Origin of the sequence: Rhizobium sp. RAF56 (assembly GCF_052113965.1) — a bacterium.
Lineage (GTDB): Bacteria > Pseudomonadota > Alphaproteobacteria > Rhizobiales > Rhizobiaceae > Rhizobium.
On sequence record NZ_JBFRDU010000006.1, the window covers coordinates 55,114 to 111,503 of the forward strand.

Genomic DNA, 56,390 nt, shown 5'->3' on the forward strand with positions numbered 1-56,390 from the left:
GGCAGATCGACCTCCACCTTGTGGACGGCGCCGATACGGGGCGGGATGATCAAGCCAAGCCGTTTCGCCATGGGCTTGATCGTCCAGCCCTGCACCAGAAGCGAGACCAGAACGACGATGAAGGCGACGTTGAAATAGGTCTGCCCGGCTTCGAGATTGCCGAGGATCGGCATGATCGCCAAAAGGATGGAGACGGCACCGCGCAGCCCCACCCAGGCGACGAACCCGGTCTCGCGCTGCGTGTAGTCGAAGGGCAGCAGGCAGAGCCAGATGGCGGCGGGCCGGGCAACGAAGATGAGAAAGAGCGCCAGCAGCACGGCGGGAATAGCGATCGCCGGAAATTGGGATGGCGTCGCAAGCAGACCGAGCACGAGGAACATGATGATCTGGGCAAGCCAGGTCATGCCGTCCTGAAAGCGCTTGATACTGGCGGATGCATGCATCTTGCCGTTGCCGGCATAGATGCCCGCCACATAGACGGCCAGAAAGCCGCTGCCGCCGACCGTACCGGTGAAGGAGAAAACGAGGAGCGCCAGCGCCAGCACGAAGATCGGCGTCAGGCCGCGATCGGTTTCCAGCCGGCCGACGACCAGCACGATCATCATGCCGCCGAGAAGCCCGAGGATCAGGCCGAGGCCCATCTGCTGCACGAACATGGCGAGCATGGCGAGATTGATGCCGTGGTAGCCCTCGCCGCTGCCGATCGCCTCGACGAGCGCGATGGTGAGAAAGATCGCCATCGGATCGTTGGTTCCCGACTCGACCTCCAGCGTCGAGCGCACCTTGTCGCGGATATTGATGCCGCCGATGCGCAGCAGGAAGAACACGGCCGCCGCATCGGTCGATGCGACGATCGAACCGAGCAACAGGCCCTCGAGCCAGGAAAACCCCAGGAGCAGCGAAGCGGCGACCGCAAACAGCGCCGCGGTGAAGACCACGCCCACGGAGGCAAGGGCCAGCGCCGGGGCCGCGGCGAGGCGGAAGGACTGGATCGACGTCCCGTAGCCGGAATCAAAAAGAATGACGGCCAACGCCAGCGAGCCAATGACATAGGCGAGGTAGTTGTTGCTGAACTGGATGCCGAGACCGTCCGTACCGGCGATGAGGCCGATTACCAGGAACAGCAATAGCAAGGGTGCACCGAAGCGGAAGGCGAGCAGGCTCGAAAAGGCGGCAGCAAGGATCAGGACCGTGCAAACCAGTATCACAATATAAAATGCTTCCACCGACCCATTCCCCCTTTCCCCTACGACACGACCGTACGCCGCCCCAGCCTCCTCCCGCTTGTCGCAACCGCCCGCTTCGCTCTGAAAGTCTGGATTTCAAGAGCAGGCGAGCATCGACACGCCTAACCCTGCCACGGTCCGTGGGGTAAGCATATCGAAATGTCCCTATGGCGATGTCGCGACGCTGAAACCACCTCGTCAGGACGATGAGGCAGATCGGAATACCCTGGGAGGATACCTGTATCTGCGACTATCGCCCAATCTGGACGATTGCGGGGCAGAGTTCTGAAAAATTCAAGGAGTTCAGCGAAATAGGGGTGGCGATGTGGTCTGGCAGCAAGCGAAAAAATATCATTGAATACATATTGATGGGTGTTGCAATCGACTCCATACAATCAACCACAGTTTGAATTAATAGCGGATTAAAGCTCGTTTGATCCTTACAAACAAAAACGGCCCGGTTGCCCGAGCCGTTTCCAAGTCTTGCAAACAGGCGTCAGATCAGCTTGGCGAAGGCGACGGCCGTGTCGGCCATGCGGTTCGAGAAGCCCCACTCGTTGTCGTACCAGGTGAGGATGCGCACGAACTTGCCTTCGAGGACCTTCGTCTGGTCGATGGCGAAGATCGAGGAGTGGCTGTCGTGATTGAAGTCGCGAGAGACCAGCGGTTCCTCGGTGTAGCCGAGAATGCCCTTCAGCGCGCCGTTGGAGGCAGCCTTGATGGCCTCGTTGACTTCCTGAACGCTCGTGTCGCGCTTGGCGACGAACTTGAGGTCGACGACCGAGACGTTCGGGGTCGGCACGCGGATCGAGGTGCCGTCGAGTTTGCCCTTCAGTTCGGGCAGCACGAGGCCGACGGCCTTGGCGGCGCCGGTGGAGGTCGGGATCATCGACAGCGCCGCGGCGCGGGCGCGGTAGAGATCCTTATGCATGGTGTCGAGCGTCGGCTGGTCGCCCGTGTAGGAATGGATGGTCGTCATGAAGCCATGATCGATGCCGATCGCATCGTGGAGAACCTTGACGACCGGAACGAGGCAGTTGGTCGTGCACGAGGCGTTGGAGATGACGAGATGTTCCTTCGTCAGCTTGTCGTGGTTGACGCCGAAGACGACGGTGAGATCGGCGCCGTCGGCAGGTGCGGAGACGATGACGCGCTTGGCGCCGGCTGTCAGGTGGGCTGCCGCCTTGTCGCGGGCGGTGAAGATGCCGGTGCATTCCATGGCGATGTCGATGCCGAGATCGCGGTGTGGCAGGGTGGCCGGATCCTTGATCGCGGTTACCTTGATCGGCTTGCCGTTGCCGACGATGATCGAGTCTCCGTCGACCTTCACCTCGGCCGGGAAGCGGCCGTGGATGGAATCGTAACGCAGCAGGTGGGCGTTGGTCTCGACCGGGCCGAGGTCGTTGATGGCGACGACCTCGATGTCGGTGCGGCCGGATTCCACGATGGCGCGCAGAACGTTACGGCCGATGCGGCCGAAGCCGTTGATGGCAACTTTTACAGTCATTTGCATTCACTCCCTAGAGATGGGGCTTGCGGATGGAATTTGGAGCGCGCCGAAGCGCGCTCGTCAAAGCTTTGCTTCTGCGGCGGCAACGACAGCGTCGGCGGTGATGCCGAAATGCTTGAAGACATCCTTGGCCGGGCCGGAGGCGCCGAAGCTCTTCATGCCGACGAAAGCGCCTTCAGGACCGATGAAGGCATCCCAGCCCTCGCGGACGGCGGCTTCGACGGCGATCTTGACCGGCGAGTTGCCGATGACGTCCTTGCGGTAGGCATCCGGCTGGTCGAAGAAGAGTTCCGTGCAGGGCACCGAGACGACGCGGGTGCTGACGCCCTTGCCTTCGAGCGTCGCGCGGGCGGCCACGGCCAGCTCGACTTCGGAGCCCGAAGCGAAGATCGTCACCTTGGCGTCAGCCTCGCCGGCCAGCGTATAGGCGCCGAGCGTGCAAAGGTTCTTTTCGCTGTATTCGGTGCGGACCGGCGTCAGGTTCTGGCGGGTCAGCGCCAGCGCGGAGGGATGGTTCTTGGTCGTCGCCGCGATCTGCCAGCATTCCGCCGTCTCGGTCGGATCGGCCGGGCGGAAGACGCGAAGGTTCGGTACGGCGCGCAGGCCGGCGATCTGTTCGACCGGCTGGTGGGTCGGACCGTCTTCGCCGACGCCGATCGAATCATGCGTGAGCACGTGGATAACGCGAATGCCCATGATCGACGCAAGCCGGATCGGAGGACGGCAGTAGTCGGAGAAGATCATGAACCCGCCGCCGTACGGAATAAGACCGCCGTGCAGCGCAATACCGTTCATGGCCGAGGCCATGCCGTGCTCGCGGATGCCCCAGTGCATGTACCGGCCGGAGAAATCGGTCGGCGTGATCGACTTCATCTGGCTGGTCTTGGTGTTGTTCGACGGCGTCAGGTCGGCGGAGCCGCCGATCATTTCCGGCACCAGGCCGTTGATGATTTCGAGGGCGTCTTCCGATGCCTTTCGGGTGGCGATCGTCGGATTGGCTTCGATCAGTTTCTTCTTGTAGGCGGTGATCGCCGCGTCGAAACCTTCCGGCAGTTCGCCGGCGAAGCGACGGCTGAATTCGGCCTTGGCCGGAGACTTGGCAAGGCCCTCTTCCCAGGCCTTGATCAGATCCAGCGAGCGGGTGCCGGCGGCGCGCCATGTGTCGAGCACGTCGGCGGGGACGACGAAGGGTTCGTATTCCCAGCCCAGGGCCTTGCGCGTGGCGGCGATTTCCTCGGCGCCGAGCGGGTTGCCGTGCACCTTGTGGGTACCTTGCTTGTTCGGGGCACCGAAACCGATGATCGTCTTACAGGCGATGAAGGTCGGGCGATCGGACTTGTGGGCAGCTTCGATCGCCTCTGCGATGGCGGCCTGGTCGTGACCGTCGATCTCGATCGTGTTCCAGTGGACCGCCTTGAAGCGGGCGACCTGGTCGGTCGAGTCCGAGAGCGAGACAGCGCCGTCGATCGTGATCGAGTTGTTGTCCCAGAAGAGCACGAGCTTGTTCAGCTTGAGGTGGCCGGCAAGCGCGATCGCCTCATGGCTGATGCCTTCCATCAGGCAGCCGTCGCCGCAGATGGCGTAGGTGTAGTGATCCTGCAGGTCGGCGCCGAACTCCTCGCGCAGTTTGCGCTCGGCGATCGCCATGCCGACGGAGTTGGCGATGCCCTGGCCGAGCGGACCGGTGGTCGTCTCGATACCGGTCGCATGGCCGTATTCGGGATGGCCGGCGGTCTTGGAGCCGAGCTGGCGGAACTGCTTAAGATCCTCGACCGTCATGTCCGGGTAGCCGGTGAGGTAGAGCACCGAATAGAGAAGCATCGAGCCGTGGCCGGCCGAAAGGACGAAGCGGTCGCGGTTGGGCCAGTGCGGCTTCTTCGGATCGAACCTGAGATACTTGGTGAAGAGAACCGTTGCGACGTCCGCCATGCCCATCGGCATGCCGGGGTGACCGGAATTGGCCTTCTCGACGGCATCCATGGCAAGGAATCGGATCGCGTTGGCCATCCGGTCGTGTTGTTCGCGAGAGATCATGGGTCTATCCGCAGCTCTGAGTTCGGGTGGGCGATCACAACCGCGGCAGGGCGGACCACCGGTGAAAGGCTGCCGGATCGAAGACGTCGCTCCTCTCCAATCCCGGGCGGCCTCAGGCGGCTGACACATAGCAGTTGCGGCGCGCAAGTCAATAAATGCAGGGCCGTTCTCAAGGTCACAAGCGCGTTTCTGTGGCACAGTGCGGCGCGCCGAAATCGCATCGCACGAGCGCTTGCCAAATCGCGGCCGCTACCTTCATCCACAGTTTAGGTCGGGGGGTGCGGGGTACGGTTGATTGACGCGCGGTTGTCGAGGTGAATACTGTTGCAAATCAGATCGGTGGCCGGATGCGACGATTCGGGGCGCCTGGACTGGGAACCGGAAGAGATGACGCCTACAGGCAAAACCGTGGATGCGGCCCTCAACGATCTACGCAAGGCGATCGATACGCTGGACAATGCCATCGATGTTCGCTTCGAGCGCGAGCGCGAACGCAGCGAAGTCGACGGGGAGGTGCGGCGTGTCCACGCCGATCGTTCTCGGCTGGCCCAGGAGCTGGATCAGGCCGAGTTTCGCGCCAACCGTCTGGAAGAAGTCAATCGAGAAGTTTCGCGCCGTCTGGTCACGGCAATGGAAACCATAAGGGCCGTGCTCGACCGCTGAGATCCGCGACGGATCGGGGTGAGCGACGGCAATATGATCGGAAATCTATGGCACAGGTCACGGTAACCATCGACGGCAAGGCCTATCGCATGGCCTGCGAGGAGGGGCAGGAGGATCACCTGACGGACCTCGCCACGCGGTTCGATCGCTATGTCAACCATCTTAAGGAGCAATTCGGAGAGATCGGGGATCTGCGCGTGACGGTCATGGCCGGCATCATGGTGATGGACGAAATCGCCGAACTCACGCGTCGTGTGGCCAGCTTGGAGGCCGAGCTGGAATCGCTTCAGAACAACCGCGACACCGTGCTTGCCGCCACGGCGCGCACCGAAGAGACGCTCGCAACCGCTCTGGACGAAGTGACGACGAGCATCCGCGGGATCACCGAAAAGCTCATCGCCAAGCCCGCGCCAAACACCCACTGACTGCTGCCACCGCTATTTTTTTGCGGCGGCCCGCCGGCCTCTGGCGCGCCGATGAAATTAGCCCTATATATCAAATGCGTTCTGCGCTTCCCGACAGGAACCACAATCCCTGGGGCCATACTCGATCCAAAGGGAGCTGTCCCTGACCAGGCTCGTGGGCCTGGACACACGGTGCCCACCTACGTTTGTAGGCACCCAGGATCGTAAATCTCCATCGGTCGCCGCGGATCGCACTTTCCAGATATATTCCCCCTCATTCTGGAGGGGGGCAGGGCCAACCGGCGGGCGTTTTCAGCCCCGCCGGAAGCTTTGTCTTGGCGTCGCCGCAGGCAAGGTCGATCTGAGACTGCTCAAGGCCCGTGGCGGCCGACAGATCCAGCCCCTCGATCCTCGTCAGGAACATGAAGGCATGCTCGAAAGCCAGGGGCCCTTCGAACACGGCGCTGCTGAAGTCGGCGCGCGACAGGTTCGCCAGCGAAAACCGTGCGCCTGTCAGCGTCGCATTGTCGAAATTGGCGCGGCCAAGTTCGGCCTTTTCGAAGCTCGCGCCGGTCAGCCGCGCGCCGCTGAAATCGGCGCGTTGCAACTCCGCGCTCAAGAAAGTCGCTCCGTTGGCCACCGCGTTCGCGAAGCTGCTGCGATAGGCTTCGACGTGGTCGAAATTAGACTTCTCGGCGCTGGCACCGTTGAACCAGGTGCGCATCAGATTGGCCTTCTCGAAATTCGCGCGTGCCAGATTGGAATCGCTGAGGTTCGTCATCGAGAAGTCCGCGCCGCCGAGATCGGCGCCGGAAAGGTTGCTGCCCTGGAGAACGAGGCTCTTCTTGCTGCATTCACGCCAGTCGAGACCTGGCGCGGGCGAACCGCCACAATCCGCCGCCTGCGTCGCGGCGGCTGCCGTCAGTGAAAGAATGAGCGTCGTGGCAAATGCCATGAAGGAAAGGGCCGCCGGCAGGATCTGGCGGCGCGCCCGCGCCGGCCCAAGTCCTGACAAGCCCGACATCTCTCCGTGAAACTTAGCCATCCCGGTGGCTCCCTCTGCCTGGTAGATGACCCTCTTCAGATAGGGTCGATTTGGAAGCAATATATGGAAGTTCAAAGCGTTACCGCATCTTAAGATGGTACTCGGCGCTGAAAATGCAAACCCCGCTTGGAAACGGGGCCCGCTCTTGCCGCGAATCCTGATGCGTGATTAGGTCCCATGCCGTTCCATCGCTTGAGGGCACATCCAATGACTTTAGCCGCAGATATTCTCATCCTCAATGCGCGTGTTTTGACGCTTGATCCCGACAAGCCCCACGCCGCCGAGATCGCTCTCCGCGATGGAAAGATCGCCGCTGTTGGTGCTGAGGGCGAGCTTTCCGGACTTCGCGGACCGGAGACGAAGGTCATCGACGCCGGCGGCGGTTCGGTGGTTCCGGGCTTCTCCGAAAACCATATGCATCTGTTTTCCGGCTCGGCGGAGCTCGTTCATCTCCAGCTTTCGGGCGTGCATGGTCTGGGGGCTCTGACCGACGCCGTCCGCAGCTACGCAACGGGCCGCGAGGCGCAGAAGATACTGTTCGCGCAGGGCGCCGACTATGAGATCCTCGGTAGCGACGAGCGGCTGACCCGGCAGCAGCTGGATCGCATCCTGCCCCAACAGGGGCTCATCCTCTTTGCGCCCGATCATCATACCGCCTGGGCAAATACACGGGCGCTCGAACTTGCGGGCCTGCTCCACGGGGCTGAACTTGGCCCCGGCAACGAGATCGTCATGGGGAGCGACGGGCTTGCCTCCGGCGAATTGCGCGAGATGGAAGCGTTCAGCCCCGTTCAGGCGGTCGGGGGCTTCGAGCGCTATCGCCTCGGCCTTGCGACCGGCGGCGAACCCGATCCGCGGCCGACCGAAGACGAGTGGCGTATCGACATGGAGGTGATGCGCAGGGGGCTCGATTACTGCGCCCGCCATGGCATTACCACGATCCAGAACATGGACGGCAATCTCTACCAGCTGGAACTGCTGTCTGCGATCGAGAAGGAAGATGGCGGCCTGCCGTGCCGCGTGAACATTCCCTTCCATTTCAAGAATTTCATGGATCTCGACATGCTGGAGAAAGCCTCTGTCATGGCCGAGCGCTATAGCAGCGACTTCCTGCGTTCAGGCGTCGTCAAGGTCTTCTACGACGGCGTGCTCGAAAGCTGGACGGCTGTCATGGTCGAATCCTATGCCGATCGGCCCGACTATCGCGGCGAGGGGCTTTTCACGCCCGAGCGCTTCCGCGAGGTGGCGGTCGAGGCGGACCGGCGCGGACTGCAGATCGCCGTGCATGCGATCGGCGACGGGGCCGTCAAGGCGGTGCTCGACGGCTACCAGGCGGCACGCGAGGCAAACGGCAAGCGCGACAGCCGCCACCGCGTCGAACATATCGAAGTCGTGCATGCAAGCGACGTTTCCCGATTTGCCGAACTCGGCGTCATCGCATCGATGCAGCCGCCGCATCCGCCGGGCTCGATGGGTCTGCCGCTGGAACCGACCGTCTCGCGCATCGGTCGGATGCGCTGGCCGCTCAGCTACGCCTGGCGGACGCTGAAGGATGCCGGCGCGCGGATCTGCTTCGCCTCGGACTGGCCGGTGTCGCCGATCGACCCGATCCGCGGCATGCAGGCCGCGGTCATCCGCACGCGTTGGCAGGAGAGCGACCCGGATCAAAGCTTTTCGCTGACCGAGGCACTTTCGGCCTATACGGTCGAGGGCGCCTATGCCGAGTTTCGCGAGGACCGCAAGGGCCGCATCAAGGCGGGATACCTTGCCGACATCACCGTGCTTAGCGCCGACATCGAAGCCGTTTCGCCGGAAGCGCTGCACGAAGTGCGCCCAGTTCACACAATCTGTGGTGGGCGCGTGACCTATTCCGCAAGCGAGTTAGCCAAATAGAGTGAGCAGATGGCGCAAATGCGGCTTGTCAATCGGTTTGCGCTATGCTCACCTAGGCGCCGGGAACAGCTGACGCATGACGCTTGGAGCAAAACAGGCCCAAGAGAGATCATGCGCAAAATCAAAAGATTACCGTTTGCATTGCGGCTTCGGTCATAGGTGCGGCACGGTCGAAACGTGGGAAAAGTGACCGTTGCATGGCGGAACTGAATGCGGTCGAAATCAGGGGCGTATCCAAACTATTCGGCTTTGGCGAGTATGCCGTCGCGGCGGTCAACGAGACCTCGCTCTCCATCAGGCACAATGAGTTCTTCACCCTGCTCGGGCCGTCCGGCTGCGGCAAGACCACGCTCCTGCGCCTGATCGCCGGTTTCGAGTTTCCGACGCGCGGCGAGATTCTTCTGAACGGCGAAAACATCGCCGCGATGCCGCCCTTCAAGCGGCCGATCAATACGGTTTTCCAGAACTACGCGCTCTTTCCGCATATGACGGTGGCTGAAAACGTCGGCTTCGGCCTGCAGATGCTCGGCCGTTCCAAGGCGGAGGTATCTCAGCGGGTGTCCGCAATGCTGAAGCTGGTGCGCATGGAAGCGCTCGCGGGCCGCAAGACCAGCCAGATTTCCGGCGGGCAGCAGCAGCGCGTGGCGCTGGCGCGCGCGCTTGCCCCGCAGCCAAAAGTCCTTCTCCTCGACGAGCCGCTGTCGGCGCTGGACTACAAGCTGCGCAAGGAGATGCAGATCGAGCTGAAACGCCTGCAGGCGGAAACCGGCATTACCTTCATCTTCGTCACCCACGACCAGGAAGAGGCGCTGACCATGTCGGACCGCGTCGCGGTCATGTCGGCGGGCAAGGTGCTGCAGATCGGCAATCCGCGCGAGATCTACGACGATCCGACCGACCGATTTGTCGCGGATTTTATCGGCGAGACGAATTTTCTGCAGGGCCGGATCACGGCCCTTGAAGGGGGAAAGGCGGAAGTCGATCTTCACGCCGTCGGCCGCATCTCCGCGAGCGTTCCCGAAGGTTTCGTGCCGGACGGCGACGTGACGGTCGTATTGAGGCCCGAGCATGCCTCGCTCGGCAAGCCCGGAGAGGCAAACGGCATGCGTGGGACGCTGACCAATATCGTCTATAGCGGCACCGACACGCACTACCACGTCCGGCTGTCGGACGGCGCCACGCGGTTCACGGTGCGCCAGCAGAACAAGCCGCACCAGGCGGTGCCTTTCGATCTCGGCGACGAGGTCGGGATCACGCTGGAAGCCAACGCCGCCCGCGTGTTGAGGAACTGACATGGACGACGGCGCGGCGGTTCTCGAGGCGGAAAGAAAACGGGATGTCCGAAACCGCTGGCTGCTTTCGCTTCCGGCTCTCCTCATCATTCTTGCCGCGGCCTGTGGCCCGCTTCTCATCGTCCTTGTCTATTCCTTCCTGACGCCTGGTCCTTACGGCGACGTCCGGTGGCTGTTTTCCACCGACGGCTGGGTCAGTGTCTTCCTCGAACGGGACATCTTCGACGATACGATTTCTCTTGCGGATGCGCATGTCTCGATACTCTTGCGCTCGGTCACGCTTTCGCTGGCAACGACCGTATTGTCGCTGCTGGTCGGGTTTCCGACCGCCTACTTCATCGCAACTCGGCCGGAGCGCACGCGGGAACTCTGGTTGTTCCTGATCACCATTCCATTCTGGACCAACCTCCTGATCCGAACCTTCGCCATCCTCCAGATCATCCGCAACGAGGGGCTGATCAATATCTTGCTGATGCGTTTCGGCTTCATAGAGCGTCCGTTGCAGATGCTCTTTACGGACGGAGCGATCATGGTGGGGATGGTCTATGTCTATTTGCCGCTGATGGTCCTGCCGATCTATGCGAGCCTGGAGAAGCTCGATTTTCGCCTTCTGGAGGCGGCATACGATCTTTACGCGACGCCGTTGAAGGTGCTGCGTCGGATCATCATCCCGCTTTCGAAACCCGGCATCATCGCCGGTTCGATCCTCGTCTTCATTCCTTCGCTCGGTGCCTATGTCACCCCGACCATTCTTGGCGGCGGCAAGAACATGATGCTCGGTAACCTGATCGAGCTGCAGTTCGGCCAGGGACGCAACTGGCCGCTCGGCTCGGCGCTCTCGATCACGCTGATGATCATCGTCATGGCCGCGCTTCTGGTCTACGTCCGCAACGCCGGCGGTTCGCGGGGCGCGCAGCATGGCTAGACGATTTTCGGTCAAGCACCAGACGGGCTTTACCACCATTGCGATGGTCTGTTTCTTTCTGCTTTACCTGCCGATCGCCGTGCTGGTCGTCTTTGCCTTCAATGCCGGCGAAACGCTGGCGGCGTGGCGGGGGCTGTCGCTGCGCTGGTTCTGGCAGGCCTTCCAGAACACACAGGTCATCGACGCCTCGATCGTATCGCTGCAGATCGCAACGGTCGCGGCCGTGATCGCGACCGTTGCGGCCACGATGGCGGCGCTGGCGACGACGCGCACGGAGGCCTATCGCGGCCTGACTTTCAAATACGCCTTCATCAATACGCCGCTGATGGTGCCGGAGATCGTCACCGCCGTGGCGCTCCTGATCCTCTTCTCCCGCCTCAAGATCTGGACCGGCTATACGGGCCTCGGCTACCTGATCGCCGCGCACACGGCATTCTGCTTGCCTTTCGCCTATCTGCCTATCCGGGCGCGGCTCGAAAACATGGACCTCACGCTCGAGCGGGCGGCGGCCGATCTCTATGCCACGCCGTTCAAGACCTTCCGATACGTGACCTTCCCGCTGCTGTGGCCGGGGATCCTCGCCGGCTGGATGCTTGCCTTCGTGACCTCGCTCGACGACGTGGTGATCACCGAATTCGTCAAGTCGGCTGGTCAGGACACGCTTCCCACCTACATGCTCGGTCAGATCCGCCGCGTCATAACGCCGGAAATGAATGCGATATCGACGGTGTTCCTGCTGCTGTCGATCGCGGCGGTCACCGTCTTCTTCTTCGTCAGTAAGAAACGTGGATAAGAGAAAGAAAGAAAGGGAACAGCATGAAACGCCTAATGTCGACCGTGGCCGTCCTGGCCACGCTGCTTGCGACGGTCTCCGTCGCTCACGCGGAAGGATCGCTCAACATCTACAACTGGGGTAACTACACCAACCCCGAGTTGATCAAGAAGTTTGAAGACAAGTACAAGGTCAAGGTAACCGTTACCGACTACGACTCCAACGACACGGCACTCGCAAAAGCCCGTCAGGGCGGCACCGGCTTCGACATCGCCGTTCCGTCGCAGAGCTATCTGCCGATCTGGATATCCGAGGGCCTTCTGCTCGAAACCGATCCCGGCAAGATGGAGAACGCCAAGAACCTCTCGAAAGAATGGGCCGATCCGGACTTCGACAAGGGCCGCAAATATTCCGTTCCGTGGCAGTGGGGAACGATCGGCATTGCCGTGAATACCGATGTCTACAAGGGCGACATCAACAGCTGGTCGCTTGTATTCGACACGCCGGATGAGCTGAAGGGCAAGATCAACGTCGTTCCCGAAATGAGCGACATCATCTATGCCGCTATCCGCTACAACGGCGGTGAATGGTGCACGACCGACAAGGCGGTGCTCAAGAAGGCGCGCGATACCCTCGTCAACGCCAAGAAGAACTGGATCTCGATGGAATACGCGACCGTCGAGAAGATGCTGGCTGGCGACTTCGCCGCCACCGTCGACTGGAACGGCTCGGCGCTGCGCCAGCGGCTGCAGAAGCCGAGCATCCACTACGGCTATCCGAAGGAAGGCTTCACCTACTGGTCCGACAACGTCGTTGTCCTGAAGGAAGCCAAGAACGTCGAAAACGCCAAGCTCTTCCAGAACTTCATCATGGAGCCCGAGAACGCGGCGCTGATCTCAGCCTTCGCCCGCTATTCGAACGGCGTTGCCGGCTCGGACCAGTTCATGCCCGCGGAAATGAAGGGCGCGCCGGAGCTCAACGTTCCAGAGGATCTGAAGAAGCACACCGAATTCATGCGGCTTTGCGAGCCCGCGGTTCAGGAGCTTTACACCAAGATCTGGACCGAGCTTCAGAAGTAACGTCACAGATGCGCCGCGCTTGTCCGAGCGCGGCGCAATCATTTTGTTTCAATGCCGGAAGTCTGCCATGAAGACCGTCTTTTCGCCGCGCCACCTCGGCCATTCCAATCAGCTCGAGCTCACGGCCGGGGCGATCGTGCCCGGCTTCGAATTGCCGCTGCGGCCGAAGTTCGTGGTCGAGCGCATCCAGGCGGTCGGGCTTGGCCCAATACTGCCGCCGGACGAACACGACCTTTCGACCGCCGCCAAAGTGCACCGCAAGGACTATCTGGATTTCCTGCCGACCGTCTGGGACCGCTGGACGGCCGCCGGGCGCAGCGGCACCGCTCTGCCCTTCACCTGGCCCACGCGCGGGCTGCGCGGCGACGTGCCGCCCGATTTCATCGACGGCTTGCTCGGCTACTATTCCTTCGATGCCGGTGCCGGCTTCGTCGAGGGGACCTGGGATGCGATCAAGTCGTCGCATGACGTGGCGCTTACGGCCGCAGGCCTCGTCAAGGGCGGCGAACGCGCAGCCTTTGCGCTCTGCCGCCCGCCGGGCCACCATGCGGGCAGCGGCTTTGCCGGCGGCTATTGCTACATCAACAATGCGGCCGTGGCCGCACAGTGGTTCCGCGACAAAGGTGCTGCCAAGGTATCCATTCTCGATGTCGACTATCACCACGGTAACGGCACACAGGAGATCTTCTACTCCCGTGCCGACGTGCAGGTGATCAACCTCCATGCCGATCCGATGCAGGAATATCCCTATTACCTGGGTCATGCCGATGAGCGGGGCAGCGGTGCCGGCGAGGGCTTTAATCTCAACTATCCGATGCCCTTCGGCACGACCTGGGAGCGCTGGAACGCCTCCCTTGAGGACGCCTGCGGCAAGGTTGCGGCCTATGCGCCTGATGTGGTCGTGGTGTCGCTCGGCGTCGACACCTTCGAAAAGGATCCGATCAGCAAGTTCAAGCTGAAGACGGAGGACTTCCCGAAAATCGGCAAGCGGATCGCAGCACTCGGCCTGCCGACGCTCTTCGTCATGGAGGGCGGCTATGCGGTCGAAGAGATCGGCGTCAACGCCGTCGGCGTGCTGACCGGCTTCGAGGGCGCCTGAGATGCCGGCGGGCAGGATGACGCTCGGCGTCGTGCAGTTCGCCTGCAGCGACGATATCAGGGAAAACATCGACACCGCCTCGCGGCTGGTGCGCGATGCCGCCGGGCAGGGCGCCAACGTCGTCCTGGTGCAGGAACTCTTCGAGGGGTTCTATTTCTGCCAGGAGCAGAACCCCCAGCATTTCTCGCGAGCGCATCCGCTTGACGAACACCCGGCCGTTGCCGCCATGCGCGACCTTGCCGCCGAGCTTGGAGTGGCAATCCCGGTTTCCTTTTTCGAGCGGCACAACCAGGCCTTCTACAACAGTCTTGCGATGGTGGATGCCGACGGCGCTGTCCTCGGCGTCTACCGCAAGTCGCGCATTCCTGATGGTCCCGGCTACAGCGAGAAATTCTATTTCCGCCCGGGCGATACCGGCTTCAAGGTCTGGAAGACCCGCTTCGGTGCGATCGGCGTCGGCGTCTGCTGGGACCAGTGGTTTCCGGAAGCAGCGCGCGCCATGGCGCTGCAAGGTGCGGAGCTTCTGCTCTATCCGACGGCGATCGGCTCTGAGCCCGGTCGGCCCGATCTCGACACTATGGAGCATTGGCGCATGGTGATGCGCGGCCATGCCGCCGCCAATATGATGCCGGTCGCCGCCGCCAACCGCATCGGCTCCGAGACGGTCGGCGGCCATGAGCAGAGCTATTATGGCTCGTCCTTCATTTCCGGCCCTGACGGCCAGCTGCTTGCCTCGGCGGGCCGCACTGGCGAAGATGTGCTGATCGCCAGCTTCGAAAGGCAGGCGCTCGCCGACAACCGCGCCGCCTGGGGTCTGTTCCGTGATCGCCGCCCCGAGCTTTACGGTGCGTTGGCGACCGCTGACGGAGAGAACGCGCTATGACACATCCTTTCCATCGCAGCGACGTGACGCTTGCCAATTGGATGACTGCTCCCTATTCACGCTGGTCTTTTCAGAACGTCAGCGAATTCGTGCCCTCGGCGACCGTGCGCGGCAACCGTCTGGCTGAGGACACCCCGGCCGATCTCGGCTCCCTTTCGACGCTTTCGGTGGTAGGTGTCGAGGGCGCCGAAATGCCGCTTTCGGACTTTCTGGTGGCAAGCGATACCGACGCGCTCGTCGTCATGCGAAAGGGCAGGCTTGCGGCGGAATGGTGTGCCGAGCACTGCGATCGGGACAAACCGCACCTCATCTTTTCGGTCACGAAGTCTTTGACCGGATTGCTGGCCGGCATTCTATGCGATCAGGGATTTCTCCTGCCGTCCGATCAGATCGTGCGATATGTGCCGGAAGCGGCAGGCTCGGCCTATGGCGATGCGACCGTTCAGCAGCTGCTCGACATGGAGATCAGTCTCAAGTTCGATGAGAACTATCTGGACAAAACCGGTCTCTTCAACCGCTACCGCCGCTCGACATGCTGGGCACCGGACACTGCCGACGATCCGGCCCCCGATCTCAAGTCGCTTCTCTGCGCTATCCCCAAGGGCGCGGGCGACCATGGCCAGCTGCATGCTTACCGGTCGCCGGACGCAGACATGGCAGGCATCGTGCTCGAACGGGCCGTAGGACGACGTTTTCCCTCGCTCCTGCGGGACTTGCTGTGGCTGCCGCTGGGTGCTCGCTCGGACGGCATGATCACCGTCGATCGCCTTGGCACGGTCCGCGCCGCCGGTGGCTTCAGCGTGACGGCGCGTGATCTCGCCCGCGTCGGCGAACTCGTCCGCACCGGTGGCGGCGGTGTTGTCCCGCAAGGCTTGATTGATGATCTCCGGACCGGCGGCAATCGAGAGGCCTGGGCCAACGGCGATCAGGCACATCTATTCCCCGGCGGCAGCTACCGAAACTACTGGTACGAGACCGGCAAGGGGGAGCTTGCGGCGATCGGCATCCACGGCCAGTGGATCTGGATCAGCCCGGAAACGGAGACCGTGATCGTCAAGCAGTCCTGCCAGCCTCTGCCTGCCGATCCCGTGCTCGACCAGGCTTTGATTGCCATGTTCCGCCGTATCGCGGTGGCGTGACGGATTGAAAGGCCCCCTCTGCGAGCGACGCCGATCGGTCAGGTGACGGGGTAGGGGCCTTCCTCGAAGGTCTGATCGTGATAGCCCTTGCTTCCCACTTCGATGGCGAGCGGACTGCGGAAATCGTCGTTCCGGCGCAGGCATTCGAGCACGTGGCTGAAATCGTAGCGTGGTCTCCACCCAAGCTCGGTCATGGCCAGGCGGTTGACGTAGACGCGGTCGATCGAGGGAAAGAACTGCCATCCGCGTGCGGCATAAAGCGGCGCGCAGTCGGGAAAAAGCTGGCGGATCATGGACGGCGCGTCGTCGCGTAGAGCCTGCAGCTGATCCTGGCTGAAGGGCGTCGTTGCGGAAATGATGTAGCGGCCAAAACCGATCACCTGCGCCCGCTCGGCAGCCAGCAGATGGGCATCGACCACATCGGCGATATCGACGCGGCGGCAGAGCAGTTCGTTCGCCTGGGCGTTGTCCGACGAAAAGCGGCTGCGCATCGCCTCGTCGTCGTCCGCTTCCGAGAAGAAGCGCGAAGTTCTGAGCACTACGGTCGGGAGCCGGTTGCGGCGGGCAAAGAGTTCGCAAAGGCCTTCCGCGGAGACCTTGGTGACCCCGTAGATGTTTCTCGGGATAGGCGCCACGTCCTCGGTAAGCCAGGCGGCCGGTTCGCCCTGCGCGGGCGTCAGCGCCGCTCCGAAGGCACTGGTGGTACTGGTGAAAATGAAGCGCTCGACCCCTTGCGAGGCCGCTTCCTCGAGCAGGTTGAGGGTGCCGCTGACGTTGACGTCGACGAAATCCTGTTTGCTGTGCGTGGCCACATGCGGCTTGTGGAGCGTCGCGCTGTGGATGACGGTGCGAACGCCAGCCATCGCCCGACGAACAAAGGCGCGGTCGGTGATGGAGCCGACCTCGGTGGTGAATGGGGAAGGCTTGATGTCGATGCCGCATGCGGCCCGCCCACTCGCTTGCAGGGTCCGCATTAGCGCTTCGCCGAGATGTCCGGCGCTGCCGGTCACGAGAATGGTCATGCCGTCTCTCCGCTGTCTCCTCGGTTGGTCATGGCTGATCTAGCAGGCCAAAAAGGCAGGCGGCAACGAGGAACCCTCGCTTCAGCCCCTATCTTGTCCGTCGCCCGATCGAGCCTGCGCCAAAATTGCCTGAATTCAGTTGGATGAGCGCTCTGGCAAGAGTCTCTTAAGAAAACTGCGCGGTGGAAGCGAATTGAAATATTCGTGCTGCCGCACATCTGCTATGCGCGTCCTCAGAAGCGGTTTCAATACAGGTATATCATGTCGGCTCCGATCGATTTGGAACAATCCAGCGAGGATGAGGAGGCGCGCGGCTGGCTGAGCGGGCTCCTGCGGCGCTACAGGACGCAACTCCTGGCCGTCGCGAGCATCGCCGTGTTTGCGCTCGTCGCCTTTGCGATTTTTCACCTCACGACCGAAGTGCGCTACGATGACGTCGTGCAGGCGCTGCGCGAGACGCGGTACTCCTCGATCCTGCTTGCCTTGTTCTTCACCGGGCTTAGCTTCCTGGCGCTCGTCTTCTACGACGTCAACGCGCTGGAATACATCGGCAAGAAGCTGCCGTTCCCGCATGTGGCGCTAACCTCGTTCAGCGCCTATGCCGTCGGCAACACCGCCGGCTTCGGCGCGCTCAGCGCCGGTGCGATCCGCTATCGCGCCTATACCCGGCTTGGCCTGACGCCCGAAGAAATCACCCGCGTCATCGCCTTCGTCACGCTTTCCTTCGGCCTCGGGCTTGCGGCCGTCGGCGCGATCGCGCTTCTGGTCATGGCCGACGAGATCGGGCCGCTGATTTCCGTTGGCGGCATATGGCTGCGGTTGCTTGCCGGCGTCATCATCGCTCTGCTCGCGCTGCTTTTGGTCGTCGGGCGCGGCGGCAGGGTGCTGACGATTGGTCAATTCGACGTGCGCCTGCCCGACTCGCTTACCTGGTCGCGGCAGTTCCTGGTCACCGTTCTCGATATCGCCGCTTCCGCTACCGTGCTTTACGTGCTGTTGCCGGACTCCTCGATCGGCTGGCCGGCCTTTCTGGCCGTCTACGCGATCGCCGTCGGGCTCGGCGTGCTGAGCCACGTGCCGGCGGGCCTCGGTGTCTTCGAGACGGTCATCATCGCATGGCTCGGCAACGCCGTGAACGTCGATGCGGTGCTCGGCTCGCTCGTGCTTTATCGCCTCATCTATCACGTCATCCCGCTGTTGATCGCCATTCTCGCGGTGGTGGCGACGGAGCTCAGGCGTTTCGTCGATCATCCGGCCGCATCGAGCATCCGGCGGATCGGCGGCCGGTTGATGCCGCAGCTCCTGTCCGCATTCGGCCTCCTTCTCGGCGTGATGCTGGTGTTTTCGAGCGTCACGCCGACGCCGGACCAGAATCTGGAATTCCTGTCCGGTTTCCTGCCGTTGCCGATCGTCGAAAGCGCGCATTTTCTATCAAGCCTTCTCGGCCTTGCCCTGGTGGTCGCCGCGCGCGGCCTCGGCCAGCGCCTCGACGGGGCGTGGTGGGTGTCGACGGTAAGCGCGGTTGCGGCGCTGATGCTGTCGCTGCTGAAGGCGATCGCGGTGGTCGAGGCGGCGTTTCTGGCATTCTTCATCATCGGCCTCGTTGCCAACCGGCGACGGTTCCGGCGGCCCGCGTCGCTCCTCAATCAGGCGCTCACGGCGGGCTGGCTGACGGCGATCGCAGTGATCTGCATCGGCGCCGTCGTGATCCTTTTCTTCGTCTATCGCGACGTCGAATACAGCAACGAGCTCTGGTGGCAGTTCGAGTTCGCCGGTGAGGCGCCTCGCAGCCTTCGCGCAGTGCTCGGCATCACCATCGTCTCGTCGGCGATCGCCGCCTTCAGCCTGCTGCGCCCCGCCGCGGAACGGCTGGAGCCGGTATCGGAGGACGCGGTCGATCGCGCTGTCGCGATTGCCGTCAAGAGCGGCCTCGCCGACGCCAATCTCGTGCGCATGCGCGACAAGAGCATCATGTTCTCGGAAAAAGGCGATGCCTTCGTGATGTACGGAAAGCAGGGCCGTTCGTGGATCGCGCTCTTCGATCCGGTGGGCGCGCGGCATTCCGCGTCCGAACTCGTCTGGCGCTTCGTCGAGGCTGCCCGCGCCGCCGGCTGTCGCGCCGTCTTCTACCAGATTTCGCCGGCGCTGCTCGCATCCTGCGCCGATGCCGGTCTTCGCGCTTTCAAGCTCGGAGAGCTTGCGGTGGTGCATCTGCAAGGCTTCGAACTCAAGGGCGGCAAATGGGCGAACCTGCGTCAGACCGCCAGCCGGGCCGTGCGCGACGGGCTGGAATTTGCCGTCATCGAGCCGGAAGGAATTCCCGCCGTCATGGACGAGTTGGCGGACGTCTCCGACAGCTGGCTGGCGGACCACAATGCCAAGGAGAAGGGCTTTTCGCTTGGCGCCTTCGATCCCGACTACGTGGCCGCCCAACCCGTCTGTGTTTTGAAGAAGGACGGGAGGATCGTCGCTTTCGCGAACCTTCTTCTCACCCAGTCAAAGGAGGAGGGGTCGATCGATCTCATGCGCTTCTCGCCGGACGCGCCGAAAGGCTCGATGGACTTTCTGTTCGTGCAGATTCTGGAATACCTCAGGAATGCCGGATTTCAGCGCTTCAACCTTGGTATGGCGCCGCTGTCGGGCATGTCGAAGCGGGACGCCGCTCCGGTTTGGGACAGGGTCGGCGGCACTGTTTTTGACCACGGCGAACGGTTTTACAACTTCAAGGGACTGAGAGCGTTCAAATCAAAATTTCACCCCGAGTGGCAGCCGCGCTATCTTGCCGTGTCCGGCGGGGTCAGCCCGATGATTGCACTGATGGACGCGACGTTTCTCATCGGTGGCGGGCTTAGAGGAGTCGTACGGAAATGATCCTGAAATATGCTCTGTCCCTCTGCTTGGCGTTCTGCCTGGTGGCCGGCGCCGCCAGGGCAGCCGAAGACACCAGGAAATACGATCTCGGCCTCATTCCGACGCCACACGTCCTCCTGCCGCAGGGCAAGGTGATCGGCGAAGTGGTGCTGATCTCCGATGCGGCCGGCTGGGGGCCGAAGGAGAATGCGGTTGCGCAGAAGCTCGTCAGCACGGGCTCGGTGGTGATCGGCATCGACTTTCCCTCCTACCTGAAGGCGTTGCAGGACTACGACGTCAGCCAGAACGACGGCTGCATCTATCTCGTCTCCGATATCGAATCGCTCAGCCAGCAGGTGCAGCGCGCCACCGGCGACGCCGCCTATGAACTGCCGATCATCGCTGGCGTCGGCGAGGGCGGCGCACTTGCGCTCGCGATCGCCTCCCAGACGCCGGACGCGACGACGGCCTACACGGTCGCCGTCGATCCGCTCGCCGGCATCCCGCTCACCAAGGATCTGTGCACGCCGGCCGAAAAGACGAAGGTCGGGGATCGGGTGATGCTCGATATGTCGGAAGGACCGCTGCCCAGCCCGATCATCGCGAGCTTCACGCCCGCCGCGCCCGCGGACGGCCGCGCCCATGTCGAAGCCATGCGCAAGGGCCATCCGGAGATCGAGATCCGCGATTCCACGCAGGACCCGCACACCACGCTCGGCACCATCCTTGCCGAGATCGTCAAGTCGCTCGATACCTCAAGCTCGCCGCTCGGCCTGCCGGTCAACGTCATGGAGACCAAGCCGACTCAGAATACGCTGGCGATCATCTATTCCGGCGACGGCGGCTGGCGCGATATCGACAAGGAGGTCGGCGGCGCGCTGCAGTCGGCAGGCATCCCGGTCGTCGGCGTTGACTCGCTTCACTATTTCTGGTCCGAGCGCAAGCCGCAGGAGACGGCCGACGATCTCGGCCGCATCATCGAATATTACACCAAGCATTTCGGCGTGCAGCACGTGCTCCTGATCGGCTATTCCTTCGGCGCCGACGTGCTGCCGGCAAGCTTCAACCGCCTGCCGCCGCGCCATCGGGATCGCATCGTCCAGATGTCGCTCCTGTCGTTGTCGAGCAAGGTCGACTACGTGATCTCGGTCATGGGTTGGCTCGGCGCTTCCAGTGAAGGCAAGGGCGGCGATCCGATGACCGACCTGAAGACCATCAATCCCAAGATCGTCCAATGCATTTACGGCAAGGACGACGACGAGGATGTCGCCTGTCCGGCGCTGGCGGGCACCGGTGTCGAGGTGATCGGCATGGACGGCGGTCACCACTTCGACGACGACTATGAAACCCTGGCAAACAAGATCATCGCGGGTCTGAAGAGCCGGCTTGGTGAGTAATCTGAAAGGAAATCCGTTGTCCGCTATTCCCGCTTCCGCCTTCGACAGGCGCTATGCCGCATTTCTCTTCGACATGGACGGCACGATCATCAACTCGATTGCCTCGGCAGAACGTGTATGGGGCGATTGGGCGCGCCGCATGGGGCTCGATGTCGAGGCGTTCCTGCCGACCATGCATGGCGCACGCGGCGTCGACACCATCGGCAATCTCAATCTGCCGGGCATCGATCCGGTTGCCGAAGCGCATAAGATCGGGCTTGCCGAGATCGCGGATGTGGAAGGCGTGGTACCGATCGCCGGCGCGATCGACTTCCTGAGCTCGCTGCCGCCCGATCGCTGGGCGATCGTCACGTCTTCGCCGATCGAACTTGCCAGGGCGAGGCTTGCCGCCGCCGGCGTTCCGATGCCGCGCTTCATCGTGACCGCCGAGGACGTCAAAGTCGGCAAGCCCAATCCGCAATGCTATATTCTCGGCGCCGAACGGCTCGGCGTCAGGCCGTCCGATTGCCTGGTGTTCGAGGATGTGCCGGCCGGGATCAAGGCGGGCGAAGCCGCCGGCGCCGACGTCGCCGTGATCACCGCGACGCACAGCCATCCGGTGAAAACCACCCATACGACGCTGTCCAACTATCTTGGGGTCAGCGCTCATATCGGCACGGACGGGCGGCTTTCGCTGGCACGCGAGCCGGTTGCGCAGGCGGGCGAATAGTCTTCGGCAGCATGACAAATGGTGGCGCGTGATCGAAGTTTTCGGGCCAGGGCGGCACGCCTCTGACGTGCCGCCCGGTCCATGCGTCTCAAGCCGCGCGAACCGCCGCACTTGGCGCAACGTTCTGGTTTACCCGGAACAGGTTTTGCGGATCGTAGCGCCGCTTGATTTCGGCAAGCCGCGGGTAGTTGGCGCCATAGGCGGCCTCCACCCGGTCCGTTTCGTCGTCCGGCATGAAGTTGATGTAGGCCGTGCCGATGGCGTGCGGCTTGGTCGCCTGGAACAGTTCGCGCGCCCAGCCGACGCACGCGCTATCCATTGCCTTTTCGCGCCAGCGGGCGTGCACGTTCATGACGAAATGCGAGCTTCGCTGCGGGAAGGCGGTCGCGTCGAGCGGAATGCGGCCGGCCTTGCCGCCGACATGGCCGATGAAGATTTCGCATTCCGGGCCCGGCAGCTTTCGAACCGCGCCGAGCAGCACGTCGATCGCTTGATCGGAGAGCGCGGCGAAATCCTGGCTCTTCCAGTAGTTGCGGGCTCCGGGCGCAAGCAGCGGGTCGAAGGCCTGTTGCCATGCGGCGAAGGGGGCGGGGCCAACGACGTCGGCGATCGGCTTGCCGATGCCGCGCAGCCGCGCCGTTGCTTTCTCGCCGGCCGCGATGTCGCCGGCATAGCACATGGCGAGCACCGCGACCTTCTTGCCGTGCCATTCGGCGGGCAGGAACGGAAGCGGCGGCGCTTCGCGCATCACCACCCAGCAGGTCAGTTCGTCGGGCGCGGCTTCGAGCGCTTGGCGATACTCCTTGAGCAGCGCTTCCGCGTTGTCGAAGGGATGCACGACGAGGCCCGCCAGCACCTGCGGGTTCAATTCGTTCAACTGGAATTCGAAGGAGGTGACGACCCCGAAATTGCCGCCGCCGCCGCGGATCGCCCAGAACAGGTCGGGCTTTTCCTTCTCGCTTGCCTTCACGAGTTCGCCATCGGCCGTGACGATGTCGACGGACAGCAGGTTGTCGATCGTCAGGCCGAACTTTCGCGTCAGCCAGCCGAAACCGCCGCCAAGCGTCAGGCCAGCGATCCCAGTCGTCGAGTTGATGCCGGTCGGCAAAGCCAACCCAAATGCCGCCGTCTCCTTGTCGACATCGGAAAGGAGCGCGCCGGGCTCGACCCGAGCGCGTTTCGTTTCAGGGTCCACCCGTACCGATTTCATCGGCGACAGGTCGATCGTGACACCGCCGTCGCAAAGCGCGTTGCCGGCAATGCCATGGCCGCCGCCGCGCACGGAGACGAGCAGCTTGTTGTCGCGGGCGAACCGCACGGCATTCATGACGTCGGCAGCACCGGCGCAACGCAGGATGAGGCCCGGCTTGCGCTCGACCATCGCATTCCAGATTGCACGCGTTTCTTCGTAGTTCGCATCGCTATTGGAAACCAGACTTCCACGAAAGCCGGCAGCCAGCGCATCAATAGCCGCGCTGTCAATTGAGGTCCGGCCCCTTTCCAGGGTCGTGAGATTGAGATTGTCCATGATTATTTTCTCCTCGCCAAACGAGGCACCGCCTCGCGGGCGGCGGCATTTTGCTCCCGTCGATGCGCGTTCACAAGTAATCACTAATATTCATGCCGCGGGTGAAGGGCGAGCTTGTAAATGCAACACATTTCGGTGGTCAGAACTCGCCTTTTTGGGCGATTGCAAATCGAAAACCGATACACGCCTCCTCCTCGAAACGTCCAGAGCCTTGCATCACGGAAAAGGGTAATTATGGTCATGGCTGCCTGTTCGAAACCCGCAAAGGCCGTCATGACGCCCAGAGAATTGAAAGCCGAGATGCGCCGCGAGCGGTTGGCGCTCCGCGACGCGATCGCTCCGGAGGAGCGTGCGGAAAAAAGCCTTGCCATGGTCCGCCATGCGGCAGATGCCGTTCGGTTGCAGCCGGGGGAGATCGTTTCCGGCTTCCTGCCGATCCGCTCGGAAGCGGATATCCGGCCGCTGATGACGAGACTTGGCGAACGCGGCGCGCGGCTCTGCGTGCCTGTCATTCTCGACAAGCAGACGATCGTCTTTCGCGAGCTGATCGATGGCGCCCAGCTGGTGGCGAGCGGCTTCGGCACCATCGGCCCGGGACCCGACGCGCCAGAACTCGATCCCGATCTCATGCTGGTTCCGCTCTCGGCCTTCGACCGCACCGGGCATCGCATCGGCTACGGCGCCGGCTACTATGACCGCGCCATCGATCGATTGTGGCAAAAAGGGCTGGACCCGCAACTGATCGGCATTGCATTCGATTGCCAAGAAGTGCCATCAGTGCCCGCCGAGCCCCACGACGTACGGCTGGACGCCATTTTGACGGAGAGCGGGCTGCAGATTTTTTCGCCGGAGATTGGATAGCGAATGCGATTGTTGTTCTTGGGTGACCTGGTGGGCAAGACGGGGCGGACCGCGGTCTGGGACCGGCTGCCGGGCCTTGTCTCCGACCTGAAGCTCGATTTCGTCATCGTCAACGGCGAGAACGCCGCCGGCGGCTTCGGCATCACGGAGGACATCTTCCAGGAAACCATCAACGCCGGTGCCGACGTCGTCACGACCGGCAACCATGTCTGGGACCAGAAGGAGGCCGTCTCCTTCTGCGAGCGTCACGACCAGTTCCTGCGCCCCGCGAACTATCCGGCAGGCACGCCCGGCCGCGGCTCCGGCATCTACTACGCCCGCAATGGCGCACGCGTGCTCGTGGCCAACATCATGGGGCGGGTCTTCATGCATCCCGAGCTCGACGATCCCTTCAAGGCGGCCGAAAGCATCCTTGCCGCCTGCCCGCTGAAGGAGCAGGCCGACGCCATCGTCTTCGATTTCCACGCCGAGGCGACGAGCGAAAAGCAGTGCTTCGGCCATTTCGTCGACGGCCGCGCCAGCCTGGTTGTCGGCACGCACACGCATGTGCCGACGGCGGATGCGCAGATCTTGAACGGCGGCACCGCCTACATGTCGGATGCCGGCATGTGCGGCGACTACGACAGTTCGCTCGGCATGGACAAGGAAGAGCCGCTCAACCGCTTCATCTCGAAGATGCCGAAGGGACGTTTCGAAGCGGCATCGGGTCCGGCGACCATTTGCGGCGTCGGCGTGGAGATTTCCGATGCGACCGGCCTTGCCGAGAAAATCGCGCCGCTCCGCCTCGGGCCGCGCCTTGCCGAAACCATTCCGGATTTCTGGCGATAGACGCCACGCTTCTCAAGATGACGCAAAAGTGAAACTTCCCTCACCGGCTGTAACTGGACCGTCGCCGGCCGATGCCGCATCCTCATGGCGTTTCGCGCATGATCGGGATGGGCTGCATGATGCGATCGTTTTCTTTGGCGCTGCTGTCGACCTTGCTGATGCTGATGAATCCGGCAGCCGCGCAGGCAGCGGGCACGGTTGAGGCGCGATCGGCAAGCCAATGCCAGGCCATCGCCCATGCGATACCCGGCGCGACCTTCGCGGGCTACACCCCGGCAGCGCTTGCCCCCGCGAGCAAAGCCGAAAACGGCGAGGTGACGATCACGCTCCTCGGCCACGCCACCTTCTTCATCGAAACACCCGGCGGTGTTGCGATCGCGACCGATTTCAGCGGCGCCTTTCCGACCCCGTATACGCCCGATGCCGTCACCATGAACAGGGCGCACCCATCCCATTACACGCTCAATCCGGACCCGGCGATCCGCTATGTGCTGCATGGCTGGAGCGACACGCCGGGGGAAAAGGCGAAAGTTCATCTTCAGGTCGGTGATACGCTGATCAGAAATGTCGTGACCGACATCCGTTCCGGTTATGACGGCGGCGGCGAGAACGGCAACTCGATCTTCATCTTCGAGGTCGCGGGCCTTTGCATCGGCCATCTCGGCCACCTGCATTTCGAACTCACCGATCAGCAGTATGGCGAGATCGGCAGGCTCGACGTGCTGATGGTGCCGGTCGATGGCGGGCTGACGATGGGGGCGGACAGCATGAGCCGCGTCGTCAAGCGCCTGCGCGCGTCGCTGATCCTGCCCATGCACCGCTTGGGACCGCCGATGGATCAGTTTCTCGCGATGTTCGGTTCCGATTTCGATATCGGCTATGCGCCCGGCGCGACGATCAAGGTTTCCCTTGCGTCGCTACCGAGCAAACCGTTGATCTATGTGCTGAACTGGCAGGGCAGCGGTCAGGCGAACTGAAGGTGGCGCCTGAGCCCGACGTCCGGCTCCTTGTCACCGGTAAGGTTTGCCTTGGCGATCTCCCAACCGAATTTCAGCGTGCTGTCGGTGGAAACCCAGATCTCCGCGTCATCGACGTGAAGCGCCAGCATGGTGAGGTGCGGGTCCTTCTTGCCTCCCTCGTACCAGGCGGCGACGACGGAATTCCAGTACTCGTCGATCTTGGTCGGGTCGGGGCGAAGCTCGATGTGTCCGGCGAGGCAGGCATGGTAGTCGTGGTGCTTGCCGACCACGCAGAAGTGCGCCCGCGTGCCAGGTTTCACGGCTTGGGCCACGTGCGTGTCGTCCTTGGTGTAGAACCAGATCGTGTTGGTCGTTGGATCGGCAAAGGGCGCCATCGGCTGCATGTGCATGCCGCTGCCGTCGATGCCGAGCATGCCCGCGTGGAGATCGTCGATTTGGGTCCAGAGCTGATGTGCCGGATCTTCGCGTGCTTCGCTAAAACTCGCCATGGGTCATTCCTTCCTACAAGCGGTGGTCCAGTTGAAACGTGAGGTCTTGCCCTTTGTTCCGGAGGCTTCCAGGCACAGTCTTTCGCTCGCACCGCCGTGCGAAACCTGGCTTTTTGCTTGAATACGGCCCACTTCGCTTTTATAAGGCGGCCCATTCCGAACAATAAGACGTGAACAGGGGTGCCATGGCTGGCCATTCACAGTTTAAAAACATCATGCACCGCAAGGGCCGTCAGGATGCCGTGCGGTCGAAAATGTTCTCCAAGCTTGCGCGCGAAATCACTGTCGCCGCCAAGGCGGGTCTCCCCGACCCGATGATGAACTCGCGCCTTCGCCTGGCCATCCAGAACGCCAAGGCCCAGTCGATGCCGAAGGACAACATCGACCGCGCCATCAAGAAGGCAGCCGGCGCCGACGGCGAGAACTACGATGAAGTCCGCTACGAGGGGTACGGCCCGGGCGGTACGGCTGTTATCGTCGAGGCGCTGACCGACAACCGCAACCGCACCGCCTCCAACGTCCGCTCGATCTTCACCAAGGCCGGCGGCGTGCTCGGCGAAACCGGTTCGGTCTCGTTTTCCTTCGATCACGTCGGCGAAATCACCTACAAGCTTTCGGCGGGCGATGCCGACACGATGATGGAAGCCGCCATCGAAGCCGGCGCCGACGACGTCGAGACGGACGAGGACGGGCACTACATCACCTGCGCGTTCGAATCCCTCAACGAAGTGGCGAAGGCGCTCGAGACGACGCTCGGCGAAGCCGAGACCGTGAAGATCGTCTGGCGCGCCCAGAACAACGTGCCGGTCGACGAGGAAAAGGCGCAGTCGCTGCTGAAGCTCATCGACAGCCTGGAAGACGACGACGACGTGCAGAACGTCTACTCGAACTTCGAAGTGTCCGACGAAGTCGCGGCCAAGCTTTCGGCCTGATTTCCAGCCTCTGACATGCCCAGACCCGGCCGCCTCCGCGAGCCGGGTTTTCGCTGCGCGGGGTCTCAGAGCGCTGCGGCGCGGATGAAGCTGTCGCGGAAGGTGGTGAGATCGGCGGCGTTGACATCGGAGACGGCAGAGAACTGCAATCCCTGCGCCGACCACTCCTCGATGTTGTATCCGTCGCGAACCGCGGTGGTTCGAGCGGCCGGCGGGGCCGGCCAGACGAAGACATTGATGACGTGCCCATGCCGGCGGTAGATCAGGGCGGCGACCACCCGGCCATCAACATAATCCACACGACCGCCGACCAGCGGAAAGCCTTCCCCCGCAAGATCGACGACCGGTGGCGAGAAATCGAGCTTGCCGTTGAACCACGGCTTGACCGTATGCTGGTCGGACGTTTCGACATCGGTCAGGTGGTCGGCCTGAAGGGACCGTACGTGGCTGGCGAGAAGCTGATCCTGCAGCGGAAGATCCCTGCTCGGGACATTCATGAAAAGGAAGGCGCTCGCCGCCAGCGCCGCAAGCGAGGGCACGAGGCTCCATCGCTGGACGAAGCGCAGCAGCCGTTGCCATAAAGGCTCGACCGGCATGGGAAGACCGACCGACGCCTCGTCCGCGACCGCCGCGACGATGCGCGCCCTGAGCGCATCGGGAGCCTGCCAGCGGACGCCGTCACGGCGGATCGCCCGGCGCACGCCGAGAAACCGCTCGATCTCTTCAGCGCAATCAGGGCATGCGGCGATGTGAGCCTCGACCTCGGCTGCATGCGCGGCGTCGAGCTCCCCGTCTATGAACCCGTGCAGCATGGCGCTCCATTCGGGGCTATGGGTCTGGTCGGTCGCGCTCATGGCATCGCCTCGTCGGGATCGATCAGGCGCCAGGCCTCTGCGAACGCCTGGCGTGCACGGGCAAGCCGCGACATGACGGTGCCGATCGGCGCGCCGGTGATCTCGGCAATTTGCCGGTAGGAAAGCTCCTCCAGTTCACGCAGCACCAGGATTTCCCGCATTGCTTCCGGCAGATCGCGAATGACGGCACGGACGCGCTCGGCATCGGTCTTGTGCAGCATCGCCATTTCCGGCGTGTCTTCGTCGGAGGCGATTTCGCGCGGCGCTCCCTGCGCGTCTTCGCCTGCGGCATCCTCGGGCATCGGCTGCTCGAAATGGGCCTTGCGGCGGAAGTCCTGCCGCCAGGCGCGATAGCAGTTTCGGACGATGCTGAAGAGCCATGCCCGGGGGTCGCCGCCGCGATAGCCGTCGAAGTGGCGATAGGCGCGCAAAAAGGCCTCCTGCACGATGTCTTGCGCGGCGTCGGCATCCCTGCTGAGAAAGCGGGCGAAATTGTAGGAGGCATCGAGATGCGGCACGATCGTCCGGTGGAAGCGGCGGGCGGCCTCCTCGGCCAACGCCTGACGCGTCGCCGTGTCCACACCTGCCTGCCGGGCCTCGGCCCGTGTCGCGAGCAGGATGATCGCCCCGTCCAGCGGCACCGCCCGTTTGCCGGGAGCAAACAGGACATCGCCTGCAAAGGCACGGGCCAGCAGGCCGCGCACCGCCGCGATCCACGGCCGCGTGTCGAAGAAAACGGGTGAGAGGATGCGGATGCCTGTCATTCCTTCCCCTTAAGGTTCCCTGTCAAATCTTATGCCTCCGCCCGGACAGGGCGCAATGTCGCGCAGTTTCTAGATCGTCCGATCGGGCGTTTTATTCCCGGCGAACGGCATTTTTTTCGAGAGAGCATGCGAAGGGCGGAGGAGGGCAAAAATTTCGACGCGCTTTCAATAGGTTGTGACGAATTGGCGCCGCGCCGGGAATAAATGGCGGGCTTTGCGGCTCTTGTTCGGCAGCGGAGGCGATCGCCTGCCGCGCCAACCAGGGAGTTATCGCAATGTTGGTCATGTCACGTCGCAGCGTTCTGGGAACGGTGGCCGCGGCGGCCGCTTTCGGGCTTTCGTCGAAACTGGAATTCGTTCTGCCGGCGCTTGCCGAAACGCCGCTCGAGCCCACTGTCGGGTTCCACCGCTACCGGGTGGGAAACGTTGAAGTCACCGCGATCTATGACGGTATCTGGCGCAAGCCGCACGATCCGGCCTTCATCAAGAACGCCTCGATCGAGGATACCAAAGAGGCGCTTGCCAAGGCCGGCCAGACCACGGAATTCATGCCCATTCCGCTCACCGTCGTCGTCTTGAAGATCGGCGACCGGCTGATCATGATGGACGCCGGCTCCGGCGTCGGCCAATGGCAGGCGAACGCGACGCATCTGCCCGCCAACATGCAGGCCGCCGGTATCGACTACCGCAAGATCGATACCGTCATGATTTCCCATTTTCACCCCGACCATGTCTGGGGGCTGATGGAAAAGGGTACGAACGCGCCGGTCTTCCAAGATGCGGAACTGATCGTCAACGCCGCCGAATACAATTGGTGGACGGATCCCGGCCGCGTCGACAAGCTCGCGCCGGCGCGAAAGGATGCGGGAAAGCGCATCGCCCAGGTCTTTCCGACCTGGAAGAACTGGAAACTGGTCGAGGACGGCGCGGAAGTCGCCCCCGGTATCCACATGATCGCAGCAGCTGGGCACACCCCTGGTCACTCCGTCTTCCTGATCGACGCCGGAAGCGATCAGCTGTTGGTCTCGGCCGACACCATGTATGTGCCGGCGCTGCTTGCCCCGCATCCGGAATGGCAGGGCAGCTACGATCAGGACGGACCTATGGCGGTGGAGACGCGCCATAGGATCATCGACCGGGTCATCGCCGACAACGTCAAGATCTGCGGCTCACATTTTCCGTTCCCGGGCACCGGTACCTTCGTCAAGGACGGCAATGCCTATGTCTTCACACCCACGGCACAAGCCTGAACTCAAAGGATAAGATCATGATGAAGCACATTCTTCTCGCCCTGGCAGTGATTGCCGCGGCACCTGCCGCCGCAATCCTGCCTGCTCATGCGGTCGACAACATCGAATCGACGGATGCGCCGGACCTGACGTCGGTCCGGGCAAAGATTGCAGCCAAGGACTATTCGGGTGCGCTGACAGAACTGCGCGGCTTCGCGAACGAAAGCCCTCAGGCGGATGTCTACAATCTCATGGGATATACGCTGCGCAAGACCGGGGACTACAGGACGTCGCTCACCTACTACACGAAGGCGCTGGAGCTTCAGCCCGATCACCGCGCGGCGCGGGAGTATCTGGGCGAACTCTACGTCGAGACGGGCGACATGCCGCACGCCCGCGCGCAATTGGCCGAGCTGACGCGGCTTTGCCCGGCGGGTTGCGAGGAGCGCGACGATCTGCAGCGGGCGATTACCGCCGCCAACTAGCAGGAGCAAATAGATAGAACAGCAGAGGCGCCGCCCGTCCGTCAAGACGAGGGCGGCGCGTCGGATTCAGGTCGCCTTTTCCATCAAGGGGAGGCCGGCGAAGAGTTCGACGGAGCGCAGGCGCGCCTCGATGTCGTGGATCGGCATCGAGATGATGACTTCGTCGGCCTGCGTTTCCTTCACAAAGGCGGCGAGTTTCTGCTCGCCGGTCTTGGGCGAGCCGACGACCGCGTATCGAAGCGTATGTTCGACAGTCAGCTTCTCCATCGGAGTCCAGATGTCCTCCATGCTGTCGACCGGCCGGGGGAAGGGCGTGCGCACATTCCGGCGCAGATTGACGAACTGCTGCTGGGACGAGGTGAAAAGGCGCTGCGCCTCCGCATCCGTCTCTGCGAGCGCCCCCATGACGCCGACCATGACATAGGGCTCGGCAAGTGTTTCGGATGGCGTGAAGCGGCTGCGGTAAAGCTCGATCGCGTCAAGCAGAGAGTCCGGCGCGAAATGCGACGCGAAGGCATAGGGGAGCCCGAGCGCCGCCGCCAGGTGCGCGCTGTAGAGGCTGGAGCCGAGAAGCCAGATCGGCACCCGCGCATCCGTGCCCGGCACCGCGAGTATCGGCTGGCTTTCGTCGAAGGGGCCGAGTAGGCGCTGCAATTCGACGACATCGTTCGGAAAATTCTCAGCACCGGCGTCGAGATTGCGCCGCAGCGCACGCGCCGTGCGCATATCCGTGCCCGGCGCGCGGCCAAGCCCGAGATCGACGCGGCCCGGAAACAGCGCCTCCAGCGTGCCGAACTGCTCGGCGATGACGAGTGGCGAATGGTTGGGCAGCATGACGCCGCCCGAGCCGATGCGGATGCGCGACGTCGCCGCGCCAACATGACCGATCACGACCGCTGTCGCGGCGCTCGCAATCCCCGGCATGCCGTGATGCTCGGCGAGCCAGAAGCGCTTGTAACCGAGCGCTTCGGCCATCTGGGCCATGCGCTTCGAGCTTTCGAGAGACTGCCTGATATTGCTGCCTTCGGCGACAGGCGAAAGATCGAGAATGGAGAAGGGAACCATGGTGTGACCTTGCGGCTAGCGCATGGCCTTAGGCGCCATGCGTGGATGAGTAACGACGGCGCCATTGGCGCGGTCGTGGGAGAGACCGGTTCCGCTCATGTAGGTGCGGCGCTTGGCAATGAAAGGGTCGCGGGTGCTGAAAAGAGAAAGGCCGGCGAACCGGCCTCAGACTGCTGACACCCCCGACGGCTTACTCAGGACTGCGCCGCTATCCGCCGTCACCCCGGACTCGATCCGGGGTCCAGCGCGCGCAAGTCCTTGCGCGCAAGAGACTCTTTCGCGCCGCCGACGCGGCGCGGCTGGATCCCGGCTCAAGGCCGGGATGACGGAGAGAACGGACAGCGCTCGCAAAAAGACTGCTTTGTCAGCAAACTGACGCCGGCGAACCGGCCTTCTTGATCTTGGCTGATAAGTTGCCTCAGGCGTAACGGCGCATGGGGCGATTGTCAGCCACTGGGACGTCGGCGAGGGTGAAGTTGCCGAGGCGGCTGTCCATCTCGCCTGCCTCGGAGGCGAGGCGATGGATCGCCGCCGTTGTTTCCTCGACCATGGCGGCATTCTGCTGCGTCATGGCATCGAGGTCGGCAACGGCGAGGTTGATCTGCCTCAGCGTATCGGCCTCCTCGCGCGTCGACAGCATCATTTCGCCGATCTGGTGATTGATCGCCTCGACATGCCGGCCGATACCGCCAAGCCCGGTGCCGGCGCGCTCGACCAGCGAGACGCCTGCCTCCACTTCCCGGGTGGATTTCTGAAGCAGGCCCGCGATTTCCTTTGCCGCGGCGGAGGAGCGCTGGGCGAGTTCGCGGACCTCCTGGGCGACCACGGCAAAGCCCCTGCCCGAATCTCCGGCGCGCGCCGCTTCGACGCCGGCGTTGAGAGCGAGAAGGTTGGTTTGGAAGGCGATTTCGTCGATGACGCCGATGATCTGGTTGATCTGCCGCGACGAGCCCTGGATGGCTTCCATCGCCGCCACCGTTTCGCGCATGACGCGACCAGATTCCTGCGTTTGCGACTGCGCGTCGCGGGCAATACGCTCGGCCTGTTCGGCGCGCGAGATCTGGGTTTTGACGGCATCGGTGATGGCGCCGATCGCGCTTGCGGTTTCGGTAAGCGAGGCGGCCTGGCGCTCGGTTCGCTCGGCGAGCTGGTCGGCGCCGGCGCGCATCTCCTGCGATCCCTCGCGCACTGCCGCCGAGTTGCCGCCGACGCCCGCCATCGTATCGTTGAGTGCCGAAAGCGCCTTGTTGAAGTTGATGCGCAGCGCTTCGAGATCGGCGGGAAAGGTTTTCCGGATGCGATAGCCGAGATCGCCGCCCGCCAGACGGCCGAGACCTTCGTCGAGCGCGCCGACGACCTGCTGCAGCGTTTGTGCTTCGGCTTCGCGCTCGGCCAAATGCTGCCGGCGCTGCCCTTCGGCGTGTTCGCGTGCCTCGGCGCTTGCCACCTCCATCTGACGCTGGCTGATCAGCGATTGCTGGAACCGGGCGAGCGCCTTCGCCATGGTGCCGATCTCGTCATTGCGCTCCTGGCTGCCGATGTTGCGGTCGAGCTTGCCGTCGGCCACATCCCGGGTGGCGAGCGCAAGGCGCGCGAGCGGCGCGAAGAGCCATTTCATGATCGCGCCCGTTGCAAGCGCGACCACGACGAGAACGCCGAGCCCCATCGCCGCAAGCAGCAGGGCTATCTGAAGCGAGCCGGCATTGAGTTCCGTCGTCAACAGGCTTTCGACCATGAGAAATTTGTCGGCGCCCACGGTTATCGGTCGGGCATAGGCGCGCGCGGCGCCGTCGGGGCGCGAAAGATCGGCAACTGTCATGCCGTCCCTGGCAAGCGCGGCCGAGGCAAAGCCGAAGGCGGCGCTGTCGAGATTGGTCAAATGGCCGGCGTCGTCGAGACCGATGATGCTGCCATCCTCGGAGACCACCGCCGAGCGCGCCGAGCTGCCGGCGACGTTGCCCTTGGACAGGATGGAAGCGATGATTTCGTCGCGGACCTTGAAGAGCATCACGCCCTTCGGCGCGCCGAGCTTGAGGATCGGTACGGCGAAATAGACGGCGCCGCTATCGCTGTTCGGCTCGACCTTGAGACCGGAAAACGCGGTGGGTGCCGTATCGTCGGTCGCCTTTGCGACATTGGCGACGGCCTCCGCAAACACCGCACCCAGGCTGGTCTTGCTCCAGGCGTCGGACTTCAGGTTTTCGGCAAATGCATCGCCCTTCTTGTAAGAATAGATGACGAAGCCGTCCATATCGGCGATGAGCAGGTCGCTGAAGGGCGAAACCTGCAGGTCGCGGGCGACTTCAGTTTGCGCCTGTTCATGGCTCGAATAGTAGAAGCCGCTCGGGCCCGCCGGCTTGAGGAGCTTTTCGCGCTGGTCGGCCGGGTTCGGGTTCTTCGTGACGAAGACGTTCTTCAATTCGGCGCGGGCATTGCCCGTCGTCTTCTCTATGGTCTTCCAGCCGCTGCGCAGGCTGGTGATCGCCATCTGCAGCGCTTCGATGCGCGCGATCGAGTCCGCCTGTGTCCCGATCTGCTCCAGCGCGTTCTTCAGCATGTCGCCGCGAAAGATCAGCACGCTCTCCTTCGCCCGCAGCGCCTGTGCGTCCGACATGCGGCTGCTGGCGACATAGGCAAGCGTCGACAACACGCCGAGCGAAACCAGCGTCAGCAGAAGAAAGGTCGCGATGACCTTGAAGGAAAGGGACTGAAGTCTTTTCATCATGGGATGACCCTTGGAGAGCCGAGCGGCCGGGTTTTTAGCATGGGGCGCTTGTGCGCCGTTCGAGCGATCTCCAAGGAAAGTCCGTGCCGCGGCAAAAGCGGTCATCCTCCCCCTGGAATCCGCTATTAGATTTCAGGCATGGACCTTAATTCAGCGTAAATGCAGCGATGCCAACCACAGCATGTTTTTGTTTTGTTCACATATTGCTGGCAGATACTCGGTCACAACGATAGGGTGAGCCCATGCACAATACGATTCGCATCATCGGCATCGATCCCGGCCTTCGGCGAACCGGCTGGGGCATCATCGAGACGCTGGGAAATTCGTTGCGTTTCGTGGCTTCCGGCACGGTGACCTCCGACGGCGAGAAGGATCTGGCCTCGCGGCTTTGCGAGCTTCATGACGGACTTGCCGAAATCGTGCATGCCTACAAGCCGGACGAAGCCGCTGTCGAGCAGACCTTTGTCAACAAGGACGCCGTGGCGACGTTGAAGCTCGGCCAGGCCCGCGGCGTCGTCATGCTGGTGCCGGCCCGCGCCGGGTTGCCGGTCTCCGAGTACGCGCCAAATGCCGTCAAGAAGGCGGTGATCGGCGTCGGCCACGGGGAGAAACAGCAGATCCACATGATGCTGAAGATCCTGATGCCAAAGGCGGAATTCAAGGGCAACGATGCCGCCGACGCGCTGGCGATCGCCATCTGCCACGCCCACAATCGCGGCGGAAACCGCATGCGACAGGCGGCGCTCGCGGGGTGAGTGTTCTTGACTTGTTCTTGCGGTAATGATAATTCTTACCGAAATCAGGAGCAAGCCGATGCGAGTAACCTCCAAGGGACAAGTGACCATTCCGCGCGACCTGCGTGAGTTGGCCGGTATCGAGCCCAACAGCGAGGTCATCTTCTCGGTCGAGTCAGGCAAGCTCGTGCTGACACCGAAAAACGGCAAGCGGGAAATCGAGGACCGGGAGCGACTGGATCGCTTCATGGAGACCGTGAAGCGGCTGGAGGGGAGTGGCGATCAGGAGATCGATGCCGAAACCCTTATGTCGATAACGCGCGATCGATAGTATGGTGACCATGGTCGATACCGATGTGCTGGCCGATCTGGCCGTGCGCCAATCCTCCTGGCACAAATGGTCGAGCGGGCAGCTTTTTCATGCCTTCAAGCGTGGTCCGATCGTCATCAACCCCATCATCTACGCCGAGTTTTCCGTGCGCTACGACGATATCGAAGAGGTCGACCGACTGCTGCCGCACGAGGAATTTCGGCGGGAGAATCTACCTTGGGCGGCGTCGTTTGCGGCGGCCGCGGCGTTTCGGCTCTACCGACGCGCCGGCGGCGGACGCGATCGGATCCTTCCGGATTTCCTGATCGGCGCGCATGCGGCCATCCGCGGCTATTCCATCTTGACGCGCGATCCAAAAGGATATCGTTCCTATTTTCCTTCTGTCGACCTGATTTCCCCCGAAACCCATCCCTGACGGACATGACGCAATGATTGGCAAGCTCAAAGGCACAATCGAGGAAATCGGCGACGACCACGTGCTCGTCGACGTCCACGGCGTCTGCTACGTCGCGCATTGCTCGGCGCGGACGCTGTCGCGGCTGGGCTCGGTCGGCGAGGCCTGCGTTCTCTTCATCGAGACCTATGTGCGCGAGGATCAGCTGCGGCTCTTCGGCTTCATGACCGCGCTGGAGCGCGAATGGTTCAACCTGTTGCAGAGCGTTCAGGGCGTGGGCGCCAAGGTGGCGCTGGCGATCCTTTCAGCGCTGACGCCCGGTGAACTGGCCAATGCCATCGCGCTGCAGGACAAGGCAGCCGTTTCCCGCGCGCAAGGGGTTGGTCCCAAGGTCGCCGTGCGCATCGTCACCGAGCTGAAGAACAAGGCGCCGGCCTTTGCCGGCGAGGCGATCAACATCGGCCTTAAGCAGGAGCTCGGCGAAGGCGTTGCAGCAGCGCCGGTGGCCGATGCCGTCTCGGCGCTCACCAACCTGGGCTACTCGCGCGACCAGGCGGCAAACGCCGTGGCGGCCGCGATGAAGAATGCCGGCGAGGGGGCAGATAGCGCCAAGCTGATCCGGCTCGGCTTGAAGGAATTGGCGCGATAATGTAGGATGATCTGCAGTTTTTCTGCCGAATGGATGAATTTCCTCCAAATTGAAAATCTTAGGAGAGACGAGAGATGCGGGGAGAATTGATCCTTTCGCCCAAGGGGCAGGTCACCTTTCCCAAGGAGATGCGGGAGGCGCTCGGCCTCGAGCCCGGCGATCAACTGGTGTTCTCCATCATCGACGGTGAGCTTGTCATCACTCCGAAGTCGATCAACTTCAACGATCTCGCGGGCCTTCTTGGGACGCCTCCAAACGGTTCTGCCTCGCTTGAGGACATCGACGCCGCCGTGACCGAGGCTGCAGGCGGCGACGTGGTTGATGAAACGACACAATCTGCTTCGGGTATTGCCGCATGATCGCGTACGGCATCGACACGAATGTTTTGTTGAGACTGGTCGTCGATGATGATCCCGCCCAGAGAGAGGCGGCGCTCAAGTTCGGTGCGGGGCTTGGAAAGCAATATCGGGGCTTTCTGTCGCTCCTCAATCTGCTGGAGTTCGATTGGGCGTTGCGCGCGCGTTTCGGCTTCAAAAAGAAAGACGTGGCCGATGCGATCCATAAGCTGACGCGTGTCAGAGGATTGGACGTCGAAAATCAGACGGTCGTCCTCAAGGCGCTAAGAGCTGTGGAAACGCGCAATGCCGATTTCGCCGATGCGTTGATTGCATATCGCGCAACCGAAGAAGGATGCAAGTCGACCAAGACATTCGACCCGCACTCGCTTAAGACGGTACCCGGAATGGAACTTTTGACATGAGTGAAGCTGCGCGCCTGATATCGTCCGAGAAGCGGGGCGAAGACCTGGATATAACGCTGCGTCCGCAGTCGCTGGACGAGTTCACCGGCCAGGCGGAAGCGCGCGCTAACCTCAAGGTCTTCATCGAGGCGGCCAAAAACCGCGGCGAGGCGCTGGACCATGTGCTTTTCGTCGGCCCGCCGGGGCTTGGCAAGACGACGTTGGCCCAGATCATGGCCAAGGAACTGGGTGTAAACTTCCGCTCGACTTCCGGCCCTGTCATCGCCAAGGCCGGCGATCTCGCGGCGCTCTTGACCAATCTCGAAGAGCGCGACGTGCTCTTTATAGACGAGATCCATCGCCTCAATCCGGCGGTCGAGGAAATCCTCTATCCCGCCATGGAGGATTTCCAGCTCGACCTCATCATCGGCGAGGGGCCGGCGGCGCGCTCGGTCAAGATAGACCTCGCCAAGTTCACGCTCGTTGCCGCCACGACCCGTCTAGGGCTGTTGACGACGCCGCTGCGCGACCGTTTCGGAATTCCGGTCAGGCTCAGCTTCTACACGGTCGAGGAATTGGAATTGATCGTGCGCCGCGGCGCGCGGCTGATGGGGCTCGGCATAACCGACGACGGAGCGCGCGAGATTGCGCGGCGCGCCCGCGGCACGCCGCGCATCGCCGGCCGTCTCTTGCGGCGCGTGCGCGATTTTGCCGAGGTCGCCCGCGCCGAAGCTGTGACGCGGCAGATCGCCGACGAGGCCCTGACCCGGCTTCTCGTCGACCATGCCGGTCTCGACCAGCTGGACAAGCGCTATCTCAACATGATCGCCGTCAATTTCGGCGGTGGACCTGTCGGCATCGAAACGATCGCCGCCGGGCTCTCCGAGCCGCGCGACGCCATCGAGGACATCATCGAGCCCTATATGATCCAGCAGGGCTTCATCCAGCGCACGCCGCGCGGCCGGGTGCTCACGGCGACGGCTTGGAAGCATCTTGGAATGCAGCCGCCGAAGGATCTGGAAGCCGCCCAGTTCAGGTTGACGCTGGAGGATGACTGATTGATCACCCGGCGCGGGCTGCTCAAACTGTTCGGAGCCGCTTTCACTGCGATGGTCGCCACCGCAGCCTATCCGTTCACTGAAGTGATGGCGACACCTCACTTGAGGCGATATACCTTCCGGCCTACGAGATGGACCGACGGCCTCAAGCTTCGCGTGTGCGTGCTTGCGGACTTTCACGCCTGTGAACCCTGGATGGACCTCGCACGGATGGAGTCAATCTGTGTGACAGCCAATGAACTGAAGCCTGATATTTTCCTTCTGCTCGGTGACTATGCAGCTGTTGCGTCTGCAGACTGGGCAAAGGTTTTGACCTGCCTTTCTGCGCCGCTTGGTGTGCACGCGATTCTAGGCAATCATGACTACTGGGAGGACCTGAAATTTCAGGCGGATCCCACGGCCGACAACATAGCAACCACCGCACTCCGCAATGTCGGCATCGCGACCTACATAAACGAGGCAGTTCGCCTGGAAAAGGACGGCCATCCTTTTTGGTTGGCAGGACTTGGCGACCAGATGGCGCTTCGTCCCGGAAAACGTTTCAACCGGCGCTTCATGCAGGGAATAGACGATCTTGATACGACGATGGCATTGATTACGGATGAGGCGCCCGCAATACTGATGGCCCACGAGCCCGACATCTTCCCCAAGGTAGGCAACAGGATCAGTCTCACGCTTTCGGGGCATACACACGGTGGACAGATCAATCTCTTCGGTTGGCATCCGGTGGCCGCATCGCGCGGCTCACGGCGATACCCAGGCGGGCATTTCCGCGAGGAAAACGGTGATCTTATTGTATCCCGGGGGCTCGGCTGTACATTCCTGCCTATCCGGGTTGGTGTGCAGCCGGAAATTCTGCTTTTAGAGTTGGGATAATGCAAGGAGCGGATGCCAGCCATGTATATCTTCGCGTTCGGCACTGAATGACAGTGCACCCAGCGAGGCACTCAAATGGATGAAGCCGCATTCAATCCCGCCCGATCATTCCGCAAGCTGGCCTACAACAATGCGCTCGCGAATTTCCGGCTCCATCAGGCCTGCGCCGCCCTGCTGCCCGGTGAATTCGAGGCCGCGAGGGTGAGCTTCTTTCCCTCGATCAAGGCGACGCTGAACCATATCCTGACGGTCGACTGGTTCTATGTCGACGGACTTGAGGGCGGTCGGCTCGGCATCGGAGCCTTCGAGCAGGAAGAGCCCTGCCAGACCATCGAGGCGCTGGCGGTAGAGCAGCGTGAGGTGGACGGCCGCCTCGTTGCCTTCTGCGAGAGCCTGACGCCGGAGACGCTGGCGCAGTCCGTCGATCTTCACCGCGGCGAGCGCATCCAGCGCGAACGCGCCGACGATGTGCTCAACCATCTGTTCCAGCACCAGACCCACCATCGCGGCCAGGTCCACGCCATGCTGGCCGGCAGCAGCGTCAGACCGCCGCAGCTCGACGAATTCATCGTTGCCGACGACGCCCGCTTTCGTGTGCAGGAACTTCAGTCTTTCAAATGGAGTGAAGGCAAGCTGATGGGCTGAGCTTCAGGGCCGCCCGGGCGCCAACGCGTGGCACAGCTGTCGGATCGTGTCTTCGAAGAGAGGCAGACCACCTCCCGCCCAGCCGCGCGCGCGGATTTTTGTGCAGTCCATCGCGATCTCCGTTGGCTGCACGCCAGCGGGGAGGGGATGCGGCGATTGGCTGAGGTCGCGGACGATCTTCAGTATGTCATGGGTATCGGCCCAAACATCGGAGACGTTAAAGGCCTGGCCGTTGATTTCGGCCGCGTCCGTTTCCAGCATCAGGCGTACAGCGCGCGCGAGATCGCGGCCATGGACCTCCGTACCGCCACGCGAGGCAACGGGTCTGCCGGCGAGGTAGTCGGCCAGCAGCCCGTCCCATTTGTTGGGCCGTAAATCGCCATAAACGCCCGTCGCCCGCAAGCTTGCCGTGACGAAGTTCGAAGTCCCGAGTGCGGCCAGTGCGCGCTCGCCATCTTGCTTGATCTCGCCGTAGAGCGTGCTCGGCGACACTGGGTCATCTTCGGAAAACCCCGGGCGCTGTGACCCGTCGCCATAGACGGCGCGGGAGGAAAGAAAGACGCAAGTGCCGACGCCGGCGCGCTTGGCGGCTTCGAACAGGCTGATCGTGCCGTGGAGGTTGAAGCGGCGAAAGCTGGCAGGGTCCAAGCCTTCGCCGCCGCGATACTTGCCCGGGACGTGGCTGAAGGCGCAGTGCACGAACGCGTCGATGCCTTCGAAGGTGGCCGTCTGGTGCGCGTCAGGATCGAGGGTCAGCGGCACAAATCGGATCGGCCGGGAGAAAAGGCCGTCTACCGCGTCGCGCCGGCTGCCGACGATAAGCTGATAGCCATGCGCGGCCAGTTCTTCGACGATGTAGCGTCCGACGAGACCCGTGCCGCCCGAGACGAGGACCCTCATCGCAGGTCTCTCGGATTGGGAAGGGTGTCGATGTCAGGAATATCCTTGCCCTCGTAAAACCTCTGCCACAGCTCGATCAGCGGCATCAGCTGCTCTGCCTTTGGGTGGTCGCGCTCCCAAGGCTTTTCATATTGGTAGTGCAGGATCGATATGCTCTGCCAATCCCAGAGATCGGGCAGGTTGAACCATACATACTGCAGCATGTTCATGAAGATCGGCAGGCCGTGCCAGTCCGGGAAGAATGCCTGCAGGAAAGTCTGGTCGGTGCGCCGCCAGAATGCGCCGGGCAGATCGAGTTTCGCGATCATCTCCGCAAAGGTCGCAAACGAGGGACGCGCGACGAAGACGCCGGAATTCATCCGGTGAAAGTCGGAAAGGCTCTCGTAGACGTTGGGGGCGGCGGACAATTCCGGATAATCGAACAGCCGGTCGATATTCTTGAGCACGAGCGCGTCCGCATCGATGAAGACGCAGGCCTCGTAGTGGACGAGCTGCCAGAGGCGCAGCTTGCAGAAGTTATCGAGCGGCGAATGGAAGTCGGGCTTGCGCCCCTTGGCGAACGGCGCGCTCGCATGGAGATTGGCGCGGGCATAGCGGGCCGCGAATTCCGCCGAGACGGGCAGCGGCTGCGCTTCGACCAGCCGGCAGCCAAGCGCCTCAAGCGGCGCCAGGTCGTCCTCTTCGACCTGAGGCATATGGAGGACGACGATGTCGGCCTCGGTCGCCGTCAGGCGGATGGAGCGTGCGAGCGCCAACGCGCCGATCGCGTAGTCGGCATTGCTGACGAGGGTCACGAAGGCGCGCAGCGATCTTGGCGCTGTGCGGGCTCGAAGCCCTTCGGGGAGTTCGTCGATGGACATCATGAAACCGATTTCAGCCGCCGGCCTTCCGGATCGTGATTGACGGCGGCGGCGAGATCCTTCGTCCAGGCGGAAACGGCGGGCACGCGTGAACGCTCGACACGATAGGCATATTTGCTGGCGACATCGACGATTTCGCTGAGCAGCCCTGTCTTGAGCGTCGTCGGTTGCAGGCCGAGGTCGAGGAATTTTTGGTTATCGACGACGAGCTCGTTTTCCGATGCTTCCTTGCGTGGATTGGGTAGCCAGGCGATCTCGGAGCCCGCCATCGCCGCGACTATCCGCGCCAGATCGCGGATGCGGTGCGTTTCGGTCATCTGGTTGAAGATCTCGACGCGCGCGCCGCGCGCCGGTGGGTTCTTCAGCGCCAGCTCGATGCAGCGCACGGAGTCCTGAATGTGAATGAAAGCGCGCGTCTGTCCGCCGGTTCCGTGCACGGTGAGCGGATGGCCGATGGCGGCCTGGATGAGGAAGCGGTTGAGAACCGTGCCGTAATCGCCGTCATAGTCGAAGCGATTGATCAGCTGGCTATGTCGGCGCGTCTGTTCGGTATGCGTTCCCCAGACGATGCCCTGGTGCAGGTCGGTGATCCGGAGGCCATCATTCCTGGCGTAGAACTGGAAGAGCAGCTGATCGAGGCATTTGGTCATGTGGTAGATCGAGCCGGGATTGGCGGGATAGAGAATGTCCTGGCTGACCGTGCGGCCGTCGGCAGTATTGATCCCGACGGGCAGATAGCCCTCAGGGATGGCGGCGCCGACCGTCGAATAGCCGTAGACGCCCATGGTGCCGAGATGCACCAGATGCGCATCGAGATTGAGTTCGACGAGCGCATTCAAGAGGTTGTGGGTGGCGCTGACATTGTTGTTGACCGTGTAGTTTTTATGCCGGTCGCTCTTCATCGAATAGGGCGCGGCGCGCTGCTCGGCGAAATGGACGATCGCGTCGGGCCGGTGGTCTGCAAGCCAACGCTTCAGAAGTTCGTAGTCCTTGGCGAGATCGATGAGGTTGAAATGAATGCGCCGGCCGGTTTCGGCATGCCAGATGCGCGTGCGCTCCTGGATGGAATCCATCGGCGTCAGCGACTGCACGCCGAGTTCGGTGTCGATCCAGCGGCGAGACAGATTGTCGAGAATATGGATTTCATGACCGGCGTCCGAGAGGTGAAGCGAGGTTGGCCATCCGATGAAGCCGTCACCGCCCATAACCGCAATCCTCATGAGATATCCTCTCCTGTTTGCGAAAAACGTTGCTGCTGTCTTCTTTCGGATAGTTAGGAACTATGACAATTGTTCAACGCTTGCCCGCAGAAGTGTCTTCCGCCAAAGAGAACTCGGTCAAATTTTGGAGAGCGGCGATGAGCAACAGTCCCTTCCTGATCGCAGGAGAATTGACGAGTACGGGTCACAGGCTGATTCAGCGCGTCTATTATGAGGACACGGACTTTTCCGGCCTCGTCTATCACGCCCGTTACCTGCATTTCCTCGAGCGCGGGCGCACCGACTATCTGCGCTGTCTCGGCGTCGGCCAGCGCGAGCTGCTCAACGCGGACGAAGAGGGACTGGTCTTCGTCGTCCATCGTATGGAGATCGACTTCAAGGGACCGGCGCGAATGGACGATGTCTTGACGATCCATACCGTCACCGACAAGGCCGGCGGCGCCAAGATGGTGCTGTCCCAGGAGATCCGGTGCGACGGCGCGCTTCTGATCAGCGCGAAAGTCATCGTCGCCGTCATCAACGCGAAAGGCCGTCCCCGCCGGCTACCCGAGGAACTGGCCCATCAGTTGCTTGCGGCGTCCGCAGGGCAGGCGGGCTGAACTTGGCTAAACGGTCCATGATTCCCGGCCATCGCATGCTTGCAAAAACTTGAATTTCATGTGCAGGAATTCGCGCGCTGCAAGAAGCGTTTGAGTCATGTCTGCTACGACATGCCGATTCGTCCAAGAAAATGGGCTTTTATTCTGCGATTGTCATCTCCGTCGGCACTAACAAAGTTTTAACCATAATAGTGTCTTAATGACTAAGTCGGAGATTGTGCGGTGCACGCCTTCCTTTGACCAAATTTGACGGCAAGAAGGCAGAGGAAAGCTTGGAGGCTTGACCAGGGCGTTCAACGGCGGCTGCCAACACTTCTTGCGAGATCATTTTGAGCCGCCCGGTCTCGCGCCGGGCGTTTGGATTCGGGGATTTTGGATCAATGGAACAAGTTGGATTGGCTGCTGTGACGACCGACGTGACCTTGTGGTCTCTGTTCATGCAGGCTGGCCTGGTCGTGAAACTGGTCATGATCGGATTGCTCGCGGCGTCCGTCTGGACCTGGGCGATCGTCATCGACAAGTATCTCAACTACGGCCGAGCCCGCCGTCAGTTCGATCATTTCGAACAAGTCTTCTGGTCGGGCCAGTCGCTTGAAGAGCTCTATCGCACGCTGTCCGAACGCAGCAATACCGGCCTCAGCGCCATCTTCGTATCGGCCATGCGCGAATGGAAGAAATCCTTCGAGCGCGGCGCGCGGTCGCCGATCGGCCTGCAGATGCGTATCGACCGCGCCATGGACGTAACGCTGGCGCGCGAATCGGAGCATTTCGGTGGCCGGCTCGGCTCGCTCGCCACCATCGGCTCGGCGGCACCCTTCATCGGTCTATTCGGAACGGTTGTCGGTATCATGACCTCGTTCCAGGCGATCGCCGGCTCCAAGTCGACGAACCTCGCGGTCGTGGCTCCGGGTATCGCCGAAGCGCTGCTTGCAACCGCGATCGGCCTTGTGGCCGCTATCCCGGCGGTTATCGCCTACAACAAGTTTTCCGCCGACGCCGGCAAGCTGCAGGCGCGCATGGAAGGCTTCGCCGACGAATTCTCCGCTATCCTGTCGCGTCAGATCGACGAAAAACTGCAGCCGCGCCAGGCCGCGCAATAACCGGGACCTGAGGAGAAGCGCTGATGGGTATGTCGGTTGGAGGAAAGGGTGGCGGCGGTGGCCGTCGCGGCGGACGTCGTGGCGGTGGCGCCAGAGGCGGCCCGATTTCCGAGATCAACGTGACGCCGATGGTCGACGTCATGCTCGTGCTTTTGATCATCTTCATGGTGGCTGCGCCGATGATGACGTCGGGCGTGCCGATCGACCTGCCGCAGACGCAGGCGGGTGCCTTGAACGCCCAGACGCAGCCAATCACGATTTCGGTGAAGGGCTCGGGCGACGTCTTCATTCAGGAAACGCAGATCCCGGCCGAGGAAATCGCCGCCAAGCTGCAGGCGATCGCAACGACCGGCTATAACGAGCGCATTTTCGTGCGCGGCGATTCCACCGCACCCTACGGGGTGATCGCGGACGTCATGTCGCGTATCCAGGCCGCCGGCTACAAGAATATCGGCCTGGTTACCCAGCAAAAACAGGATCATTGACGGACTGACATGAGGGGCAGCGTTGCAACATCTGTAGTTCTTCATTGCCTGGTGCTCGTTTGTGCCCTGCTGACGCTTGGAGCGCCGCAGACGCTCGATACGCCGGAAAGCGAAGCTATGCCGGTCGATCTCGTGGCCGCCGATCAGGTTCAGCAGGGCGAGAAGACCGCGACTGCGAAAGACCATTCCGCCAAGAAGCAGACGACCAAGCAGACCGTGGTCGCCGACGCGCAAAATGCCGGCGAGAACGACATCGACCTGAAGAACCCGGCAACGCCGACGGCGCGCCCGACCGACGACAACGCGGCCGCCGGGCAGAAGAAGGTCGAGACGCCGGCGCCGAAGAACGATCCGCGGACAAACGACGTCAAGACGATCGAGCAGCAGGATACCGAAGCCGCGCCGAAGGAAATGGCTGCCATCCCCCAGCAAAAGCCCGACGTGACGCCGCCGACGCCCAAGCCCGATCCGACGCCGCCGAAGGTGGAACCGACGCCGACGCCGCAGGCCGAGGCGAAGCCTGAGACGCCTCCCGCCGCGCCAAGCGAGCAGGCGGCCGAGATCCCCTTGCCGACCAGCGTTCCGTTGCCGGAGGTCAAGCCGCAGGCGCAGCCGCAAAAGACCGCGGAAAAGACGCCCGAGGTAAAGCCGGAGCCCGTCAAGCCGGAAACCAAGGCGACGGACAAGACGGTTACGCAGAGCACCAACAAGTCCCCGGACGACGGCAAGAAAAAGGACGACAAGAAGCGTGAAACCGCCAAGAGCGCAAGCGCTCAGAGCAGCGATTTCAATGCCGACGCCATTTCCGCCTTGCTCAACAAGTCGTCCTCGGCCGGCGGCGCCAAGCGCTCCAAGCAGGAGGCATCGGCCGGCGCCGATACGCAGGTAGCCTCGCTCGGCGGCAAGAAGTCGGCGGGCGGCGGCAAGCTCAGCCAGGGTGAACTGGACGGCCTGAAGAGCCTTATCCAGGGCAACTGGAACGTCGTGGCAGGCCTCGATCGCGCGTCTGAAGTGCGTGTCAAGGTCGTCATGCAACTGGATAAGTCGGGCAATATTGTCGGCGAGCCGGCGATCTCTGCGACCGGCGGTCCGGAGGGAACCCAGAGCGCCATCAGCGGTAGCGCGCTGCGCGCCGTCATGCGGTCCGCGCCGTTCAAGGACCTGCCGCTTGAGAAATTCGATGGCGACAACGGTTGGAACCAGGTCGTGCTCAACTTCGATGCGAGCGACCTGGGACTATGACGCGGGTCTTCTTCAAGAAATTGCCGCGCAACATATACGATGAGCGCAAGGGGATACCCCTAACCGCTCCCTGCGACTTTGCGCTTTGAATGCTGAAAGGCTTGGCACATATGATCAAAAATTCCTTTGTCCGCCTGCTTCTGCTTATGGCAGGTCTGATGGCGGCTTTCATCACCCCTGCCCATGCCGTGGTGGAGCTCAATATCAACAAGGGTAACGTCGCGCCGCTGCCGATCGCGATCACCGATTTCATCTCGAATGGCGACATCGGCGCGCAAATCTCGAGCGTTGTCGCCGCAGACTTGCAGCGTTCGGGTCTGTTTGCCCCGATCAACAAGGCTGCCTTCATCCAGAAGATCGACAACCCCGACGCAGCGCCGCGCTTCCCGGACTGGACGTCGATCAATGCGCAGGCGTTGGTCACCGGCCGCGTCACCCAGGAGGGAGACGGCCGCCTTCGCGCCGAGTTCCGTTTGTGGGATACCTTCGCCGGCCAGCAGATGACCGGTCAGCAGTTCTATACGCAGCCGGAAAACTGGCGTCGCGTCGCCCATATCATCGCCGATGCGATCTATGAGAAGATCACCGGCGAGAAGGGCTATTTCGATACCCGCGTCGTCTTCGTCGCGGAAAGCGGTCCGAAGACCGCCCGCAAGACGCAGCTCGGCATCATGGACCAGGACGGCTTCAATACCCGCATGCTGACCGACGGCAGCGACCTGGTGCTGACCCCGCGCTTCTCGCCGAACCGCCAGGAAGTCACCTACATGTCGTTCGCCAACCAGCAGCCGCGCGTCTATCTGCTGCAGCTGGAAACCGGGCAGCGCGAAGTGGTCGGCAATTTTCCGGGCATGACCTTTTCGCCGCGCTTCTCGCCGGATGGCCAGAAGGTCATCATGAGCCTGCAGCAGGAAGGCAACTCCAACATCTACACGATGGATCTGCGTTCGCGCACGACGACCCGCCTGACCTCGACGGCGGCCATCGACACGTCGCCGTCCTATTCGCCCGATGGCACGCAGATCGCGTTTGAAAGCGACCGCGGCGGCAAGCAGCAGATCTATGTCATGAATGCCGATGGCTCCAACCAGCACCGCATCTCGTTCGGCGACGGCTCCTATTCGACGCCGGTCTGGTCGCCGCGGGGCGATCTCATCGCCTTCACCAAGCAGTCGGGCGGCAGCTTCTCGATCGGTGTGATGAAGCCGGATGGATCGGGCGAGCGCATCCTGACATCGGGGTTCCACAACGAAGGCCCCACCTGGGCGCCGAACGGCCGCGTGCTGATGTTCTTCCGGCAGCCGGCAGGTGCCGGCGGTCCGCAGCTCTACTCGATCGATCTGACCGGTTACAACGAACAACCGATCAAGACCCCGACCTTCGCGTCCGACCCGGCCTGGTCGCCGCTGATGGAATAGTTGTCCACAAGCTGCCACGATCTCGCCGCAAACGCCTGTGACGAGATCGGTCCCCTCGGTGTCTTAGGACAAAATTAACCATAAACGTTGAATCCGGGTTAACCCAGTGCGGTTACAGTCTGGCAACCTTAATACAGTCGCAAGGAGATACCGGCCATGAGCCGACTTGACATTCCGGCATCTAGCCGCATGCAGAACTTCGCCCGCAACCCGATGATGATCGCACTTTTCGTCGGCCTTTCCCTGGCCGGCTGCGCATCCAAGAAGAACCTGCCGAACAATGCCGGCGACCTCGGCCTGAACGGCGCGGGTGCTGCAACCCCCGGCTCGGCGCAGGACTTCACGGTCAACGTCGGCGATCGCATCTTCTTCGACACCGATAGCACGTCGATCCGTGCCGATGCCTCACAGACGCTCGATCGTCAGGCACAGTGGCTTGCACGCTATCCGAACTACGCGATCACTGTCGAAGGCCACGCCGACGAACGCGGTACCCGCGAATACAACCTCGCGCTTGGCGCCCGCCGCGCCTCCGCCACCAAGGCATATCTTGCCTCGCGCGGTGTTCCGGCCGGCCGCATGAAGACGATCTCCTACGGCAAGGAACGCCCGGTTGCGACCTGCGACGATATTTCCTGCTGGTCGCAGAACCGCCGCGCGGTCACCGTGCTCAACGGCGCCGGCTCCTGATAGGCTGAAAATTACTGTGGAACAGGTGAAGGCGGTCGCTATGGCCGCCTTTACTTTATTGACCACACTTTAGCCGAACTCCGTTGCTTTTTGGGTTCGATTATAAAAATCTCCTGCCGTGCGAAAAGCGCGAAGAATCAAGGAAACAGGACGGATAAACATGAAAAGACTTGTCGTGGCAGGCATGCTTTGTCTTGCGGCGGTCGCAAGCAGTGAAAGGAACGCGTCCGCGCTGTCGCTGTTCGGGATGCATGTCGGCCCGCGCGACGCGCAGCGGGCGCCGGCTGCGCCGCCCGCCGCAACGGCCGACCGGCCGGTCGTGCTCGCCCAAAGCAGCGACGCCGAAGTTCGCCTCCAGCAGCTGGAAGACGAGATGCGCCAGCTGAACGGCCGCATCGAGGAAATGAGCTATCAGCTGCTGCAGATACAGGAGCAGATACGCAAGACCCAGGAAGACAACGAGTTTCGCTTCCAGCAGCTCGAAAAGAAGGGTGGCGGCGGCACCACGACCGTCGGTGGCGGCTCGATGAAGAAGAGCGAAGCTGACATTGCTCCGCCTGCCGCCAGCGGCAGCCAGGGAGACGATGTCGCCAACGTCATCCAGTCGCCTTCGGCCGGCGGCGACGCTTCGAGCGGCGCTTCTTCCGATCAGGGCGGCGCTGGCAAGCCGGCATCCCAGCTCGGCTCTATCCAGTTCGATCAGGCTGGAAAGGCTGTCGGGACGACCGCCAATCCCAAGCCTAACAACAGCTCGGGGGCCGCGCCCGCCTCGCTCGGCAGCGAAGGCGACAACTACAAGGCGGCCTACGGCCATGTCCTTTCCGGCGACTACAACGTCGCCGAACAGGAGTTCCGCCAGTATATCCAGAGCTATCCGAGCAGCGCGCGCTCGGCGGACGCGAACTTCTGGCTCGGCGAAGCGCTCTATTCGCAGGGCAAGTACAATGATGCCGCCAAGACCTTCCTGAATGCGCATCAGAAATACGGCACCTCGGAAAAGGCGCCGGAAATGCTTCTGAAGCTCGGCATGTCGCTTGCCGCGCTCGACAACAAGGACACCGCATGCGCGACCCTGCACGAGGTCACGAAGCGCTACCCGAAGGCCTCCAAGGCGGTCGTCACCAAGGTGGCCAGCGAAGAGAAGCGGCTCGCCTGCTGATTTCGCGCGGCGCCGCTGTGGCAGTCGAGACACCCGAGATCGCTGCCGACCGCTTTCTCGCGTCGTTTCGCGAGCCCGCCCATATTCTGGTCGCGGTCTCCGGCGGCAGCGATTCCACCGGCCTTCTCGTGACCCTTGCAGAAGGGCTGAAACGGGCCTCGCCTTCGTCCGCCATTTCGCTTTCCGCCGCCACGATCGACCATGATTTGCGCCCCGAATCCGGCGGCGAGGCGCATGAGGTTGAAATGCTATGCGCTCGGCTCGGCGTGCGGCATGTCATTCGTCGATGGGCCGGCGAGAAGCCGAAGGCCGGTCTGATGGCTGCCGCACGCGAGGCACGTTACGATCTGCTGGCGGATATCGCCTTTGACATCGGCGCCGACGTCATCGTCACGGCCCACACTTTCGACGACCAGCAGGAAACGCTGGCCATGCGCGCCGAGCGGCGCGTCATGGGCGAGGGCATGCCGGCGACGGGGGTTGCCGACGCAGTTCTCTTCGACCGGCGAATTTGGGTCCTGCGGCCGTTTCTCCATTGCCGTCGCGGCGACATCCGGGCCTATCTGAGGCACCGGGCGACAAGCTGGATCGACGATCCGAGCAACGAAGATCCGCATTATGAGCGCGTGCGCACGCGCAGGCGACTGGCGGACGATCCGGCGACGGCGTTCAAGGACGAGGGTGATCATCGCGCCCTTCTTGCAGCCAAGGCCGCCGAGTGGCTCGACGCCCATGTCGCCGTCCACGCAAACGTTCTTTGCGTGATCGGCCGCGAGGGCCTTGCCGCCGACCGCGCGGTGCTGGCCTATGCGCTTTCGCAACTGGCGGCGGTCTTCGGCGGAAAGGCTTATGGCCCGGGCCAGGCGCAGCTTGCACGCGTACTCGACTTTCTTGCCGAGGGACGACCGGACCGCCGCACCGTCGCGGGCGCGGTCTTCGATCTGCGGCGCGAGGGTCTCTATCTGATGCGCGAGAGCCGCGGCATAGCGCCGCTGCTTCTGCCACCCGGTTCAGGCGCCGTGTGGGATGGCCGCTTCGAGGTCGTCAACAACGGCAACGTCGCGATCCTGATCGAGGCCGGCGCGTCCGCCGCCGATTTTCCGTTGCCGGGTGGTATGCCGAAAGGTGCGGTGGCGCGGGCGCGGGCTGCGGCGCCGAGATCCAGTCCTGCCGAATGCGGCGGGCAAGTCTCATACACGCCGCGGTTGGCGCCCTTCGACCGTTTTCTGACCGCGTTCGATCTTGCCTTTGCCGACCGTCTGGCGGCCCTTTTCGCAAGGGCGCCTTATCGTCGCCCGGCCGGCGGGCTTGCTAGGGCGTGAATATTCGACAAGTCGTCGTTTGCGGGGTTTCGTTAGCCACGTCGAGGGGTTATTGAACCTAAAACGTATGCGGCGGCGTGGTTTGCCTTGGCATTGGCTAAGTGCAACCCTATGTTAGGCCGTAAGTAAGCGGGCGCCAGCGGGCGACCTGTTCCATGTGGGGAGTTCAATGAACCCTAATTTTCGTAATTTCGCTCTGTGGGCAATCATCGCCTTGTTGTTGATTGCCCTGTTCAGCATGTTCCAGACTGCGCCGGCACAGACAGGTTCCCGGGAAATTCCTTACTCGCAGTTCCTGCGCGAAGTGGATTCCGGACGGGTGCGCGACGTGACCGTCACCGGCAATCGCCTGGTCGGGAGCTATGTTGAAAACGGAACGACCTTCCAGACCTATGCCCCCGTGGTAGACCAGAGCCTGCTTGATCGCCTGCAGACGAAGAACGTCACGATCGCCGGCCGTCCGGAGACCGATGGTTCTTCCAGCTTCCTCAGCTATCTCGGCACGCTGCTGCCCATGCTCCTCATCCTCGGTGTCTGGCTGTTCTTCATGCGCCAGATGCAAGGGGGATCGCGCGGCGCGATGGGTTTCGGCAAGTCCAAGGCGAAGCTCCTGACGGAGGCGCATGGCCGCGTTACCTTCGATGACGTCGCCGGTGTCGACGAGGCCAAGCAGGATCTCGAGGAAATCGTCGAATTCCTGCGCGACCCGCAGAAGTTCCAGCGTCTCGGCGGACGCATTCCGCGCGGCGTCCTTCTGGTCGGCCCTCCCGGCACCGGTAAGACGCTGCTCGCTCGCGCTATCGCCGGCGAAGCCAACGTGCCCTTCTTCACCATTTCCGGTTCGGATTTCGTCGAAATGTTCGTCGGCGTTGGCGCAAGCCGCGTCCGCGACATGTTCGAGCAGGCAAAGAAGAACGCGCCCTGCATCATCTTCATCGATGAAATCGATGCGGTCGGCCGTCACCGTGGCGCTGGCCTTGGCGGTGGCAACGACGAACGCGAGCAGACGCTGAACCAGCTGCTGGTCGAAATGGACGGCTTCGAAGCGAACGAAGGCATCATCCTGATCGCCGCGACCAACCGTCCCGACGTGCTCGACCCGGCACTGCTGCGTCCCGGCCGTTTCGACCGCCAGGTCGTCGTGCCGAACCCGGACATCGTCGGCCGCGAGCGCATCCTGAAGGTACATGCGCGCAACGTGCCGTTGGCACCGAACGTCGATCTCAAGATTCTTGCCCGTGGAACGCCAGGCTTCTCCGGTGCCGACCTGATGAACCTCGTGAACGAGGCCGCTCTGATGGCGGCGCGCCGCAACAAGCGGCTCGTCACCATGCAGGAGTTCGAGGACGCCAAGGACAAGATCATGATGGGCGCCGAGCGCCGCTCTTCGGCCATGACCGAGGCGGAAAAGAAGCTCACCGCCTATCACGAGGCTGGCCACGCGATCGCCGCGCTCAACGTCGCCGTCGCTGATCCGTTGCACAAGGCGACGATCATTCCGCGCGGCCGTGCGCTCGGCATGGTCATGCAGCTCCCGGAAGGCGACCGCTATTCGATGAGCTACAAGTGGATGGTCTCGCGCCTCTGCATCATGATGGGCGGCCGCGTCGCTGAAGAACTCACCTTCGGCAAGGAGAACATCACGTCCGGTGCCTCCTCCGATATCGAGCAGGCGACCAAGCTTGCCCGCGCCATGGTCACGCAGTGGGGCTTCTCCGACGAACTCGGCCAGGTTGCCTACGGCGAGAACCAGCAGGAGGTCTTCCTCGGCCACTCCGTCTCGCAGTCGAAGAACGTTTCGGAAGCGACGGCGCAGACGATCGACAACGAGGTGCGCCGCCTGATCGACCAGGCCTACACCCAGGCGCGCAACATCCTCACCGAGAAGCACGACGAGTTCGTCGCGCTGGCGGAAGGGCTGCTCGAATACGAGACGCTGACGGGCGAAGAGATCAAGGCGCTCATTCGCGGCGAGAAGCCGGCGCGCGACATGGGCGACGATACGCCTCCGAGCCGCGGTTCCGCCGTACCGAAGACCGGTGCCAAGAAAGACGGCTCCGTCGGCGCCAAGGGCGATGAGCCCGAAGGCGGCTTTGAACCCCAGCCGCGGTAAAGGCAGACGACCCGGAAACGGGAACCGGTTTTGACGAGGGCAGTGTCAAATAATGGTTGATAAGTGCCGGACCGGCTCCCGCCTCGCGGGGGCCGGTCTTTTTTTACGGTAACGCGATATGATAGATTTTCTCGGTAATTGACGTGCCCGTCATGGCGAAATATGGCAATACTGCCCCGCGTATCCTTTGGACGCGCAAAGGTAAGGCCCTGGTGTCCATTATCCGGCGAGGGGATGTGATGGGCAGGCGCGCTTTGCGCGGCGGGCTGCAATGGCAGGAGCAAATATGAAGCGTCACTATTTTGGAACAGACGGTATTCGGGGGCAATCGAACGTCTTTCCCATGACACCGGATCTTGCGATGCGTGTCGGTATTGCAGTCGGTACGATCTTCCGCCGCGGCAATCATCGTCACCGCGTCGTCATCGGCAAGGATACGCGCCTTTCCGGCTACATGCTGGAAAACGCGCTCGTTGCGGGCTTCACTGCCGCGGGGCTCGATGCCTTCGTCCTCGGCCCGATCCCGACGCCGGCAGTGGCGATGCTGACACGCTCGTTGCGCGCCGATATCGGCGTCATGATCTCGGCGTCTCACAACCCTTACGAAGACAATGGCATCAAGCTTTTCGGGCCTGACGGATACAAGCTGTCGGACGAGATCGAGGCGGAGATCGAGGATCTCCTCGAGCAGGACCTGACCGGCCAACTGGCAAAATCCGACGACATCGGCCGCGCCAAGCGCGTCGACGGTGTTCATGACCGCTACATCGAGCACGCGAAGCGCACGCTGCCGCGTGATGTCACGCTGCAGGGCCTGAGGATTGCGATCGACTGTGCCAATGGCGCTGCCTACAAGGTCGCGCCGGCCGTGCTTTGGGAACTAGGCGCCGACGTCGTCACGATCGGCAACGAGCCGAACGGCACGAACATCAACCTCAATTGCGGTTCGACCAGCCCGGTCGCCCTGCAGAAGAAGGTCGACGAAGTGCGCGCCGACATCGGCATCGCTCTCGACGGCGACGCCGATCGGGTGATCATCGTTGACGAGACCGGCACCATCATCGATGGCGACCAGCTGATGGCGGTGATCGCCGAAAGCTGGGCGGAAAACCAGACGCTGCGCGGCAACGGCATCGTTGCGACCGTCATGTCCAATCTCGGCCTCGAACGCTTCCTCGGCGACAAGGGCTTGGAACTGGCCCGCACCAAGGTCGGCGATCGTTACGTGGTGGAGCATATGCGCCAGCACAATTTCAACGTCGGCGGCGAGCAGTCCGGTCACATCGTGCTCTCGGACTACGGCACCACCGGCGATGGCCTTGTGGCCGCGCTGCAGATTCTTGCCTGCGCCAAGCGCAGCGGCAAGCCCGTGAGCGAAGTCTGCCGGCGGTTCGAGCCGGTGCCGCAGCTTTTGCGCAACGTTCGCATTTCCGGCGGCAAGCCGCTGGAAAGCATCGAAGTGCGTCAGGCGATCGCGGACGCCGAAAACGAACTTTCGCGCAAAGGCCGTCTCGTCATTCGCCCGTCGGGCACGGAGCCGCTGATCCGCGTGATGGCCGAAGGCGACGATCGCGGCCAGATCGAGCGTATCGTCAACGATCTCATCGGATTGATCTCGAACGTCCGCACGGCCGCCTGATCGTTTTGGCGTGCAAACCCAAGGCCGGCGCCGGACGCCGGCCTTTTGTGTTTTTTGAAGCATTCCGCTGCCGCCAATGACAGCCGAATGGCTATCGCCCTCCCCAAATGGATGTAGACGAATTGCAGGCTCTTCTTTTTGCGTGCCTGGCGTCACAATGGCAGTTGATATCGGGCCGCTCTGCGCGCGCAATTCCTTAGACATGCGTGCGACGGCTTACGGAGATGGCGATGACGGAAACTCGTTCGACATCGGAAGAAGCGCCGAACTCGAGCACCAATCAGAATATTCTCTCCAGTTCCGCCGCTGGGCACTTGGCGCTGGTGCCTACCTGGTTGCCGTTGGATGTCGCGCCCGACGTTAGCCACACTTCGGCGGGCAGCGGCGGCGATGGCATTTCCATCGGTCTCATCAGTGCAACGCCGACGGCGATATTCACGCCGTCCAACGCGGCAATCGCCGGCCCGCATTCTTCGGCCGAAGCTTATCAGACCAACGATGCGATGATGCTCCAGCATGCCACTGAGATGGCTGGTCTTGGCGGCAATGGGGGTTTTGGCAACATTGCGCTCGGCGGCGGCGATGGTGAAACGCATGCCGGCAGCGGCGGCAACGGTTATTTCGTAGGCGGCATGGTCAGCGCGGACGTTGGGGTGTTTGCGCCCGTCAATACGGCAGTCGCCGTTGGGCATGGCTCTTCGGCCGTGGCGGATCAGACCAACAATGCCTTCTTCATGCAGGGCGCGACGCAGGTCGCCGGCATGGGCGGCGACGGTGGGGATCACAATCTTGCGGGCTTTGGCGGCTCTGTCAGTCCCGCAACGTCCCTCATCATGAACGGAGACGCCTACGCCGGACACGGCGGCAACGGCTATTTCCTCGGAAGTATGCTCGACGTTAACGTAGCGATCTTCTCACCGATCAACATCGCGATCGGGGCGGCAGGTGGATCGGCCGAGGCTCATCAGACGAACAATGCGATCTTCGAGCAGGGCGGCGTGCAGATCGCCGGCATCGGCGGCAACGGCGGCGGCTTCAACCTCTCCTCCGACACGATATTTACCGGCAGCGGCGTTTCCGGCGGCGGTGGGCACGGCTACGCCAACGGCAACCTCAGCGACGTCAGCGTCGCCTATTTCCACCCGATCAACATTGCAGTTGGAGGCGGGGCGGATGCCGACCAGATCGACCATGTGCTCACCGACCAGCACACGCTGCAAATGGCAGGTATTGGCGGTTCGGGCGGCGAGGGCAATCTGACCGGCGCCCATTCGGCCCTGGTAGACGACATTCTCCATTCGCTCCACGTCTAGAAACCTGGAACGCTTCCGTTTTCTTGCGAATACGGAAGCGTTCTTCTGCCTGTTCTTAAGCTGCCTGTCGCATGCGAAGGCGGATACCATACCCGCATTGTTGTTTGAGACGGTCGAAGACGCGACGGCGCCTGGATGTAACCGTTTGTCCATTTACGCAACGTTCGCCACTGCTACCCATACCCCACCCAAAGGGCCATCCCCGAATATCTAGCTAGTTCAC

At 62.5% G+C, this 56,390-nt stretch carries 53 protein-coding genes and 1 other RNA gene (1 of these 54 running past the window's edge); 40 read left to right on the top strand and 14 right to left on the bottom strand.

Annotation, left to right across the window (positions count from 1 at the left end; translation table 11 throughout):
* The 3 genes from AB4048_RS06700 to tkt all read right to left on the bottom strand — a co-directional run.
* Positions 1-1,226 carry the 5' portion of a potassium/proton antiporter gene (locus AB4048_RS06700; protein ID WP_442201147.1) on the bottom strand. Its footprint begins 625 nt before the window's first position, so 1,226 of the gene's 1,851 nt are visible here — the first part of the coding sequence; it begins with the start codon at positions 1,224-1,226; its stop codon lies beyond the left edge, outside the window.
* A gap of 496 nt (positions 1,227-1,722) precedes the next feature.
* Entirely contained in the window at positions 1,723-2,733 is a 1,011-nt protein-coding gene (gene gap, locus AB4048_RS06705) for a type I glyceraldehyde-3-phosphate dehydrogenase (RefSeq protein WP_442201148.1), read from the bottom strand.
* Between the two features lie 63 nt (positions 2,734-2,796).
* Positions 2,797-4,770, bottom strand: a complete 1,974-nt coding sequence (gene tkt / locus AB4048_RS06710; RefSeq protein WP_442201149.1) for a transketolase — start codon at positions 4,768-4,770, stop codon at positions 2,797-2,799.
* A 387-nt stretch (positions 4,771-5,157) separates the two neighbouring features.
* On the opposite strand from tkt, the gene AB4048_RS06715 reads away from it, so the two are divergent.
* From AB4048_RS06715 to ssrS, 3 genes are all read left to right on the top strand, one after another.
* Positions 5,158-5,433, top strand: a complete 276-nt coding sequence (locus tag AB4048_RS06715) for a DUF4164 domain-containing protein (protein WP_442201290.1) — start codon at positions 5,158-5,160, stop codon at positions 5,431-5,433.
* A 47-nt stretch (positions 5,434-5,480) separates the two neighbouring features.
* Complete coding sequence (locus tag AB4048_RS06720) at positions 5,481-5,858, top strand: cell division protein ZapA (protein ID WP_442201150.1); 378 nt, start codon at positions 5,481-5,483, stop codon at positions 5,856-5,858.
* A 75-nt stretch (positions 5,859-5,933) separates the two neighbouring features.
* A non-coding RNA gene (gene ssrS / locus AB4048_RS06725) (6S RNA) lies at positions 5,934-6,092 on the top strand.
* A gap of 19 nt (positions 6,093-6,111) precedes the next feature.
* Here ssrS and AB4048_RS06730 read toward each other — a convergent pair.
* Positions 6,112-6,792, bottom strand: coding sequence for a pentapeptide repeat-containing protein (locus tag AB4048_RS06730; protein ID WP_442201291.1), 681 nt, complete (start codon positions 6,790-6,792; stop codon positions 6,112-6,114).
* 297 nt (positions 6,793-7,089) lie between these two features.
* Here AB4048_RS06730 and AB4048_RS06735 point away from each other — a divergent pair, with 297 nt between their 5' ends.
* From AB4048_RS06735 to AB4048_RS06770, 8 genes are all read left to right on the top strand, one after another.
* Complete coding sequence (locus tag AB4048_RS06735; protein ID WP_442201151.1) at positions 7,090-8,775, top strand: amidohydrolase; 1,686 nt, start codon at positions 7,090-7,092, stop codon at positions 8,773-8,775.
* Between the two features lie 197 nt (positions 8,776-8,972).
* Positions 8,973-10,067 (top strand): ABC transporter ATP-binding protein, encoded by a 1,095-nt coding sequence (locus AB4048_RS06740; protein WP_442201152.1) that lies wholly within the window; start codon positions 8,973-8,975, stop codon positions 10,065-10,067.
* A gap of 1 nt (position 10,068) precedes the next feature.
* The gene (locus tag AB4048_RS06745; protein ID WP_442201153.1) at positions 10,069-10,992 is read left to right on the top strand and encodes an ABC transporter permease; all 924 of its coding nucleotides are present in this window, start codon (positions 10,069-10,071) and stop codon (positions 10,990-10,992) included.
* A complete protein-coding gene (locus AB4048_RS06750) occupies positions 10,985-11,785 on the top strand; it encodes an ABC transporter permease (RefSeq protein WP_442201154.1) in 801 nt (266 codons plus the stop codon). The genes AB4048_RS06745 and AB4048_RS06750 overlap by 8 nt, the downstream gene beginning before the upstream one ends.
* A 23-nt stretch (positions 11,786-11,808) precedes the next feature.
* Positions 11,809-12,843, top strand: coding sequence for an ABC transporter substrate-binding protein (locus AB4048_RS06755; protein WP_442201155.1), 1,035 nt, complete (start codon positions 11,809-11,811; stop codon positions 12,841-12,843).
* Between the two features lie 67 nt (positions 12,844-12,910).
* Positions 12,911-13,942 (top strand): histone deacetylase family protein, encoded by a 1,032-nt coding sequence (locus tag AB4048_RS06760; protein WP_442201156.1) that lies wholly within the window; start codon positions 12,911-12,913, stop codon positions 13,940-13,942.
* A 1-nt stretch (position 13,943) separates the two neighbouring features.
* On the top strand, positions 13,944-14,825 hold the full coding sequence (aguB, locus tag AB4048_RS06765; RefSeq protein ID WP_442201157.1) for an N-carbamoylputrescine amidase: 882 nt from the start codon (positions 13,944-13,946) through the stop codon (positions 14,823-14,825).
* Complete coding sequence (locus AB4048_RS06770; protein WP_442201158.1) at positions 14,822-15,964, top strand: serine hydrolase domain-containing protein; 1,143 nt, start codon at positions 14,822-14,824, stop codon at positions 15,962-15,964. The genes aguB and AB4048_RS06770 overlap by 4 nt, the downstream gene beginning before the upstream one ends.
* A gap of 38 nt (positions 15,965-16,002) precedes the next feature.
* Here AB4048_RS06770 and AB4048_RS06775 read toward each other — a convergent pair whose 3' ends face one another.
* Positions 16,003-16,986 (bottom strand): NAD-dependent epimerase/dehydratase family protein, encoded by a 984-nt coding sequence (locus tag AB4048_RS06775; RefSeq protein ID WP_442201159.1) that lies wholly within the window; start codon positions 16,984-16,986, stop codon positions 16,003-16,005.
* A 261-nt stretch (positions 16,987-17,247) separates the two neighbouring features.
* Between AB4048_RS06775 and mprF the strand changes: the two genes are divergently transcribed.
* The 3 genes from mprF to AB4048_RS06790 are packed head-to-tail and all read left to right on the top strand — an operon-like array spanning position 17,248 to position 21,942.
* Entirely contained in the window at positions 17,248-19,857 is a 2,610-nt protein-coding gene (gene mprF, locus AB4048_RS06780) for a bifunctional lysylphosphatidylglycerol flippase/synthetase MprF (protein WP_442201160.1), read from the top strand.
* On the top strand, positions 19,854-21,233 hold the full coding sequence (locus AB4048_RS06785; RefSeq protein WP_442201161.1) for a virulence factor: 1,380 nt from the start codon (positions 19,854-19,856) through the stop codon (positions 21,231-21,233). The genes mprF and AB4048_RS06785 overlap by 4 nt, the downstream gene beginning before the upstream one ends.
* 16 nt (positions 21,234-21,249) lie before the next feature.
* Positions 21,250-21,942 (top strand): HAD-IA family hydrolase, encoded by a 693-nt coding sequence (locus AB4048_RS06790; RefSeq protein ID WP_442201162.1) that lies wholly within the window; start codon positions 21,250-21,252, stop codon positions 21,940-21,942.
* A gap of 88 nt (positions 21,943-22,030) precedes the next feature.
* Here the strand turns inward: AB4048_RS06790 and AB4048_RS06795 are convergent, their stop codons facing one another.
* The gene (locus AB4048_RS06795) at positions 22,031-23,470 is read right to left on the bottom strand and encodes an FAD-binding oxidoreductase (RefSeq protein ID WP_442201163.1); all 1,440 of its coding nucleotides are present in this window, start codon (positions 23,468-23,470) and stop codon (positions 22,031-22,033) included.
* Between the two features lie 273 nt (positions 23,471-23,743).
* On the opposite strand from AB4048_RS06795, the gene AB4048_RS06800 reads away from it, so the two are divergent.
* The 3 genes from AB4048_RS06800 to AB4048_RS06810 all read left to right on the top strand — a co-directional run bounded on the left by AB4048_RS06800 (position 23,744) and on the right by AB4048_RS06810 (position 26,136).
* Positions 23,744-24,331 (top strand): 5-formyltetrahydrofolate cyclo-ligase, encoded by a 588-nt coding sequence (locus AB4048_RS06800; protein ID WP_442201164.1) that lies wholly within the window; start codon positions 23,744-23,746, stop codon positions 24,329-24,331.
* Between the two features lie 3 nt (positions 24,332-24,334).
* The gene (locus tag AB4048_RS06805) at positions 24,335-25,159 is read left to right on the top strand and encodes a TIGR00282 family metallophosphoesterase (protein WP_442201165.1); all 825 of its coding nucleotides are present in this window, start codon (positions 24,335-24,337) and stop codon (positions 25,157-25,159) included.
* A gap of 116 nt (positions 25,160-25,275) precedes the next feature.
* Complete coding sequence (locus AB4048_RS06810; protein WP_442201166.1) at positions 25,276-26,136, top strand: MBL fold metallo-hydrolase; 861 nt, start codon at positions 25,276-25,278, stop codon at positions 26,134-26,136.
* On the opposite strand, the gene AB4048_RS06815 is transcribed toward AB4048_RS06810, so the two are convergent.
* Positions 26,124-26,627, bottom strand: coding sequence for a pyridoxamine 5'-phosphate oxidase family protein (locus AB4048_RS06815; RefSeq protein ID WP_442201167.1), 504 nt, complete (start codon positions 26,625-26,627; stop codon positions 26,124-26,126). The two genes, AB4048_RS06810 and AB4048_RS06815, sit on opposite strands and share 13 nt — an antisense overlap.
* A 185-nt stretch (positions 26,628-26,812) precedes the next feature.
* Between AB4048_RS06815 and AB4048_RS06820 the strand changes: the two genes are divergently transcribed.
* Positions 26,813-27,559 (top strand): YebC/PmpR family DNA-binding transcriptional regulator, encoded by a 747-nt coding sequence (locus tag AB4048_RS06820; RefSeq protein WP_442201168.1) that lies wholly within the window; start codon positions 26,813-26,815, stop codon positions 27,557-27,559.
* Positions 27,560-27,624: 65 nt separating this feature from the next.
* Here AB4048_RS06820 and AB4048_RS06825 read toward each other — a convergent pair whose 3' ends face one another.
* Both AB4048_RS06825 and AB4048_RS06830 read right to left on the bottom strand, forming a co-directional pair.
* Positions 27,625-28,413, bottom strand: coding sequence for an anti-sigma factor family protein (locus tag AB4048_RS06825; protein WP_442201169.1), 789 nt, complete (start codon positions 28,411-28,413; stop codon positions 27,625-27,627).
* A complete protein-coding gene (locus tag AB4048_RS06830) occupies positions 28,410-29,177 on the bottom strand; it encodes a sigma-70 family RNA polymerase sigma factor (protein ID WP_442201170.1) in 768 nt (255 codons plus the stop codon). The genes AB4048_RS06825 and AB4048_RS06830 overlap by 4 nt, the downstream gene beginning before the upstream one ends.
* A 275-nt stretch (positions 29,178-29,452) precedes the next feature.
* Here AB4048_RS06830 and AB4048_RS06835 point away from each other — a divergent pair, with 275 nt between their 5' ends.
* Together AB4048_RS06835 and AB4048_RS06840 are read left to right on the top strand one after the other, a co-directional pair.
* Entirely contained in the window at positions 29,453-30,427 is a 975-nt protein-coding gene (locus tag AB4048_RS06835; RefSeq protein ID WP_442201171.1) for an MBL fold metallo-hydrolase, read from the top strand.
* A 17-nt stretch (positions 30,428-30,444) separates the two neighbouring features.
* The gene (locus AB4048_RS06840) at positions 30,445-30,891 is read left to right on the top strand and encodes a tetratricopeptide repeat protein (protein ID WP_442201172.1); all 447 of its coding nucleotides are present in this window, start codon (positions 30,445-30,447) and stop codon (positions 30,889-30,891) included.
* 66 nt (positions 30,892-30,957) lie between these two features.
* On the opposite strand, the gene AB4048_RS06845 is transcribed toward AB4048_RS06840, so the two are convergent.
* Both AB4048_RS06845 and AB4048_RS06850 read right to left on the bottom strand, forming a co-directional pair.
* Complete coding sequence (locus AB4048_RS06845; protein ID WP_442201173.1) at positions 30,958-31,956, bottom strand: LLM class flavin-dependent oxidoreductase; 999 nt, start codon at positions 31,954-31,956, stop codon at positions 30,958-30,960.
* A 418-nt stretch (positions 31,957-32,374) separates the two neighbouring features.
* Positions 32,375-34,681, bottom strand: coding sequence for a methyl-accepting chemotaxis protein (locus AB4048_RS06850; protein WP_442201174.1), 2,307 nt, complete (start codon positions 34,679-34,681; stop codon positions 32,375-32,377).
* Between the two features lie 242 nt (positions 34,682-34,923).
* Here AB4048_RS06850 and ruvC point away from each other — a divergent pair, with 242 nt between their 5' ends.
* The 9 genes from ruvC (at position 34,924) to AB4048_RS06895 (ending at position 40,107) form a co-directional block, all read left to right on the top strand.
* Positions 34,924-35,436 (top strand): crossover junction endodeoxyribonuclease RuvC, encoded by a 513-nt coding sequence (gene ruvC, locus AB4048_RS06855; RefSeq protein ID WP_442201175.1) that lies wholly within the window; start codon positions 34,924-34,926, stop codon positions 35,434-35,436.
* A gap of 58 nt (positions 35,437-35,494) precedes the next feature.
* On the top strand, positions 35,495-35,746 hold the full coding sequence (locus AB4048_RS06860; protein ID WP_442201176.1) for an AbrB/MazE/SpoVT family DNA-binding domain-containing protein: 252 nt from the start codon (positions 35,495-35,497) through the stop codon (positions 35,744-35,746).
* Between the two features lies 1 nt (position 35,747).
* Positions 35,748-36,161: a type II toxin-antitoxin system VapC family toxin gene (locus AB4048_RS06865; RefSeq protein WP_442201177.1), complete on the top strand. Its 414-nt coding sequence runs from the start codon at positions 35,748-35,750 to the stop codon at positions 36,159-36,161.
* 13 nt (positions 36,162-36,174) lie between these two features.
* The gene (ruvA, locus tag AB4048_RS06870) at positions 36,175-36,789 is read left to right on the top strand and encodes a Holliday junction branch migration protein RuvA (RefSeq protein WP_442201178.1); all 615 of its coding nucleotides are present in this window, start codon (positions 36,175-36,177) and stop codon (positions 36,787-36,789) included.
* Between the two features lie 74 nt (positions 36,790-36,863).
* Positions 36,864-37,148 (top strand): AbrB/MazE/SpoVT family DNA-binding domain-containing protein, encoded by a 285-nt coding sequence (locus AB4048_RS06875; RefSeq protein WP_442201179.1) that lies wholly within the window; start codon positions 36,864-36,866, stop codon positions 37,146-37,148.
* Complete coding sequence (locus AB4048_RS06880) at positions 37,145-37,549, top strand: PIN domain-containing protein (protein ID WP_442201180.1); 405 nt, start codon at positions 37,145-37,147, stop codon at positions 37,547-37,549. Before AB4048_RS06875 ends, AB4048_RS06880 begins: the two co-directional genes overlap by 4 nt.
* Complete coding sequence (gene ruvB / locus AB4048_RS06885; protein WP_442201181.1) at positions 37,546-38,586, top strand: Holliday junction branch migration DNA helicase RuvB; 1,041 nt, start codon at positions 37,546-37,548, stop codon at positions 38,584-38,586. Before AB4048_RS06880 ends, ruvB begins: the two co-directional genes overlap by 4 nt.
* Positions 38,587-39,462, top strand: coding sequence for a metallophosphoesterase (locus AB4048_RS06890; protein WP_442201182.1), 876 nt, complete (start codon positions 38,587-38,589; stop codon positions 39,460-39,462).
* Positions 39,463-39,537: 75 nt separating this feature from the next.
* Complete coding sequence (locus AB4048_RS06895) at positions 39,538-40,107, top strand: DinB family protein (protein WP_442201183.1); 570 nt, start codon at positions 39,538-39,540, stop codon at positions 40,105-40,107.
* A 3-nt stretch (positions 40,108-40,110) separates the two neighbouring features.
* On the opposite strand, the gene AB4048_RS06900 is transcribed toward AB4048_RS06895, so the two are convergent.
* The 3 genes from AB4048_RS06900 to AB4048_RS06910 are packed head-to-tail and all read right to left on the bottom strand — an operon-like array spanning position 40,111 to position 43,087.
* Complete coding sequence (locus tag AB4048_RS06900) at positions 40,111-41,007, bottom strand: NAD-dependent epimerase/dehydratase family protein (RefSeq protein ID WP_442201184.1); 897 nt, start codon at positions 41,005-41,007, stop codon at positions 40,111-40,113.
* Positions 41,004-41,870: a glycosyltransferase gene (locus AB4048_RS06905; RefSeq protein ID WP_442201185.1), complete on the bottom strand. Its 867-nt coding sequence runs from the start codon at positions 41,868-41,870 to the stop codon at positions 41,004-41,006. Before AB4048_RS06905 ends, AB4048_RS06900 begins: the two co-directional genes overlap by 4 nt.
* Complete coding sequence (locus AB4048_RS06910) at positions 41,867-43,087, bottom strand: NAD-dependent epimerase/dehydratase family protein (RefSeq protein ID WP_442201186.1); 1,221 nt, start codon at positions 43,085-43,087, stop codon at positions 41,867-41,869. The genes AB4048_RS06905 and AB4048_RS06910 overlap by 4 nt, the downstream gene beginning before the upstream one ends.
* 137 nt (positions 43,088-43,224) lie before the next feature.
* On the opposite strand from AB4048_RS06910, the gene ybgC reads away from it, so the two are divergent.
* The 11 genes from ybgC to AB4048_RS06965 all read left to right on the top strand — a co-directional run bounded on the left by ybgC (position 43,225) and on the right by AB4048_RS06965 (position 56,167).
* Positions 43,225-43,686 (top strand): tol-pal system-associated acyl-CoA thioesterase, encoded by a 462-nt coding sequence (gene ybgC, locus AB4048_RS06915; RefSeq protein WP_442201187.1) that lies wholly within the window; start codon positions 43,225-43,227, stop codon positions 43,684-43,686.
* A gap of 380 nt (positions 43,687-44,066) precedes the next feature.
* Positions 44,067-44,786, top strand: a complete 720-nt coding sequence (gene tolQ, locus AB4048_RS06920; protein ID WP_442201188.1) for a protein TolQ — start codon at positions 44,067-44,069, stop codon at positions 44,784-44,786.
* Between the two features lie 23 nt (positions 44,787-44,809).
* Positions 44,810-45,271: a protein TolR gene (tolR, locus tag AB4048_RS06925; RefSeq protein ID WP_442201189.1), complete on the top strand. Its 462-nt coding sequence runs from the start codon at positions 44,810-44,812 to the stop codon at positions 45,269-45,271.
* Between the two features lie 9 nt (positions 45,272-45,280).
* The gene (locus AB4048_RS06930) at positions 45,281-46,513 is read left to right on the top strand and encodes a hypothetical protein (protein WP_442201190.1); all 1,233 of its coding nucleotides are present in this window, start codon (positions 45,281-45,283) and stop codon (positions 46,511-46,513) included.
* Between the two features lie 110 nt (positions 46,514-46,623).
* A complete protein-coding gene (tolB, locus tag AB4048_RS06935; RefSeq protein WP_442201191.1) occupies positions 46,624-47,931 on the top strand; it encodes a Tol-Pal system beta propeller repeat protein TolB in 1,308 nt (435 codons plus the stop codon).
* A 156-nt stretch (positions 47,932-48,087) separates the two neighbouring features.
* Complete coding sequence (gene pal / locus AB4048_RS06940) at positions 48,088-48,621, top strand: peptidoglycan-associated lipoprotein Pal (protein WP_442201192.1); 534 nt, start codon at positions 48,088-48,090, stop codon at positions 48,619-48,621.
* Between the two features lie 160 nt (positions 48,622-48,781).
* The gene (gene ybgF / locus AB4048_RS06945; protein ID WP_442201193.1) at positions 48,782-49,780 is read left to right on the top strand and encodes a tol-pal system protein YbgF; all 999 of its coding nucleotides are present in this window, start codon (positions 48,782-48,784) and stop codon (positions 49,778-49,780) included.
* A 17-nt stretch (positions 49,781-49,797) separates the two neighbouring features.
* A complete protein-coding gene (tilS, locus tag AB4048_RS06950) occupies positions 49,798-51,102 on the top strand; it encodes a tRNA lysidine(34) synthetase TilS (RefSeq protein WP_442201194.1) in 1,305 nt (434 codons plus the stop codon).
* 169 nt (positions 51,103-51,271) lie between these two features.
* Complete coding sequence (ftsH, locus tag AB4048_RS06955; RefSeq protein ID WP_442201195.1) at positions 51,272-53,215, top strand: ATP-dependent zinc metalloprotease FtsH; 1,944 nt, start codon at positions 51,272-51,274, stop codon at positions 53,213-53,215.
* A gap of 286 nt (positions 53,216-53,501) precedes the next feature.
* On the top strand, positions 53,502-54,854 hold the full coding sequence (gene glmM / locus AB4048_RS06960) for a phosphoglucosamine mutase (protein WP_442201196.1): 1,353 nt from the start codon (positions 53,502-53,504) through the stop codon (positions 54,852-54,854).
* Between the two features lie 230 nt (positions 54,855-55,084).
* Positions 55,085-56,167, top strand: coding sequence for a hypothetical protein (locus AB4048_RS06965; RefSeq protein ID WP_442201197.1), 1,083 nt, complete (start codon positions 55,085-55,087; stop codon positions 56,165-56,167).
* Positions 56,168-56,390 lie beyond the last annotated feature (223 nt).

Bases quoted from the DNA above. Each gene is read 5' to 3' on its own strand.
- gap (WP_442201148.1), bottom strand. From the start codon at position 2,733: ATGACTGTAAAAGTTGCCATCAACGGCTTCGGCCGCATCGGCCGTAAC.
- tkt (WP_442201149.1), bottom strand. From the start codon at position 4,770: ATGATCTCTCGCGAACAACACGACCGGATGGCCAACGCGATCCGATTC.
- AB4048_RS06715 (WP_442201290.1), top strand. From the start codon at position 5,158: ATGACGCCTACAGGCAAAACCGTGGATGCGGCCCTCAACGATCTACGC.
- AB4048_RS06720 (WP_442201150.1), top strand. From the start codon at position 5,481: ATGGCACAGGTCACGGTAACCATCGACGGCAAGGCCTATCGCATGGCC.
- AB4048_RS06730 (WP_442201291.1), bottom strand. From the start codon at position 6,792: ATGGCATTTGCCACGACGCTCATTCTTTCACTGACGGCAGCCGCCGCG.
- AB4048_RS06735 (WP_442201151.1), top strand. From the start codon at position 7,090: ATGACTTTAGCCGCAGATATTCTCATCCTCAATGCGCGTGTTTTGACG.
- AB4048_RS06740 (WP_442201152.1), top strand. From the start codon at position 8,973: ATGGCGGAACTGAATGCGGTCGAAATCAGGGGCGTATCCAAACTATTC.
- AB4048_RS06745 (WP_442201153.1), top strand. From the start codon at position 10,069: ATGGACGACGGCGCGGCGGTTCTCGAGGCGGAAAGAAAACGGGATGTC.
- AB4048_RS06750 (WP_442201154.1), top strand. From the start codon at position 10,985: ATGGCTAGACGATTTTCGGTCAAGCACCAGACGGGCTTTACCACCATT.
- AB4048_RS06755 (WP_442201155.1), top strand. From the start codon at position 11,809: ATGAAACGCCTAATGTCGACCGTGGCCGTCCTGGCCACGCTGCTTGCG.
- AB4048_RS06760 (WP_442201156.1), top strand. From the start codon at position 12,911: ATGAAGACCGTCTTTTCGCCGCGCCACCTCGGCCATTCCAATCAGCTC.
- aguB (WP_442201157.1), top strand. From the start codon at position 13,944: ATGCCGGCGGGCAGGATGACGCTCGGCGTCGTGCAGTTCGCCTGCAGC.
- AB4048_RS06770 (WP_442201158.1), top strand. From the start codon at position 14,822: ATGACACATCCTTTCCATCGCAGCGACGTGACGCTTGCCAATTGGATG.
- AB4048_RS06775 (WP_442201159.1), bottom strand. From the start codon at position 16,986: ATGACCATTCTCGTGACCGGCAGCGCCGGACATCTCGGCGAAGCGCTA.
- mprF (WP_442201160.1), top strand. From the start codon at position 17,248: ATGTCGGCTCCGATCGATTTGGAACAATCCAGCGAGGATGAGGAGGCG.
- AB4048_RS06785 (WP_442201161.1), top strand. From the start codon at position 19,854: ATGATCCTGAAATATGCTCTGTCCCTCTGCTTGGCGTTCTGCCTGGTG.
- AB4048_RS06795 (WP_442201163.1), bottom strand. From the start codon at position 23,470: ATGGACAATCTCAATCTCACGACCCTGGAAAGGGGCCGGACCTCAATT.
- AB4048_RS06800 (WP_442201164.1), top strand. From the start codon at position 23,744: ATGACGCCCAGAGAATTGAAAGCCGAGATGCGCCGCGAGCGGTTGGCG.
- AB4048_RS06805 (WP_442201165.1), top strand. From the start codon at position 24,335: ATGCGATTGTTGTTCTTGGGTGACCTGGTGGGCAAGACGGGGCGGACC.
- AB4048_RS06810 (WP_442201166.1), top strand. From the start codon at position 25,276: ATGATGCGATCGTTTTCTTTGGCGCTGCTGTCGACCTTGCTGATGCTG.
- AB4048_RS06815 (WP_442201167.1), bottom strand. From the start codon at position 26,627: ATGGCGAGTTTTAGCGAAGCACGCGAAGATCCGGCACATCAGCTCTGG.
- AB4048_RS06820 (WP_442201168.1), top strand. From the start codon at position 26,813: ATGGCTGGCCATTCACAGTTTAAAAACATCATGCACCGCAAGGGCCGT.
- AB4048_RS06825 (WP_442201169.1), bottom strand. From the start codon at position 28,413: ATGAGCGCGACCGACCAGACCCATAGCCCCGAATGGAGCGCCATGCTG.
- AB4048_RS06830 (WP_442201170.1), bottom strand. From the start codon at position 29,177: ATGACAGGCATCCGCATCCTCTCACCCGTTTTCTTCGACACGCGGCCG.
- AB4048_RS06835 (WP_442201171.1), top strand. From the start codon at position 29,453: ATGTTGGTCATGTCACGTCGCAGCGTTCTGGGAACGGTGGCCGCGGCG.
- AB4048_RS06840 (WP_442201172.1), top strand. From the start codon at position 30,445: ATGATGAAGCACATTCTTCTCGCCCTGGCAGTGATTGCCGCGGCACCT.
- AB4048_RS06845 (WP_442201173.1), bottom strand. From the start codon at position 31,956: ATGGTTCCCTTCTCCATTCTCGATCTTTCGCCTGTCGCCGAAGGCAGC.
- AB4048_RS06850 (WP_442201174.1), bottom strand. From the start codon at position 34,681: ATGATGAAAAGACTTCAGTCCCTTTCCTTCAAGGTCATCGCGACCTTT.
- ruvC (WP_442201175.1), top strand. From the start codon at position 34,924: ATGCACAATACGATTCGCATCATCGGCATCGATCCCGGCCTTCGGCGA.
- AB4048_RS06860 (WP_442201176.1), top strand. From the start codon at position 35,495: ATGCGAGTAACCTCCAAGGGACAAGTGACCATTCCGCGCGACCTGCGT.
- AB4048_RS06865 (WP_442201177.1), top strand. From the start codon at position 35,748: ATGGTGACCATGGTCGATACCGATGTGCTGGCCGATCTGGCCGTGCGC.
- ruvA (WP_442201178.1), top strand. From the start codon at position 36,175: ATGATTGGCAAGCTCAAAGGCACAATCGAGGAAATCGGCGACGACCAC.
- AB4048_RS06875 (WP_442201179.1), top strand. From the start codon at position 36,864: ATGCGGGGAGAATTGATCCTTTCGCCCAAGGGGCAGGTCACCTTTCCC.
- AB4048_RS06880 (WP_442201180.1), top strand. From the start codon at position 37,145: ATGATCGCGTACGGCATCGACACGAATGTTTTGTTGAGACTGGTCGTC.
- ruvB (WP_442201181.1), top strand. From the start codon at position 37,546: ATGAGTGAAGCTGCGCGCCTGATATCGTCCGAGAAGCGGGGCGAAGAC.
- AB4048_RS06895 (WP_442201183.1), top strand. From the start codon at position 39,538: ATGGATGAAGCCGCATTCAATCCCGCCCGATCATTCCGCAAGCTGGCC.
- AB4048_RS06900 (WP_442201184.1), bottom strand. From the start codon at position 41,007: ATGAGGGTCCTCGTCTCGGGCGGCACGGGTCTCGTCGGACGCTACATC.
- AB4048_RS06905 (WP_442201185.1), bottom strand. From the start codon at position 41,870: ATGATGTCCATCGACGAACTCCCCGAAGGGCTTCGAGCCCGCACAGCG.
- AB4048_RS06910 (WP_442201186.1), bottom strand. From the start codon at position 43,087: ATGAGGATTGCGGTTATGGGCGGTGACGGCTTCATCGGATGGCCAACC.
- ybgC (WP_442201187.1), top strand. From the start codon at position 43,225: ATGAGCAACAGTCCCTTCCTGATCGCAGGAGAATTGACGAGTACGGGT.
- tolQ (WP_442201188.1), top strand. From the start codon at position 44,067: ATGGAACAAGTTGGATTGGCTGCTGTGACGACCGACGTGACCTTGTGG.
- tolR (WP_442201189.1), top strand. From the start codon at position 44,810: ATGGGTATGTCGGTTGGAGGAAAGGGTGGCGGCGGTGGCCGTCGCGGC.
- AB4048_RS06930 (WP_442201190.1), top strand. From the start codon at position 45,281: ATGAGGGGCAGCGTTGCAACATCTGTAGTTCTTCATTGCCTGGTGCTC.
- tolB (WP_442201191.1), top strand. From the start codon at position 46,624: ATGATCAAAAATTCCTTTGTCCGCCTGCTTCTGCTTATGGCAGGTCTG.
- pal (WP_442201192.1), top strand. From the start codon at position 48,088: ATGAGCCGACTTGACATTCCGGCATCTAGCCGCATGCAGAACTTCGCC.
- ybgF (WP_442201193.1), top strand. From the start codon at position 48,782: ATGAAAAGACTTGTCGTGGCAGGCATGCTTTGTCTTGCGGCGGTCGCA.
- ftsH (WP_442201195.1), top strand. From the start codon at position 51,272: ATGAACCCTAATTTTCGTAATTTCGCTCTGTGGGCAATCATCGCCTTG.
- glmM (WP_442201196.1), top strand. From the start codon at position 53,502: ATGAAGCGTCACTATTTTGGAACAGACGGTATTCGGGGGCAATCGAAC.
- AB4048_RS06965 (WP_442201197.1), top strand. From the start codon at position 55,085: ATGACGGAAACTCGTTCGACATCGGAAGAAGCGCCGAACTCGAGCACC.